The sequence below is a fragment of the Tardiphaga sp. OK246 genome (assembly GCF_900188215.1).
Classification (GTDB): Bacteria; Pseudomonadota; Alphaproteobacteria; order Rhizobiales; family Xanthobacteraceae; genus Tardiphaga; species Tardiphaga robiniae.
Window position 1 is genome coordinate 283,148 of record NZ_FZOX01000002.1, and the last position, 56,864, is coordinate 340,011.

General features: G+C 61.6%; 53 protein-coding genes (1 of these 53 cut by a window edge). 25 read left to right on the forward strand and 28 right to left on the reverse strand.

Annotated features, from left to right (window positions below):
• The 3 genes from CHC01_RS08740 to CHC01_RS08750 all read left to right on the forward strand — a co-directional run.
• Window positions 1-387, forward strand: partial view of an ABC transporter ATP-binding protein gene (locus tag CHC01_RS08740; RefSeq protein WP_089263943.1) — the 3' end only. Its footprint begins 654 nt before the window's first position; only the last 387 of its 1,041 coding nucleotides appear in the window; its start codon lies off the left edge, out of view; its stop codon occupies window positions 385-387.
• An 11-nt stretch (window positions 388-398) separates the two neighbouring features.
• On the forward strand, window positions 399-1,478 hold the full coding sequence (locus CHC01_RS08745; RefSeq protein ID WP_089263944.1) for an extracellular solute-binding protein: 1,080 nt from the start codon (window positions 399-401) through the stop codon (window positions 1,476-1,478).
• Window positions 1,479-1,549: 71 nt separating this feature from the next.
• Window positions 1,550-2,374, forward strand: coding sequence for an ABC transporter permease (locus tag CHC01_RS08750; RefSeq protein WP_244558275.1), 825 nt, complete (start codon window positions 1,550-1,552; stop codon window positions 2,372-2,374).
• A 13-nt stretch (window positions 2,375-2,387) separates the two neighbouring features.
• On the opposite strand, the gene CHC01_RS08755 is transcribed toward CHC01_RS08750, so the two are convergent.
• The 11 genes from CHC01_RS08755 to lptF form a co-directional block, all read right to left on the reverse strand.
• Window positions 2,388-2,864 (reverse strand): hypothetical protein, encoded by a 477-nt coding sequence (locus CHC01_RS08755; RefSeq protein WP_089263945.1) that lies wholly within the window; start codon window positions 2,862-2,864, stop codon window positions 2,388-2,390.
• 27 nt (window positions 2,865-2,891) lie between these two features.
• The gene (locus tag CHC01_RS08760; RefSeq protein WP_244558276.1) at window positions 2,892-3,368 is read right to left on the reverse strand and encodes a hypothetical protein; all 477 of its coding nucleotides are present in this window, start codon (window positions 3,366-3,368) and stop codon (window positions 2,892-2,894) included.
• A gap of 48 nt (window positions 3,369-3,416) precedes the next feature.
• A complete protein-coding gene (locus CHC01_RS08765; RefSeq protein ID WP_089264638.1) occupies window positions 3,417-4,796 on the reverse strand; it encodes a caspase family protein in 1,380 nt (459 codons plus the stop codon).
• Window positions 4,797-4,877: 81 nt separating this feature from the next.
• Window positions 4,878-5,936, reverse strand: a complete 1,059-nt coding sequence (locus tag CHC01_RS08770; protein WP_089263947.1) for an alcohol dehydrogenase — start codon at window positions 5,934-5,936, stop codon at window positions 4,878-4,880.
• A gap of 106 nt (window positions 5,937-6,042) precedes the next feature.
• Window positions 6,043-7,356, reverse strand: a complete 1,314-nt coding sequence (locus tag CHC01_RS08775; protein ID WP_089263948.1) for an HdeD family acid-resistance protein — start codon at window positions 7,354-7,356, stop codon at window positions 6,043-6,045.
• Window positions 7,357-7,602: 246 nt separating this feature from the next.
• A complete protein-coding gene (rsmA, locus tag CHC01_RS08780) occupies window positions 7,603-8,475 on the reverse strand; it encodes a 16S rRNA (adenine(1518)-N(6)/adenine(1519)-N(6))-dimethyltransferase RsmA (RefSeq protein ID WP_089263949.1) in 873 nt (290 codons plus the stop codon).
• The gene (gene pdxA, locus CHC01_RS08785; RefSeq protein ID WP_089263950.1) at window positions 8,472-9,476 is read right to left on the reverse strand and encodes a 4-hydroxythreonine-4-phosphate dehydrogenase PdxA; all 1,005 of its coding nucleotides are present in this window, start codon (window positions 9,474-9,476) and stop codon (window positions 8,472-8,474) included. The genes rsmA and pdxA overlap by 4 nt, the downstream gene beginning before the upstream one ends.
• 42 nt (window positions 9,477-9,518) lie before the next feature.
• The gene (locus CHC01_RS08790) at window positions 9,519-10,448 is read right to left on the reverse strand and encodes a SurA N-terminal domain-containing protein (protein WP_414716906.1); all 930 of its coding nucleotides are present in this window, start codon (window positions 10,446-10,448) and stop codon (window positions 9,519-9,521) included.
• 94 nt (window positions 10,449-10,542) lie between these two features.
• Window positions 10,543-12,993, reverse strand: a complete 2,451-nt coding sequence (locus tag CHC01_RS08795; protein WP_089264640.1) for an LPS-assembly protein LptD — start codon at window positions 12,991-12,993, stop codon at window positions 10,543-10,545.
• A gap of 50 nt (window positions 12,994-13,043) precedes the next feature.
• Window positions 13,044-14,141 (reverse strand): LPS export ABC transporter permease LptG, encoded by a 1,098-nt coding sequence (gene lptG, locus CHC01_RS08800; RefSeq protein ID WP_089263951.1) that lies wholly within the window; start codon window positions 14,139-14,141, stop codon window positions 13,044-13,046.
• Complete coding sequence (gene lptF, locus CHC01_RS08805) at window positions 14,138-15,307, reverse strand: LPS export ABC transporter permease LptF (protein ID WP_089263952.1); 1,170 nt, start codon at window positions 15,305-15,307, stop codon at window positions 14,138-14,140. The genes lptG and lptF overlap by 4 nt, the downstream gene beginning before the upstream one ends.
• 502 nt (window positions 15,308-15,809) lie before the next feature.
• Here lptF and CHC01_RS08810 point away from each other — a divergent pair.
• The 3 genes from CHC01_RS08810 to CHC01_RS08820 all read left to right on the forward strand — a co-directional run bounded on the left by CHC01_RS08810 (window position 15,810) and on the right by CHC01_RS08820 (window position 18,452).
• On the forward strand, window positions 15,810-17,312 hold the full coding sequence (locus CHC01_RS08810; protein WP_089264641.1) for a leucyl aminopeptidase: 1,503 nt from the start codon (window positions 15,810-15,812) through the stop codon (window positions 17,310-17,312).
• A 9-nt stretch (window positions 17,313-17,321) separates the two neighbouring features.
• Window positions 17,322-17,774 (forward strand): DNA polymerase III subunit chi, encoded by a 453-nt coding sequence (locus tag CHC01_RS08815; protein WP_089263953.1) that lies wholly within the window; start codon window positions 17,322-17,324, stop codon window positions 17,772-17,774.
• A gap of 84 nt (window positions 17,775-17,858) precedes the next feature.
• Window positions 17,859-18,452 (forward strand): hypothetical protein, encoded by a 594-nt coding sequence (locus tag CHC01_RS08820; protein WP_246297406.1) that lies wholly within the window; start codon window positions 17,859-17,861, stop codon window positions 18,450-18,452.
• Between the two features lie 40 nt (window positions 18,453-18,492).
• Here the strand turns inward: CHC01_RS08820 and CHC01_RS08825 are convergent, their stop codons facing one another.
• The 3 genes from CHC01_RS08825 to CHC01_RS08835 form a co-directional block, all read right to left on the reverse strand.
• A complete protein-coding gene (locus CHC01_RS08825) occupies window positions 18,493-20,355 on the reverse strand; it encodes an ABC-F family ATP-binding cassette domain-containing protein (RefSeq protein ID WP_089263954.1) in 1,863 nt (620 codons plus the stop codon).
• Between the two features lie 78 nt (window positions 20,356-20,433).
• A complete protein-coding gene (locus CHC01_RS08830) occupies window positions 20,434-20,616 on the reverse strand; it encodes a hypothetical protein (protein ID WP_089263955.1) in 183 nt (60 codons plus the stop codon).
• A gap of 180 nt (window positions 20,617-20,796) precedes the next feature.
• Window positions 20,797-21,060, reverse strand: coding sequence for a sulfur globule protein precursor (locus CHC01_RS08835; RefSeq protein WP_089263956.1), 264 nt, complete (start codon window positions 21,058-21,060; stop codon window positions 20,797-20,799).
• A 279-nt stretch (window positions 21,061-21,339) separates the two neighbouring features.
• Between CHC01_RS08835 and ndk the strand changes: the two genes are divergently transcribed.
• Both ndk and CHC01_RS08845 read left to right on the forward strand, forming a co-directional pair.
• Window positions 21,340-21,762, forward strand: coding sequence for a nucleoside-diphosphate kinase (ndk, locus tag CHC01_RS08840; protein WP_068731078.1), 423 nt, complete (start codon window positions 21,340-21,342; stop codon window positions 21,760-21,762).
• 83 nt (window positions 21,763-21,845) lie between these two features.
• A complete protein-coding gene (locus CHC01_RS08845) occupies window positions 21,846-22,679 on the forward strand; it encodes a TerC family protein (protein ID WP_089263957.1) in 834 nt (277 codons plus the stop codon).
• A gap of 74 nt (window positions 22,680-22,753) precedes the next feature.
• On the opposite strand, the gene CHC01_RS08850 is transcribed toward CHC01_RS08845, so the two are convergent.
• A complete protein-coding gene (locus CHC01_RS08850) occupies window positions 22,754-23,920 on the reverse strand; it encodes an autotransporter outer membrane beta-barrel domain-containing protein (protein ID WP_089264643.1) in 1,167 nt (388 codons plus the stop codon).
• 463 nt (window positions 23,921-24,383) lie between these two features.
• Between CHC01_RS08850 and CHC01_RS08855 the strand changes: the two genes are divergently transcribed.
• Entirely contained in the window at window positions 24,384-24,587 is a 204-nt protein-coding gene (locus tag CHC01_RS08855) for a cold-shock protein (RefSeq protein ID WP_089263958.1), read from the forward strand.
• A 119-nt stretch (window positions 24,588-24,706) separates the two neighbouring features.
• Here the strand turns inward: CHC01_RS08855 and CHC01_RS08860 are convergent, their stop codons facing one another.
• Window positions 24,707-25,090 carry a hypothetical protein gene (locus CHC01_RS08860; RefSeq protein WP_089263959.1) on the reverse strand — a complete coding sequence of 128 codons (384 nt, stop codon included), beginning with the start codon at window positions 25,088-25,090 and terminating at the stop codon, window positions 24,707-24,709.
• Window positions 25,091-25,375: 285 nt separating this feature from the next.
• Between CHC01_RS08860 and CHC01_RS08865 the strand changes: the two genes are divergently transcribed.
• Together CHC01_RS08865 and CHC01_RS08870 are read left to right on the forward strand one after the other, a co-directional pair.
• Complete coding sequence (locus CHC01_RS08865; RefSeq protein WP_089263960.1) at window positions 25,376-27,343, forward strand: adenylate/guanylate cyclase domain-containing protein; 1,968 nt, start codon at window positions 25,376-25,378, stop codon at window positions 27,341-27,343.
• 57 nt (window positions 27,344-27,400) lie between these two features.
• A complete protein-coding gene (locus CHC01_RS08870) occupies window positions 27,401-27,982 on the forward strand; it encodes a TetR/AcrR family transcriptional regulator (protein WP_089263961.1) in 582 nt (193 codons plus the stop codon).
• On the opposite strand, the gene CHC01_RS08875 is transcribed toward CHC01_RS08870, so the two are convergent.
• Both CHC01_RS08875 and CHC01_RS08880 read right to left on the reverse strand, forming a co-directional pair.
• Entirely contained in the window at window positions 27,983-28,933 is a 951-nt protein-coding gene (locus CHC01_RS08875; RefSeq protein WP_089263962.1) for a fatty acid desaturase, read from the reverse strand.
• A gap of 20 nt (window positions 28,934-28,953) precedes the next feature.
• Window positions 28,954-29,991 (reverse strand): alpha/beta fold hydrolase, encoded by a 1,038-nt coding sequence (locus tag CHC01_RS08880; protein WP_089263963.1) that lies wholly within the window; start codon window positions 29,989-29,991, stop codon window positions 28,954-28,956.
• Between the two features lie 341 nt (window positions 29,992-30,332).
• Here CHC01_RS08880 and CHC01_RS08885 point away from each other — a divergent pair, with 341 nt between their 5' ends.
• Both CHC01_RS08885 and CHC01_RS08890 read left to right on the forward strand, forming a co-directional pair.
• Entirely contained in the window at window positions 30,333-31,157 is an 825-nt protein-coding gene (locus CHC01_RS08885) for an alpha/beta fold hydrolase (protein WP_089264644.1), read from the forward strand.
• Window positions 31,158-31,722: 565 nt separating this feature from the next.
• Window positions 31,723-33,474, forward strand: a complete 1,752-nt coding sequence (locus CHC01_RS08890; protein ID WP_244558277.1) for a DNA/RNA non-specific endonuclease — start codon at window positions 31,723-31,725, stop codon at window positions 33,472-33,474.
• Window positions 33,475-33,567: 93 nt separating this feature from the next.
• Here CHC01_RS08890 and purN read toward each other — a convergent pair whose 3' ends face one another.
• Together purN and purM are read right to left on the reverse strand one after the other, a co-directional pair.
• On the reverse strand, window positions 33,568-34,224 hold the full coding sequence (purN, locus tag CHC01_RS08895) for a phosphoribosylglycinamide formyltransferase (protein ID WP_089263965.1): 657 nt from the start codon (window positions 34,222-34,224) through the stop codon (window positions 33,568-33,570).
• 7 nt (window positions 34,225-34,231) lie between these two features.
• Window positions 34,232-35,305, reverse strand: a complete 1,074-nt coding sequence (gene purM / locus CHC01_RS08900) for a phosphoribosylformylglycinamidine cyclo-ligase (protein WP_089263966.1) — start codon at window positions 35,303-35,305, stop codon at window positions 34,232-34,234.
• Window positions 35,306-35,473: 168 nt separating this feature from the next.
• Here purM and CHC01_RS08905 point away from each other — a divergent pair, with 168 nt between their 5' ends.
• The 5 genes from CHC01_RS08905 (at window position 35,474) to CHC01_RS08925 (ending at window position 41,062) form a co-directional block, all read left to right on the forward strand.
• On the forward strand, window positions 35,474-36,028 hold the full coding sequence (locus tag CHC01_RS08905) for a CDP-alcohol phosphatidyltransferase family protein (protein ID WP_089263967.1): 555 nt from the start codon (window positions 35,474-35,476) through the stop codon (window positions 36,026-36,028).
• Window positions 36,029-36,075: 47 nt separating this feature from the next.
• A complete protein-coding gene (locus CHC01_RS08910) occupies window positions 36,076-36,753 on the forward strand; it encodes a P-loop NTPase family protein (protein WP_089263968.1) in 678 nt (225 codons plus the stop codon).
• Window positions 36,754-36,910: 157 nt separating this feature from the next.
• Window positions 36,911-39,112 carry an RNA degradosome polyphosphate kinase gene (locus tag CHC01_RS08915; RefSeq protein ID WP_089264645.1) on the forward strand — a complete coding sequence of 734 codons (2,202 nt, stop codon included), beginning with the start codon at window positions 36,911-36,913 and terminating at the stop codon, window positions 39,110-39,112.
• Between the two features lie 12 nt (window positions 39,113-39,124).
• On the forward strand, window positions 39,125-40,630 hold the full coding sequence (gene ppx, locus CHC01_RS08920; protein ID WP_089263969.1) for an exopolyphosphatase: 1,506 nt from the start codon (window positions 39,125-39,127) through the stop codon (window positions 40,628-40,630).
• 138 nt (window positions 40,631-40,768) lie between these two features.
• The gene (locus tag CHC01_RS08925; RefSeq protein WP_089263970.1) at window positions 40,769-41,062 is read left to right on the forward strand and encodes a hypothetical protein; all 294 of its coding nucleotides are present in this window, start codon (window positions 40,769-40,771) and stop codon (window positions 41,060-41,062) included.
• Between the two features lie 95 nt (window positions 41,063-41,157).
• On the opposite strand, the gene rnd is transcribed toward CHC01_RS08925, so the two are convergent.
• The 3 genes from rnd to CHC01_RS08940 all read right to left on the reverse strand — a co-directional run bounded on the left by rnd (window position 41,158) and on the right by CHC01_RS08940 (window position 45,613).
• Window positions 41,158-42,306, reverse strand: a complete 1,149-nt coding sequence (gene rnd / locus CHC01_RS08930) for a ribonuclease D (protein ID WP_089263971.1) — start codon at window positions 42,304-42,306, stop codon at window positions 41,158-41,160.
• Between the two features lie 101 nt (window positions 42,307-42,407).
• Window positions 42,408-43,883, reverse strand: a complete 1,476-nt coding sequence (locus tag CHC01_RS08935) for a protein adenylyltransferase SelO (protein ID WP_089263972.1) — start codon at window positions 43,881-43,883, stop codon at window positions 42,408-42,410.
• A 50-nt stretch (window positions 43,884-43,933) separates the two neighbouring features.
• Window positions 43,934-45,613, reverse strand: a complete 1,680-nt coding sequence (locus CHC01_RS08940) for a methyl-accepting chemotaxis protein (protein ID WP_089264646.1) — start codon at window positions 45,611-45,613, stop codon at window positions 43,934-43,936.
• Here CHC01_RS08940 and CHC01_RS32270 point away from each other — a divergent pair.
• The 4 genes from CHC01_RS32270 to CHC01_RS08955 all read left to right on the forward strand — a co-directional run bounded on the left by CHC01_RS32270 (window position 45,585) and on the right by CHC01_RS08955 (window position 50,924).
• A complete protein-coding gene (locus CHC01_RS32270; RefSeq protein ID WP_158596856.1) occupies window positions 45,585-45,812 on the forward strand; it encodes a hypothetical protein in 228 nt (75 codons plus the stop codon). The two genes, CHC01_RS08940 and CHC01_RS32270, sit on opposite strands and share 29 nt — an antisense overlap.
• 309 nt (window positions 45,813-46,121) lie before the next feature.
• The gene (gene aspS, locus CHC01_RS08945) at window positions 46,122-47,894 is read left to right on the forward strand and encodes an aspartate--tRNA ligase (protein WP_089263973.1); all 1,773 of its coding nucleotides are present in this window, start codon (window positions 46,122-46,124) and stop codon (window positions 47,892-47,894) included.
• Window positions 47,895-47,961: 67 nt separating this feature from the next.
• Window positions 47,962-50,271, forward strand: coding sequence for an NADP-dependent malic enzyme (locus CHC01_RS08950; RefSeq protein ID WP_089263974.1), 2,310 nt, complete (start codon window positions 47,962-47,964; stop codon window positions 50,269-50,271).
• Window positions 50,272-50,468: 197 nt separating this feature from the next.
• Window positions 50,469-50,924: a DoxX family protein gene (locus tag CHC01_RS08955; protein WP_089263975.1), complete on the forward strand. Its 456-nt coding sequence runs from the start codon at window positions 50,469-50,471 to the stop codon at window positions 50,922-50,924.
• Window positions 50,925-50,931: 7 nt separating this feature from the next.
• Here CHC01_RS08955 and CHC01_RS08960 read toward each other — a convergent pair whose 3' ends face one another.
• The 4 genes from CHC01_RS08960 to CHC01_RS08975 form a co-directional block, all read right to left on the reverse strand.
• Complete coding sequence (locus CHC01_RS08960) at window positions 50,932-51,489, reverse strand: dihydrofolate reductase family protein (protein ID WP_089263976.1); 558 nt, start codon at window positions 51,487-51,489, stop codon at window positions 50,932-50,934.
• Between the two features lie 22 nt (window positions 51,490-51,511).
• Window positions 51,512-52,438: a polysaccharide deacetylase family protein gene (locus CHC01_RS08965; RefSeq protein WP_089263977.1), complete on the reverse strand. Its 927-nt coding sequence runs from the start codon at window positions 52,436-52,438 to the stop codon at window positions 51,512-51,514.
• A 150-nt stretch (window positions 52,439-52,588) separates the two neighbouring features.
• Window positions 52,589-53,164: a glutathione peroxidase gene (locus CHC01_RS08970; RefSeq protein WP_089263978.1), complete on the reverse strand. Its 576-nt coding sequence runs from the start codon at window positions 53,162-53,164 to the stop codon at window positions 52,589-52,591.
• A 97-nt stretch (window positions 53,165-53,261) separates the two neighbouring features.
• Window positions 53,262-54,899: a L,D-transpeptidase gene (locus CHC01_RS08975; protein ID WP_349636612.1), complete on the reverse strand. Its 1,638-nt coding sequence runs from the start codon at window positions 54,897-54,899 to the stop codon at window positions 53,262-53,264.
• A 229-nt stretch (window positions 54,900-55,128) separates the two neighbouring features.
• Between CHC01_RS08975 and CHC01_RS08980 the strand changes: the two genes are divergently transcribed.
• A complete protein-coding gene (locus CHC01_RS08980; RefSeq protein WP_176454574.1) occupies window positions 55,129-55,644 on the forward strand; it encodes a CreA family protein in 516 nt (171 codons plus the stop codon).
• A 36-nt stretch (window positions 55,645-55,680) separates the two neighbouring features.
• Here CHC01_RS08980 and CHC01_RS08985 read toward each other — a convergent pair whose 3' ends face one another.
• Window positions 55,681-55,926: a hypothetical protein gene (locus CHC01_RS08985; protein ID WP_089263981.1), complete on the reverse strand. Its 246-nt coding sequence runs from the start codon at window positions 55,924-55,926 to the stop codon at window positions 55,681-55,683.
• 332 nt (window positions 55,927-56,258) lie between these two features.
• Here CHC01_RS08985 and CHC01_RS32275 point away from each other — a divergent pair, with 332 nt between their 5' ends.
• Both CHC01_RS32275 and CHC01_RS08990 read left to right on the forward strand, forming a co-directional pair.
• A complete protein-coding gene (locus tag CHC01_RS32275; RefSeq protein ID WP_176454539.1) occupies window positions 56,259-56,420 on the forward strand; it encodes a hypothetical protein in 162 nt (53 codons plus the stop codon).
• A gap of 47 nt (window positions 56,421-56,467) precedes the next feature.
• Window positions 56,468-56,854 carry a hypothetical protein gene (locus CHC01_RS08990; RefSeq protein ID WP_089263982.1) on the forward strand — a complete coding sequence of 129 codons (387 nt, stop codon included), beginning with the start codon at window positions 56,468-56,470 and terminating at the stop codon, window positions 56,852-56,854.
• Window positions 56,855-56,864 lie beyond the last annotated feature (10 nt).

Genomic DNA, 56,864 nt, shown 5'->3' on the forward strand with positions numbered 1-56,864 from the left:
CGCGAATTATACGAGACACCGGCCGATGCCAGTGTCGCGGCCTTTGTCGGTCAATCCAACCTGTGGCCCGGCAGCATTTCCGGTGACGGCATGGTGACAACGCCGGTTGGCGCGCTGGCCTGCGACACGCAGGGCAAGAGCATCGGTGCGAAGGTCACTGTGTTCGTGCGTCCTGAACGGGTCGAGCCGATCACAGGACCCGTCGATGCGAGCAATCCATGTTGCTTCGCCGGCTCCATGTCCGCCGACCGTTACCTCGGCCCTGTCAGGCGCATCGATATGGCCGTCGCCGGCGGGGCCATCCGTCTCGAAACCCATCTGCGCGGGCCAATCACCGGCGTGACGATCCCGCACGATGCCATCCGCCTTCTTCCCCCGACCTCATAAAGGAGATCGACATGAACCGACGCAAGTTTCTGAGCGGCGTTGCCGCAGCTTCCCTCACGATTGCCATCAGCCCGGCCGCATGGGCCTTCGAAGGCGCCGAACTCTATGCCGGTGAAAAGGCGCTGTACGAAGCCGCCCGCAAGGAAGGCCTCGTCGTGTCGTTCGATACCGGGCCGACCTGGGCCAACTGGGCCAACCAGTTCAAGGCCTTCCAGAAGCGCTATCCCGGCGTCGAGATGGTCTATAACGATCTCGGTTCGGCCGCGACCGTCGTCGCCCTCGACAAGGCGCGCAATCGCCCGCAGGCCGACACGGCCTATTACTTTGCAGCGTCCGCTCTGGACGCAGCAAAGGCTGGCGTCGTCGATGGTTTCAAGCCGGTGAATTTCGACAAGCTCGCCGATCCGCTGCGCGAGGCCGAAGGCCGCTGGTTCACCATCCACACGCTGAGCGTGGCGTTTCTCGTCAACACCAAGCTAGTCAAGACCGTGCCGCAGAGCTGGGCGGATCTTTTGAAGCCGGAATACAAGAACGCCATTGTGTATCAGGACCCGCGCTCGACGGGGCAGGGCCAGGTGGTGGCTTTCGCCGCGGCTTTCGGCAATGGCGGCAGCATGGACAATGTCGCGCCGGGTATCGACTATCTGGGCAAGCTGACCAAGGCCGGCAATGTGCTGCGCACGGTCGGCACCACGCCTTACGCGCAGTTCCTGAAGGGCGAGATCCCGATCTGGATCGGCTACGAGAACGATGGTTTGAAGGCCAAGTTCACCGACGGTCTCGGCGATGGCGTGTCTGTCGTCATTCCGAAGGAAGCTTCAGCCGCCGCGCCATACGCGATCTCGCTGGTGAAGAACGGCCCGAACCCGAACGCCGGCAAGCTCTGGCTCAACTTCATCATGAGCGATGAAGGTCAGAAGATCTTCGCCGAAGGTTATGTGCGTCCGGCCGTGCCCGGTGTCGCCCTGCCGCCGAGCGTTGCCGACAAGATGCCGGCCGCGCCGCAGGTGCAGGCGATGGATATCGCCAAGGCCACCGCGAAGAAGGCCGAGATCGATGCCGGTTGGGCCAAGGCCGTCCTCGGTCAGTAAACTGAATTAACAGGCGATCCCCGCATCAGCGCGGGGATTGCCTCTCTCGTCATGCGGCAACAAGGACCACGATGAGCGCCCGCGTTCCGACATCCATGCTCGCTACGTTTGCCGTGCCTGGCAGCGTGGTGCTGGGGCTGTTCTTTCTGATCCCGGTTTGTGCGGTGCTGGTCGGCGCCTTTGCGGATGGCGGCAGTGCGTTCGGTCGTCTCGCGGGCGATCCCGTGTTCTGGAACGGCCTGCGCGGTACGATGGTGCTGGGCACCGTCGCACCGCTGTTCTCGCTCGTTGTCGGCTTCTGCGTTGCACTTGCGTTGGCGCGGTTCGCGCCAGGCCTCCGTACGGCAGCCTTGATCGCGATCTCGCTACCGCTGACATTCTCTGGGCTGATCGTCGCTTACGGTTTCATTCTTCTGCTCGGCCGCGCCGGCTTCGTGACGCTGCTGCTCGCCAAACTGGGCTTCGATCCCGCAGTGATCGGTGGCTTCATCTTTTCACCGGTGGGTCTGGGGCTGGCCTATTCCTACTATCTCGTGCCGCGCGTCGTGTTGATCGTGCTGCCGGCGATCAGCAATTTCGATCGCAACCAGATGCTCGCCTCGCGCTCGCTCGGTGCGGGGAGTTTCCGAACGCTCATTGAAGTGATGCTGCCGCAGATCCTGCCGAGTCTGATCGCCGCCTATTGCCTGACGGCCGCAGTTGCCGTCGGCGCCTATGGCACCGCGCTGGCGCTCGCCGGCACGCAGGTAAATATCCTGCCGCTGGTGCTCTACAGCAAGATCTCGGAGACGGGGACCGATCTGCCGGCCGCATCCGCAGCATCGATCGTGCTGGTTGCGATCTGCGCCGTCGTCGTGGCGATCGGCGAGGCGATGCGGCCGCAGCGCAAGTCGTAGTCGCTGCCGCCGATCATTGCTTGCTGGCCGTCCAGCGACCGGTGCAGCCATTCGACATTTGCATCGAGCCGCCGCCACCGCGGCCGGACAGGCGGCCGGTCATGACCGCGCTCACACTGCCGCTGCTGCCGACCCCTTGCAATGCGCCGCTTGGACTGATGCTACCGCCCCCGCCGACGCTCCCACCGGAGATCGTCAATGTGCTGCTGGCGGTTTTGCCCGTGCACACCGTCGACTGACCGGTGAAAGCGATCAGCCACGTGCCGTCGAATCTGGCGGCGCTGCCGCCCTCACCAGCGCCGCGGCGGGCCGGAGCGGCACGCTGCTCGGATCGCTCGCGGCGGGCTGGTTTGGCGGCAGGCGGCTCGGAGGACGAGCCGGACAGCGACTTACTGTCATTGCCGAGACTGCCGCCGGTTGCGCCCTGACTCCATGCGTCGCTGCCGCCGAGTGCGATGACGAGCAGACAGGGGAGGATGACGGATTTCATGATGATCTGCGGGATTGTCATGGGCGCTTACTGCTTGCTTGCGACCCAGCGGCCCGAGCATCCATCGGATCGCTGGAAAACTCCCGAGCCGGTACGGCCGGAGAGGCGACCCTGGCTGGTGACGCGGATACCGCTGTAGTTTCCGCTTCCGCGCACTGTCCCGTTGGCGCTGACCGGGGCGCTGCCGTCTTTGCCGATCATCCTTCCGTTGGCCACGACAAAGCTTTCCGTGAATGTGTCGGAACAGCCGGAGGTGCCTACGCTCGATATCGACCAGGCGCCGTCGAAATTTCCGCCGCCTCCCGCGCCCTCGCCACGGTTGCGCGGCGCGGTCTGACGGCGCGGCGCGCGGCGTTCGGAGCTTTCGCGTTGGGCAGGCGCCGCTGATCGGGATTCGGGGGAGGAGCCCGACAGCGTCTTGCTGTCGTTGCCAAGGCTGCCACCGGTTGCGCCTTGCGCGAAAGCCGCGCCCCCCGAGAGAAACAATACGGCCGCGCAAGTCATCAATCCGGATCGAAAAGACATCGCAATCAGCTTTCAAAATAGAGGTGTTTACAATTTCGCGTCAGGCCCCACCGTTGCGTTGGCGCAGATGGCGCCGACGATCAGACATGATTTTCCTGTCTTCGTGCATTGATCGATGGCCGCATCGCGCGCCTGCGCGAGCGTGGGCCGCGCGACAAGCGACCAGTTGCCGCCGAGAGCTGCGAATGCACCGCAATTCGCTCCGTAAAATGACAGTTCGAGCGGGCAGGCAGCCGTGCCGCATTGGGCGCGTGCCTTGGTCACGGCTGACTTGCGGGACGGTTGGTCCCACGACATGCCCCATTTCTTGTTCTTGATGTCATAGACGATCGAGCCCCATTGTTTCTGGTCGCTCGCGCTGCGCAAACGCTGCAGCAGGCCCTCGGTCGCCTCTCCCGTTGGTGGCATGCCGCCTTTGACCTGGAAATCGCGGATCGCAACCGCGATTCCATTCTTGCTGTTCAGCGGTTCGGGGTCGAAATTCAGCTCATAAAGCCGGTCGCTGATTTCCGTAAGCTTGATTGGATCGGTGATCGGCAATTTGTCGAAGTCGATCCGCGGCGCATCGGGCAGGCGTGCTTCCTGCACGGGCTTCTGCGGCACGACGAGCGGCACGGTGGCGGTTGGTGCCACGAAGTAGAATGTGCCATCGATCGGCGATGACGACACCCAAGGCTGTTGCGAGCCGCCGGTGGCGCGCTTCACCGCAAGGCCGACCTGATTGAAGGTCTGGAAAATATCGAGCCCGGCCTGACGCACAGTACTTGCCAGTGCCTTGGTGTAGGGGCTGTTACCATCGCTGCCATCCTGCGCCACGCTGCCGGGCTGGGTCGCATAGGAGATCAGGGTGCCTTCCGGTGCGCGCATCTGGGCAAGGCCGCCTTCCGAGGCGCGCAGGCCACGCGACCCGAACGGATTGTTCCGGCAGGCATCGAGGATGACCATGTTGAGGCGCGTGCCGGAGCCCTGCATCTGGCGCAGCACCAGATTGATATCGACCATCTGGAAATCAACATCCGCCTCGCGGGTGGGATTGGCGTTCACCGGCACGAGGTAATTGGAGCCGCTGACCTGCACGCCGTGGCCCGCGTAATAGAACAGGGCGACGTCAGCGCCCTGAACCTGCCGGCCGAAATTCTGCACGGCGAGATCAAGTGCGCTTTTGTCCAGGTCCAATTGCGCAGTGCCGCCGATCAACGTGAAGCCGAGACCGCTCAGCGTCTCCGCCATCAGCTTCGCGTCGTTCTTCGGGTTATCGAGGCGGGTGATGTTCTGGTAGCCGGAGTTGCCGACCACAAGCGCAATGCGCTTCTCGGCCAATGCAGCGCTGACCGAGAGCAGCAAAGTCAGGGCTATCAGCGCGGCAATTCGCGCAAGCGACCTGACCGGTTGGACGAAATGGTCCATGAATCCCATCCTGCAATGGGACATATCCTAGCCCGGATCGCATGAAGCGCAATCCGGGCCAGAGCCTGAGTGCAGTCTAATTCAGTTGGTCAGCATGATCCGGCCGACGACCTTCCCGGCGCGCAGTTCATCGATCCACTTCTGGGCATCGTCCATCGGCTCCGCCTTCATCGGCGTCGGCTTGAGCTTGCCTGCGCGGGCCAGCGCCATCAGCTCTTTGGCTTCCTCAAGCGTGCCAACCATGAAGCCCTCGATGGTCATGCGCTTATAGATCCATTGCACCATGGGCAGGCTGAATTCGCCGCCCATCAGGCCGGACACCACGATCTTGCCGCCGCGCGCCACGGTGGCCACCGCGAAGTTCATGGATTTGTCGTTGCCGGCAAAGTCGACCACGCCATCGAAGCCTCCATCATTTTCCTTCACCATGCGCTTGGCGACATCGGGCTCGGAAGGGTCATAGGCGAAGGCGGCGCCGTTATTGAGCGCGGCTTCGCGCGCGGCGGGGTTGAGGTCGGCCACCGAGATCGGCTGCTTGAACATCGCCTGCGCCAATGCGAGGCCCGCCATGCCGACGCCGCCGAGACCGACCAGCAGCAGGTTGCGCTGTCGCGGCCGATCAACGAGACGCTTAAGCGCGCCATAGGCGGTGATGCCTGAGCACATCAGCGTGGCCGCCATGTTGATCGGCAGCGGATCGTAATCGAGCAGATACTTCTCGTCCGGCACGAGGACATGCGTCGCGAAACCGCCGTCGAGCGACACGCCGAGGAAGCGGTTCTTGGCGCAGAGGTTCTCATCGCCCGCAAGGCAATCGCGGCACTTGCCGCAGCCGATCCACGGGAAGACGGCCTTCTTCTTGCCGATCAGCGATTGATCGCCATCTGGACCGACTTCATCGACGATGCCGGCGATCTCGTGGCCGAGGGTGAAGGGAAGCGTCATGCCGCGCGTGGTGTCGAGCTTCTTGCCGCCGCCGAGATCCGCATAGCCGTCCTGGATGTGCAGGTCGGAATGACAGAGTCCGCAGCACTCGATGCGGACCAGCACTTCCTTGCCCTGCGGCTTCGGTGTGTCGACGATGGTTTCGCAGAGCGGAGCGTCGAATTTCACCAGAGACTGGCGTTTCATAAGAGCCATTTTTGTTTTCCCTAGACTTCGTTGCATCCTAGCAATCACAGGATGGGGGCGAGTTCAAGGGTGCGAAAGAGCGCGAGGTTCGCACCTGCGCCACACATGCGGAAGGTCATGCCGTGCGCGTGCGGGCCCGTGCTGCTCGGCGGATACTGAGCCGTCTGAGGCGGGACCAGTCCGGGGAGATCTGTTCCGGCGTGGGTTCGACCAACACCTGGAGCAGCCGCGCATAGTCGAGGACCAATCCGGGTGTCCAGGCCATTGCTTCGGCGCGCTGCCGCAAGACGCCCGCGACCCATAATTCGGGCGTGACCGCCGCCCGGAAAAATGCGCGCCACGGTCGCTCGGTGCGTCCGAGTACGCCTTCGAGTGCTGCATCGAGCGCGTGTGCCACGGCAGTCGAGCAGTTGCGGCTGGTGAGGTTGTAGGTCGTATCAATGCGGTAAGTCCGCCAGAAGTGGCGGACGCGAACGCGATCGATGCGCGTGAAACGGATATGTTCAGTGGCCTCGCACCATCCCTCTGCTTCCTCGGCATAGCTCGGCTGAAAACGACCCGGAAGATCGTTCTCGACGCCAGCGCGCAGCACGCGGCCGAACTCATCCGGCGCGCGATCGATTTCGACGGCGGGGTAGTGGCTGACATAGACATTGGGCGCGAGTTCAAGTGCTGCATGTCCGGTGGAGACGATGCCGTTGGCATCGACAGCTGCAATGTAGCGGTCCACCAACGGTCGGCGCCGCGCGCTGCGGCCGGGCCCTGTGGGTGTCCAGACATGCACGACGAGATCGTCCTTGCCGGCATCATCCGGCGTGGCGGGCACCCACAATGCGGTCGGAAACGCGCCGCCCACCAGCATCGAGATCGGTGCATCCGGTGGCAATCGCCGCAAGCGATTAGCCAGCAACATCGTGCTCAACCCCGATACGATCAGCAACGCGCCGATGTTGAAGCCGATCGTGCCCTCGTACCAGGTCGGCCATGGTTCCAGCGTGGTGGCGGCCAGCATCAGTTCGATCACGCCAGCACCGATTGCCATCCGCCAGTTCTCGAAGCGCACCACCCAGGCACTGACGATGCGCGCGCTGCCGTCGAGCAGCAGCACGCCGCCCAGCAGCATCGCGATCAACAGGTTGGAATGACGCGGCTGCGCGATGATGATGATGGCTGGTACGATCAGGATAACGGCCTTGGCGAACTGATACGGCCTGCGCGTGACGGCAAGCAGGGCAGCCAGCAGGCTGACAATGCCTTCCAGCAGCAGCAGGTAGCCGAAATAGTGCGGTCGCACGATCGTGCTGCCATCGAACGCGTCGATCACGATAGCGAGGCCCAAGGCGGCCCACAGCACGCCGATCGCGAGCAGCAACCGCCAGCGCCGTTGCACCACTTCCGCGCCCAGCAGGAGGAGCAGCAGTCGTATCATCGGTTGCCCATGATCCCAGTTTCCAGGGCCAGATATAGCCAGCGGATGATTAATGTTTTTATGCGAGGAGCCCGGCTCTGGTCGGCATCTATGCTACGATGGGACTGATGTGGGGCGCAGGCGCGCTGATCGGCCCGGTCTTCGCCGGCGTTGCGATGCAGGGACTGACGCACGGACTACCAATGTTCGTGGCGTTCGTTTGCGCCTGCTTCAGGTGCGCGGCAATCTGCAGTCCTGCGCGCGACATCAGGGCGCCGGCGTGATGCTCTTTGTCTTTCTGATCTCTGATAATTCGCGTGCCATTGCGACAAAACCTGACACCGGAACCGTCTCGGCACGCCGGGTAACATCGACATCGGCAGCTGCGGCGAGCCGCTCCGGATCGACGCCGAGGGACTTCAGGCTCTGCCGCAGCATCTTGCGGCGTTGGTTGAAGGCTGCGGCCGCCACCTGTTCCAGCAGGCGTCGTTCGCAGGCCTCTGGCTCTGCGCGGGGAACGAGGCGCACGACCGATGACGTCACCTTCGGGGGCGGCGTGAAGGCGGCCGGCGAGATGTCGAACAGGATTTTGGTGTCGGCGCGCCAGTTCGACAGCACGCCGAGCCGGCCATAGGCCTCGTCATCTTCGACCGCAACGATGCGTTCGGCGACCTCGCGCTGGAACATCAGCACCATCATGTCGTACCAGGGCGGCCACGGCTCGGTGCACAGCCAGTCGATCAGGAGCTGCGTACCGATATTATAGGGCAGGTTGGCGACGATCTTGGCGCGCTCGCCTGATAGCATCGGGCGCGGATCGAAGGTCTGGGCGTCGCCGATGACGATCTCGAGCCGACCAGGATAGTGCGCGGCGATTTCCTTGAGCGGGCCGAGCGCGCGCTCGTCACGCTCGACGGCGATGACGCGCCTGGCGCCCGTCGCCAGTAATGCACGGGTGAGGCCGCCGGGGCCGGGGCCGACTTCGATGACCGTGCAATCTTCCAGCGGGCCGGCGGCGCGGGCGATGCGTGCGGTGAGATTGAGATCGAGCAGAAAATTCTGGCCGAGCGATTTGCGCGCCTGCAGATCGAAACGTTTGATGACGTCACGCAGTGGCGGCAGATCGTCGATCCCGCTCATGCGGATTGCGTCGCGGCCATGCGAGCTGCGAGTTTGAGCGCGGCGATCAGGCTCGACGGATTGGCGCGTCCGGTGCCGGCAATATCGAAGGCCGTGCCGTGGTCCGGCGAGGTTCGGATGAAGGGAAGGCCGAGCGTGACGTTGACGCCATCATCGAAAGCGATGGTCTTGATCGGGATCAGGGCTTGGTCGTGATACATGCAGATCGCGCAGTCATAGGTCGCGCGGGCTGCCGGATGGAACATGGTGTCGGAGGGCAAAGGCCCTCGTGCGTCGATGCCTTCGTTCTGCAATACGGTGACCGCGTGCATGATGAACGCCTGCTCCTCATCTCCCATCGAACCGTCTTCTCCGGCATGCGGATTGAGGCCAGCAATTGCCAGTCGTGGCCGCTTGATGCCGAAACGGGTCTTCATGTCGTTGACCACGATGCGTGCGGTGGCAGTGATCAGCGGGCCGCTCAGTTGGGCAATAGCATCGCGCAGCGAGACATGGATCGTGACCGGCACCACGGCCAGTTCGGGCGACCACAACAGCATCACCGGCAGCGGGACCTTTCCGTCGCGGGCGGCAAGCTCGGCGAGAAATTCGGTGTGACCTGGATGGGTGAAACCGGCGCGATAGAGCACACTCTTGGCGATCGGATTGGTCACGACGGCGCCGGCATGGCCGGCTTCCACGTCCGCGACCGCCTGACGGATCGAGACAATGGCTGCGGGTGCGCTGGACGCGTCAGGACGACGGGGAGGCGCGGTGACCGTCTGCCCGATCGACACCACCGGTAACGCGTCAGCAAACGTCTCAGCGGCACCGGCGGGCGTTACATCGGCCAGCCTGACGTCGAGGCCGAGCGTCTTAGCACGTTCCGCCATGAAGTCTCGGTCACCAAGCAGATAGAACGGGGGCAGGTCGAGTTCGTGCCGACGCAGCCAGGCAGCGATGGCAATGTCCGGGCCGATGCCGGCCGGTTCGCCCAATGTCAGCGCAAGAGGTTTGGTCATGGTGCCGCCCTAAGCCAGTCGCGGCCTAAGCCGGATCGGAAACTACCGATATTCGATCATCGCCGCTTTGCGCACTTCCTGCAGGTAGGATTTCGACTTCGCTTCGAATTTGTCGGCAAACATCTTGTCGCGGACTTCCCGCTTCTTCGGTGTATCGACCTTGGTTGGCTTGCGCGCGCATAGAGCGACCATTTCGACACCCTGGCGGGTCACTTCCGGAGGCGTGAGACGTCCGATCGGGGTCTTGTCGAGCAGTTCTCGCAGCGACGGCGGCAGATCGGCAGAGGTCTTGACGACCGTATCGCGGATGGTCGCATTCTGCATCGACTTGAAGGTACGGTTAGCGTCTTCGCAGCTCTGGATACGCTCGCGTAGCCCTTCGGCTTCCTTGTGCCGCGCTTCCATCATGCCGGACGCCGCTCCGCGGGGCACGACCAGCACAACCGGTCGCATCTGATATTCGAACGCTTCGGTCATCGCGTCGCCGCCGGCGCTCTGGACGGCTGCATCGACTTCCTTTTCGCCGACCTGCAGGCTCTGCTTGAAGCGCCCGCGGACGATCGCGTTCCAGACCATGTCGGCCTTCAATCGGCTTTTCAGCGTGTCCGGGCGGATGCCTTTGGACGCCAGTGACTGCACCAGCTGATCCGGCGTGAGGCGCATGCGCGAGCTCATGTTCTGAAATGCGCCATCGACTTCCGAAGCACCGGGATCGACGCTGTATTTCTTGCCTTCCTTGATCTTCACCTTTTCGCTGATCAACTCCTCGATCACGTCCTGGCGGCTGTTCGTCTTCGCGCCGGACAGTGCATTCAACTTGGTGCGTTGCTCGATATCGAAATTGGTGATGGGCTCGCCATTGACCATAACGGCGACGGATTGGGCCCGAGCCGGCGATCCCGCGCAAATGAAAAGGGTAACTGCCGTCGCCAAAGTGGCTTGCAGAACGCGTCCGGAAATCATCGTACCCATCATTGTCTAAACCGCGGTGTCAAAGCTCTCTTGAAAGCAGAATTCGCATACATCGCGACGGAAAACGGAGATTTCACGGCACAAACGACCGATACTAGTAAGTGCCGCCGGTTCCGCTCGCAGACGTGGTATTACCAATTGTCCGCAGGCCAATCTGGAACATGAATGAATGGCTCAGAACGGGCGGCGTGCTCAGGTTAGTCACGTAGTTGTAGGACGTGACATAATTGACGCCGAGCACGAAACAATCGTCCACATAGCCTGCGCCGACCGTGTACTGGTTGATCTTGTTGGCCTCGAGATCCCAGCGCGCGCCACCGGTGACTACCCAGTTCGATGCCAGTTTGATCGAGCCGGTGCCAAGGAGGCCTTCGCGGCGGGTGAGGTAGCCCAACTCCGCCTGCGGTGCGTAGTTGCCATACATTAGGCTGACCGACCAGCGGTCGAAGCTTGCGCGACCCTCCGCCTCAAAGCGCGACACGTTACCGGTCGCCTCGTCGATCCGCGCACGCGTGCTGACCGTGTAGGTCCGGTTCGGCGAATAAGCGAGGCTGGCGACATAGTCTGACCGTGAGGTAGCCAGTCCGGAGTCGACACCGGTGTTGGTCGTATCTGCGACCGCGAACGAATTCAGGCCGAACAGCTGATAGGATTGGCCAAACAGGACTTTGACGGAGCCGCCACGATCGAACTGCGTGGTGGCCTGCACGCCTACGTTGGCGCGGCCGCCGCCTTCGACACGGTCGTAACCGGAGAACTTGTTGACGCTGAACAAATTGCTCGCGTCGAAGCTCATGCTCTGCGCGTCTTCGTTCGGCAACTTACCGGCGTAGGTTTCGTTCGGACGAATGATCACCTGAGCGATGGGTTCGAGGGTCGTGGTGCCCCACGGCTGAACGTTGATGAACGGATAGCGATATTCGAGGCCCACGGTCGGCATCACCCGCAGTGCGGTCGTGTCGCCGGTCGGCAGGAAGTTGGACACGCCGGGCTGGTTTGAGATCGAGGCATCGATCGCATCGACGCGCAGGATCGCGAACGGCGTGAAGATCTGGCCGAACGAGTCCGTATAGGAACGGCGCCACTGTGCTTCACCAGTCACGCGGTTATAGGTGCCAGGAATGCCGTTCATCAGGCAGTTTGTTGGCGTCCGTGAGGCCGTGTCCGCTGAGAGAATATTGCAAGGGCTCAAGCCGGTCAGTGGATCAATCTTACTATTGATTGCAGTGAACGCAGCCTGATCACGGCTCAGGCTGGTCATGTTGAACTTGTAGCTGAACTCGCCGCCCAGAATGTTCTGGTTGAGCACATTGTTGTAATCGATCACCGGGTGAATGACCGGGACCTGGCTCTGATTACCGGAGAAGCTCAGGTAGTAGATCGTGCGTGCATCGAAGAAGCTACGCTTGCCGACGCCCGTTAGATATAGTTGCGAAACGGCCTCCGTCTGCAGATTCAAAAACGAGGCATAGGGATCCCGGTACATCGACAGCCGGTAGTCCTGCAGGAAGTTGTAATCGCTGAGTGCGACCGCGTCCCAGCCCCAGACCCATTTGTCGTTCAGCGCGAACTGGCCTTTGGACTCGACTCCGCCGCGCCAGTCTTTGTCGCCGACCGTGTTGGCGAAGGCGCTGCGATCCTGCTGATTGATGCCATAGGCACGGATCTGGTAGGCGCCATCCATCAGGCGCTGCCGGAACTCGCCTTGCATCAACAGGCCCTGCTTGCTGGTGTAGCGTGGCGAGATGGTTGCATCGTAATCAGGCGCGATCGCCCAATAGAACGGCGTTTCAACGCCGAAGCCTGTATTGGTGTTCTGCGTGAAGCCCGGCATCAGGAAGCCGGTCTTGCGCTTCACCGTCGGATCGGGCGTGGAAAAATACGGGATATAGGCGAGGGGAACGCCGAAAAACTCGATCCGGGCGTCCTCGAAATACATCATCTTTTCGGTCTGGTCGTGGATGACACGGGCACCCTTGACCTGCCACAGCGGCGGCTTCTTCGGATCTTCCTTACAGGCGGCGCAGGCCGTGTAGACACCGTTCTGGAACACGGTGTAGTTGCCGGCGGTCCGCTCGGCGCGCGTCGCGGCCATGCGGGTCGCATCCGCGGTATCGACACGCAGCGAATCCACGAAACCGTCGCGGTAGTCGTCGCTGAGATCGAGCAGGTTGGCATAGGTGATCTTGCCGTCGGCGTCCGTCATGCGGACATTGCCTTCGGCGTGCAGGCGCTTGGTCTTCTGGTCGTAGATGACCTTGTCGGCTTCGACGGACGTGCCGTTGTAATACATCTGCACGCTGCCGACTGCGGCGACGCGCGAGTTGTTATAGTCGTAATTGACCTCGGTGGCCTGGACCAGCATCTGCCCGGTCTGGGCGGCAGGCGGCGGCTTCGGCCGGGTGGCGGGGCGATTGTAAGTGAAACTCTGGGCAGCCGCCGGGGTCGTCGCCGCGACGCCAAATGCAGCCGCCAGACCCAAAACGGTTGCGAGCACCGGGGCCAGTACGCCAGACGTGCAGAAACGGTCACCGCGCACGGTCATGCGCAGCTTCCAATCAAATGCCTGCTCACGGAGGGCGGCAAACACAGCCACTATCCGTCCTCCTGGTACAACAAGGCCAAAAAGCCGGTGAGGCCGCCCACACACACAGGCAGCCACGCCGCAGCAATCGGATGCATCAACTCAGCCTTGCTCAAATCTTCCGTAACTTTCGACAGGACGTAGAGCAGAAAGCCTGCGCCCACGCCACTCAAAACCATCTTCTGGACACCGCCCATCCGAAAGAACCTCAGGCTCACGGAAGCAGCCAGCATCACCATCGCAACCAGCAAAAACGGCTGTGCGATAAGCTTATGATACTGCAAGCGATACCCCGCCGTCGCGAAACCCGAACTCTCTGAGGATTTGATATACGAAGGAAGTTGCCAAAATGACACTGTTTCGGGGGTCGAAAAACTGTTTCTGACCTGCAGCGGGGTCAGGGTCGTGGCCAGGTACATGCTGTCCTGCTCAACCACGGGCGAATCGAGGGTGTAGCGTCGCACCCCTTTGAACAACCAGCGGCCGGGCTCCAGCGATGCCTCGCGAGCTTCGATCCGTTCCTTGAACTGGGATTCGGTGTCGAACCGGAACACGGTCAGGCCGGTCAGGCGGACGCCCTGCTGCTCGCTGCGGGCGGCATTGATGATCGATTGGCCCTCGCGGTTGACCTGGTTGATCCAGAAGCCGGAGGCGTCCTGGACGCCGCCGCCGGGCGCATCGCCGAACATCTGGGCCTCCATTCGCTTCGATTCCTCGCGCAGGTTGGTCGACAGGGGATTGTAGCCCACGGTCGCCAGCACGCCCAGGACGAGGGCGCTGGCCAGCGCAGGGGAAATAAACTGCCAAGCCGAAACGCCGGCGGCGCGGGCGACCACCAGTTCGAGCCGCCGCGATAGCGCGAGATAACAGGTCATGGCGCCGATCAGGATGCAAAACGGCATCATCTTCTCGAGCAACTGGGGCACCCGGTACAGCGACGTCTGCGCCACCATCAGAGCGGAGGCCGAGGCCAGCCCGGAGGTGCGCCTGACCATCTCGATGTAGTCGACCAGCACCAGCAGCATGAAGATACTGATGAACACGCCCAAGGCTGCCACCAGGAAGCGACCGGCGAAATATCTGCCGATGGTGTTGGTGATCATGTTCATGCGGTGGCCGGCCGTCGGAAGAGGCGCAACAACCGCTCGTTGGATCTATTGATTGCTTCCACCAGCTTCGCCGGCGGTTCCACCACAATGCCGGCAGAGATGATCCAGAAGCTGACGCCGATCGCTGTCGCCAGCAAGGCATATTGAAGCGGTGCGGCGAAGTCCGATTTCGCTGCCACGACGGAGCAGGCAAAGCCCGCCATGCGTAGGCCGAACACCGCGGCAATTGCGCTGCCCATCGAGAAGTTGCGGCTCTGCCGCGTCGTCCGTGGCGATCCCAGGAATGCAAAGGTCAAGGCGGCAAACGCCAGCGGATAGATTGGCGCCATCAAGCGGTCGTGCATCTCGGCGCTGAACTGCCGCGGCACCTGCTTGTAAAGCGGGTCATCCACTGGCGGCACCATCAGTTCCCAGAGATATCGTTCACGAATTCCGTAGGTGACGTCCTGGCTGCGATTAGAGAACTTCGACATATCGAAAGCGTAGCGGCCGAACGCCACCATGGCGGGGTCGGTCTTGCCCGTCTCAAAGCGCTGCAGATTGCCGTCTTCCAGGATCAGGAACGAGCCATCCTTGTTCTTCAGCACCGTGCCATGGTCGGCAATGATGGTGACGCGCTCTTTGGGATCGCGACGATCGTCAACGAAAATCCCGACCAGCAATCCGCCGGGCTGACGCTCCCGGACGCGGATAGTCAGGTTCTGGTCGAGCTGCGCGAAGCGGCCTGGCTGCAGGATATTCGCCAGCACGTCGGCGGTGATCTCGGCGTCCCAGCGCTTCAGCCGGCGCATACCATCCGGTGCCAGATATGAGCCAATGAAAGCCACGAGCAGCGATACGACCATTGTCGCGAACAGGAAGGGACGAAACAGCCGTCGCGGTGATAGGCCGGCGGCATTCATCACGATGATTTCGGAGTCGGTCGCGAGCTTGGTCAGGGTGTGGGACACCGCGATCATCAGGGCGATCGGAGCAATGATCAAAACGAGAACGGGAATCGCCAGGCTGGTGACGCCGAGGAAGGTCAGAATGGTCTGACCCTGGCTCGTCATCAGGTCGATTCCGCGCAACGCTTGCGTGATCCAGATCACGCCCGTCAGGCTGACCAGAACCACCGCAAACGACGCCAGCGTCGTGCGGAAAATATACTTGTCGATAGACCCCATCGGTCCGATCAATCCCCATTCCGGCCGTTAAAGCCGCCCGCATGCCCAATCCCGCAAGGGGACCCCCAAAGGACATGCCGCGATCCCTACAAGCCCATCATCTCACTTAGCATCCCTTTGATTGGTCAACAAAATGGCCGGGGGATGGCTCGCTCAAGATATGGTTAATTATGTGCCCGATGTGGCCCTCGGGCCACTGAAATGCTTCGCAACCCGCGTGGCGACGAGGAGTCGGATCCGTCGGTGGGGCCTATTCGTTGGCAAGGCCGTCACCTAAGGCCAGAGTCGACACATTCGGACACAGGTATTGCCCGAATCGTGGGTTACGGGCGGTTTGGTTTCCCTCGGGGAAACATAAGAAACTATCGATCCTTGGCGGTTTCGGTCAGAACCTGTCTTGACGGCTCACGCTGCGACGACAACAAAACACTTGAACCCCGCCGCACTGACCGGATTCCGCGCCGACCCCTGCGACAGCCCTGATCTTCTGGAGGAATTTGCCATGTCCGACGCCGTCAAAGTCGGCTTCGTCCCGTTTGCGACTGCTGTGCGCGGTGCTCTTGTGGTGTTTTGCGACGAAACGCTGAAATTCGGTCCTGCCACGACCAAGGCTCTCGGGGACGCCGCAGCAACTGTGAAGCGCGCGGCTACAACCAGCAAGTTCAAGGGTAAGAGTGCATCGACGCTCGACATCCTGGCCCCGGACGGGATCAAGGCGTCGCGTCTCATCGTGATCGGCACCGGCAAGCCGGCCGATCTGAAGGAGACCGATCTGCTGAAATTTGGCGGCGTGCTCGCCGGCAAGGTCGGCAGCAGCAGTGATGCAGTAACCGTGATCGCCGAACTCGCTTCGGGAGCCATGACACCTGAACAGGCGGCATCGGTCGCCTCGGGCGCGTTGCTGCGCGCCTACAAATTCGATCGTTACAAGACCAAGAAGAAGGATGCTGACGAGGCGTCCGGCAATGTCGCGGTTTCGTTGGCCGTCAGCGACGTCGCTGCAGCCAAGAAGGCCTTTGCGCCGGGCAATCATATCGTCAACGGCGTCGTGCTGGCCCGCGAACTCGTGAATGAGCCGCCGAACGTGCTGTTTCCCGCCGAATTTGCGCGCCGCGCCGGTGAGTTAAAGAAACTCGGCGTCACGGTCGAAGTGCTCGACGTCAAGGCGATGACCAAGCTTGGCATGGGCGCGCTGCTTGGCGTGTCCCAGGGATCGGTGCGTCCCGGCCGCATGGTGGTGATGCGCTGGAACGGTGGCAAGAAGGGCGAGCAGCCCGTCGCTTTCATCGGCAAGGGCGTGACCTTCGATACCGGTGGCATCTCGATCAAGCCGGCCGGCAGCATGGAAGACATGAAGGGCGATATGGGCGGCGCAGCCTGCGTCGTTGGCCTGATGCATGCACTCGCGGGCCGCAAGGCCAAGGTCAATGTGGTCGGCGCCATCGGCATCGTCGAAAACATGCCGGATGGCAACGCGCAGCGTCCGGGCGACATCGTGACGTCGATGTCCGGTCAGACCATCGAAATCATCAACACCGACGCTGAAGGTCGCCTCGTACTGGCCGATGTGCTCTGGTATGTGGCGAAGAAGTTCAAGCCGAAATTCATGGTCGATCTGGCGACGCTTACCGGTGCGATCATGGTCGCGCTCGGTACCGAATATGCTGGCATGTTCTCCAACAATGATGAACTCGCAGAGCGTCTGTCCACCGTGGGACAGACCACCGGCGAACGTGTCTGGCGGATGCCGCTCGGTCCGGAATACGACAAGCAGATCGACTCGCAATTCGCCGACATGAAGAACACCGGCACCCGCAATGGCGGCTCGATCACTGCGGCGCAGTTCCTGCAGCGTTTCGTCGACGATACGCCGTGGGCGCATCTCGATATCGCCGGCACCGCCATGGGCGCGCCGAAGACAGAGATCAATCAGAGCTGGGGCTCGGGTTACGGCGTGCGGCTGCTGGATCGGCTTGTGGCCGACTATTACGAGGCGAAGAAGTAGTCCGACACGATGACCGAGGTCCTGTTCTATCACCTGCAGAACATGACGCTGGAGAGCGTGCTGCCGCCGCTGCTCGAGAAGTCACTCGAGCGCGGCTGGCGTGTCGTCGTGCAATCCACGTCAGAAGAACGCGCCGATGCGCTCGATGCGCATTTGTGGACCTATCGTGACGATTCATTTCTGCCGCACGCCACCTGGCGTGTGGCGGACGCTGCGGATCAGCCGATCATTCTCGCGATCGAAGAGGGGAATCCCAATCGTGCCCAGGTCCGGTTCCTTGTGGACAGCGCAGCAGTGCCGGCGGATGCCGACGGCTATGAGCGCATGGTGCTGATATTTAACGGTGACGATTCCGATGCGCTCGCTGCAGCGCGAGCAGCCTGGACTGATTGTAAGGCGAGGGGCTTTACGGCCACTTACTGGCAGACCGATGAACGTGGCCGGTGGCAGCGCAAGAATTAGCTGCCGATTGGCGATCTGCTGCAATTAATGATAATTGTAGATTTCCTCACCGGTATCTGCCGCTGTGTCATGGTGGTGCCGCAAATGAATGATGTTACAGGCGCTTATCGCCTGTCTTGGGGTTGCGTAATCGTGCGACAAGAAAAGCTTCATCGAAACGGTCTGCTCGTGCTGCTGCTTGCTGCGCCATTGCTTGCTGGCTGCGCCGGCGTGGGCGGTGACGCATTCTCCACGGACCTGCTGTCCAAGGATGCCGACTGGTTCTCCAAGCCAGGTCGCGTGTTCATCAAGAATGTTTCGATCGAGACGCCGCCGCTGTCGCCTGAGCAGGCCGTCAGTCCGCAGGATCTCATCAGCGCGGACGGTGCGTGCCCGGGCATGGCGCCGCGTGATGCCAACGCGCTTGCCGATGGTACCGCAGGTGCGCCGGTTCAAACTGGCGTCGTGGCGCTCGGCCATACCGAATGCGACGTGGCGCGTGGTGCAGGCGCACCCGACAATGTCAGTCTATCGACCAGCCCGCGCGGCGATCGCGTTGCCGTGCTGACCTATCTGCGCGGTCCGCGCGCTGGCATCTATACGTTTACCGCCGGTCGTTTGACCGTGGTCGAACGCGGTCCGGAAGTTGAGCAGCCGAAGACCGCGCGTCCGAAGGCGAAGAAGCGCGCCGCGACCTGATCTTTTCGTGATGATGTCGAAGTAAGCGACGGCTGCGTTTTCAGCCGTTCGCTTCTTCATGCAGAGAACTCGCGCTAAGCCATTGCTCTTCGGCGCGTTGCAATGCGTCCGCCGCAGCGGCGCGCGCTTTGGTGAGTTGCGTGGCCTGCTTCGGATCTTTCTTGAACAGGTCAGGCAATGCGAGCGCAGTATCGATCTTGGCGATGATGGCGGTGATCCGCTCCATCTCGGATTCTGCTTCGGCGACCTGCTGCTTGAGCGGGACCTTCTTTTCTTTAGGCTTCGCCAGTTTTTCGCGGTCCGTGTTTGCGCGATCGCGTGTCGGCGTGCGTATGCCGCGGGCTTGCATGACGACTTTGCGATAGTCGTCGAGATCGCCGTCGAAATTGGTGACGGTGCGGTCAGCCACGACCCAGAGCTGGTCTGCGCAGGCCTCGATCAGATAGCGATCATGGGAGACCATGATCACTGCGCCGGGGAATTCGTTGATCGCCTCGGCCAGCGCTGCGCGGCTGTCGATATCGAGATGGTTGGTCGGTTCGTCCAGAATGATCATGTTCGGACCGTAGAAAGTCGCGAGCCCCAGCAGTAGCCGCGCCTTTTCGCCGCCGGACAGGCTTTTTACGATCGTATCCGCGGCCTTGCCGGAAAAGCCGATATTGCCGGCACGCGCGCGGATTTTCGATTCCGGCATGTCGGGCATCAGCTTGCGGACGTGATCATAGACGGAGTTGTCCATCACCAGCTCGTCGAGCTGATGCTGGGCAAAGTAAGCAATCGACAGTTTGTCGGCGCGCGTAATCGATCCTGAAAATGGCTTCAGCTTGTTTGCCAGCAGCTTGACCAGCGTCGACTTACCGTTGCCGTTGGAGCCGAGCAGGGCAATGCGATCCTCGGTATCGATGCGGAGTGTCACCTGATTGAGTACCGGCTTGCCGGGCTCATAGCCGACCGACACATTGTCCACCGCGAGAATCGGCGGCGACAGGATCTTTTCGGGCGCAGGGAATACGATCTCGCGCACGTCTTGCGTTACGAGCGCCGAGATTGGCTTCATGCGCTCAAGCATCTTTACGCGCGATTGTGCCTGACGTGCCTTGGAGGCCTTAGCCTTGAAGCGATCGACGAAGTCCTGCAGCCGCTTGCGCTCGGCTTCCTGACGCTTGACGTTCTTGGCGTCGAGCGCCTCTTTGTTGGCGCGGAACTCTTCGTAATTTGAGTAAGTCCCGCGATAATGCACGAGCTTGCCACGGTCGAGATGCAGGATCTCGTTCACCGACGTATCGAGCAGGTCGCGGTCATGGCTGATGACGATGACCGTGCGCGGATAGTTGGCGAGATGATCCTCGAGCCACAGCGTGCCTTCGAGATCGAGATAGTTGGTCGGTTCGTCCAGCAGCAACAGGTCCGGCGCCGAGAACAACGTGGCCGCAAGCGCGACGCGCATGCGCCAGCCGCCGGAGAATTCGGAACAGGAGCGCAACTGGGCTTCAGCCGAAAAGCCAAGACCACTCAGAATCGCTGCGGCGCGAGCGGGCGCGGAATGCGCATCGATATCGACAAGGCGGGTCTGGATGTCGGAAATGCGCTCCGGATCGGAGGCGGTCTCGGCTTCCTTCAGCAGTGCGTCGCGCTCGAGATCGGCTTTCAAGACGACGGAGATCAGGCTTTCGGGGCCGTCCGGCGCCTCCTGGGCGAGGCTGCCGATACGCCAGCGGGGCGGAATCGAAATACTTCCGGTTTCGGTGGCCAGATCGCCGCGAATGGCGTGAAAAAGTGTCGATTTACCGACGCCGTTGCGGCCCACGAAACCCACGCGGGCTCCCGGCGCAATCTGTACCGTGCTCTCGTCAATGAGCAGGCGTCCGGCGATCCGGATCGAAATGTCTGTGATGGAAAGCATGCGGGGTTGTCACCGCTGCGACGCACAAAGGCAACCCCGATTTGCTCGCTGCTGGTGCGCGAAAGGTCAATTATGCCGTCAGCGGCTACCGGTGTTCTCATCCTGCTGCCGCATCTGGTCGATCAGCATCTGCAGATGGGAGGGCAGGGCGTTGTCCGGGCCGACATCCCGGCGCAGCCGTTCGCCGATGGCATTGCAGATCGCCGCGCTGGTGGTGCGGTCAATGTGTTCTTCGCCATCATTGATGAACTGGTTCTGCATTGTCTTCCCGGCGCTCGTGGCAGTTGAATGACACTAAGGCAAGTCGTGCGGGCCGAAATTGTTTCAAGATTTATGGATTTGAGGCTGTTTGAGTCAAAATTCGATGAATCGTCGATGGATCTGCCAAGAAAAAGCCCGGCCGAGGGAACGGCCGGGCGGTATTTCTCTGCTCGTGGAGCGTCAGTAGCAGCGATTGACCAGTCGCCAACGCGGTCCCCACGGGGTCGGAACGACCCGGCGGACGAGACATCCGCCGCTGCCATAGCCGTAAACCGGCCCGCCGACGAAGCGTGGTCCGCCCCAGCCGCGATGCCAGCCGCCGCCATGCCAGCCACCGCCGTGCCATCCGCCGTGGCCGCCCCAGGCGGAAGCCGAGGTCGGAGCCAGCGCCGCGGCGCCCAATGAGGCCGCTGCAACCAAAGTCAGTGCGATCTTGCGGAACATTCTCATCTCCTCTGGTACGGCGCGTGTTGCGCCTGCCGTGAACATGGCACCGGGGGCAAATGCCGTTGGCCGGGGTCATTGCAGGCAGTCTAGGAGGAGGAAGCTGAACCGGATCGCGCCAGCCCTGTCAGGAATGGTTCATGTGGATGACATCTCGGTAATTTCGAGCGCCGGATCTGCCAAAATGGGGCCTGCGACATTTGGACGGATCGCTTGCCGTTCCCGGATAGCGTCGATATAAGCCGCCATCTTCCAGCGACTGTTATTCAAGGATAAATCATGGCTATCGAGCGTACCTTTTCGATTCTGAAGCCCGACGCGACCGAGCGCAATCTGACCGGTGCGATCAACGCGCTGATCGAAAAGGCCGGCCTGCGGATCGTCGCGCAGAAGCGCATCCGCATGACCCGCGAACAGGCCGGCACTTTCTACGCCGTTCACAAGGAACGCCCCTTCTTCGGCGAACTGGTGGACTTCATGACCTCGGGTCCGGTTGTCGTGCAGGTGCTGGAAGGCGAGAACGCCGTCCTCAAGCATCGCGATGTGATGGGCGCAACCGATCCGTCGAAGGCTGCTGATGGCACCATCCGCAAGCTTCACGCCAAGTCGATCGGCGAGAACTCGGTTCATGGTTCGGACGCTCCGGAAACTGCAGCGATCGAGATCGCACAGTTCTTCTCGGGCAACGAGATCGTCGGCTAAACTTCCAGCCGAATTGACGACCGGTCGGCGCGCGGGGGCGCGCCGACCTTTCCAATCAAAACGAACAAACAAAGGGGCGCGCTGTGGACTGGTTGCTGCATATTCTCGATCCGGCGACGATCAAGTCGGTTTTCGTTCAGTTTCAGGTCGAAATGCAGCAGCCCGCATTCTGGGTAGCCGTCGGCAAGATCATCTGGATCAACGTTCTGCTGTCCGGCGACAACGCCCTCGTGATCGCACTGGCCTGCCGTGGTCTGGAACCGAAGCAGCGCATGTGGGGCATGATTCTCGGCGCCGCTGCCGCCGTCATCCTGCGTATCATCTTCACCGGCATCGTCGCCTCGCTGATGGCGCTGCCCTATCTCAAGCTGGTGGGCGGCCTCGCACTGATCGTCATCGCAGCCAAACTGCTGGTACCCGAACCGGAAGAAGAGGACGGCGTGAAGGCCGCCTCGCATCTGTGGGCCGCTGTGCAGATCGTGGTCGTAGCCGACATTGTCATGAGCCTCGACAACGTCATTGCAGTTGCTGCCGCTGCCAATGGCAGCGTGCCGCTGCTGATCCTCGGCCTTGCCATCAGCGTCCCGCTGATCGTCGCCGGCGCGGCGCTGATCATGGCGCTGCTGACCCGTCTGCCCGTTCTGGTCTGGCTCGGTGCGGCCCTGCTGGGCTGGGTCGCCGGCGAAGTGATCGCGACGGATCCTGCGGTTCTGCCGCTGATGCACAGCTTCTTCAGCGGTTCGGTCGGCACTGGCCTCGACAGCCTGATGTCATCGCTGGGCCTTGGCGTTCGTTTCACCAATGGGGGACATGGTGGCGAGATCGTCTGCGGTCTGATTGGTGTCGCTGTGGTGCTCGCTGTCGGAACGTTGTGGCGTCGTCGCAGCATGGCAGGGCACGCCGAGCAGGCGGCCTAACTCAATAAAAACTCAAAGCGGGCGAGGGGCATTTGCCTTTCGCCCGTTTTTTTGTTTCTGGAATCCGGTGGTTTCTAGAACTTGAATTCGACGCCCAGCGTTCCTTGGTGGGACTGCGAATAGGCGCGGAACTTGCCGTCATAATTGAGATAGAGACGCGCGGTGTTGCTGAGGCTCAGCGACGCCGATGCGCCGGCGTCTGCGCCGTACTGGCTTTCGCCGATCCCCTGAACGGTGATGCTCTCGGAACCCAGGCTGACCGTGACGTTGCTAAAGCGCTGATGCACGTTGTCGACGAATTTGGCATAGCCCGATAGATCCAGAATCTTCTGATCGAATATCCAGTAACGGCCGACTTCTGCGCCAATCAGGATACGCGCACGCTCGGCTGAGGCGCCGCTCGCGTTGACAGGATTGAGGCCGCCAAGCTCCTGCATCGCGCCGGTTGTCGCGCGGGTGTATTCGAAGGCAGCCTTGGGCACGATCCGTGCCTGTTCGTAACTCCAGTAATAGCTCAGCTCAGTGAGTGCGCCGTCGATCCGCGCATTGTAGCCGGCGCTGGCAAGCCCCAGGCCCGTGTCGCGGCGCGAGTTGATGTCGCCGAAGCCGTGCACCAATGCGATTGCCCAGGTCCAGGCGCCTTGGTCGACCGAAGCGTTGACTCCGATCTGCGTGAGGTCGAGCGTTGCAGACTGCAGCGCGAGCGGAACATCGATCGTAGTGTGACTCTGGTCCACCGACAGTCCGACATTGACGCCCGGCATCAGCCGCGCGCCGATTCCGGCGACCCCGCCGACAGTCCGGCGCTTGTCGCCGACAAAGTCACCGATCGTGCCGGTATGGGCGCCGACACCATAGAACTCGGCCCAGCTACGGAAGCGCGGCGTCTCGGTGGTCTCCGACGCACCACCGCCGCCGGGATTGGCGCGCGACGCGCGGTTGAAGCCGTAGCTCGCCTGATCGCCGAGGCGCCGCAGGAACTGGCTACCGAGATCGCCAATGGCAATACCTGCGGATTGCCCGGCATTGAAGTCGGTCGATGATGGCATCGGTGCGGCTGGCAGCGGCGGTGTCGGCGGAGGTGTGGTTGGGGGCGGCGTGGTAGGCGGCGGCGCGACCTGGGCGGATGCAAGCGAAGGCGCAACGACAAGCGCGACGGCAAGGCCGAGTACAATGGTCCGGCGTTGCCGACTGGCAGCCGGGCTCCTGTCCGTTTGGGCGTATCGCGATGGATCGCGCATTGTCACTCGTTTCGAAATTGTCGCTGCAGTGCCGTTCGACTGCGGCAGAGCATACGCGATCCAATGAGCATTGCCGCTGCGCATTGAGCGCCTCCGGTGGCGATTGACGCGTATTGTTGTGCGATTGCCACAGCGGATTCGTGTCGCTTTTCATCACGTTATGGCCATTCACGCAGAGCGGGCCGACGATATTTCAATCCGGCACGTCTGCTCATGGGTCCGGTCAGCGGCTTTCGATAGGTACGCTTGAACGCGGCCGGTGATATCAAAACCTCTGCCGTAAAAAGCCAAAGACTTGCGTAGCCAAAATTTTCATGTTGGAATTCTTGCGCAATCGGATTGAGGCCGTTCGACTGTGCGTTTTGCGAGCAGGACATTCAGCAGACACCGGGAAGCCCGCTTGTGGCGTGGTACGCATGATGCGTGGCCGCGTCTTTTTTGTATCTAGATCGGGAGACAGACGATGCAGAAGGGCACCGTCAAATGGTTCAACCCAACCAAGGGTTATGGCTTCATCAAGCCGACTGTCGGCGACAAGGATGTCTTCGTGCACATCTCCGCTGTCGAGCGCGCAGGCCTTAGTACCCTCAACGAAAACCAGACCATCGAATACGACCTGGTGGAAAATCGCGGCAAGGCGTCTGCCGAGAACCTCAAGGTCTCATAACCGAGTTTTGCCCTGCCGGCCCTGACATGTGGGCCGGCCGACTGATGTAACTCCGGCGCAAGCCGGGCCTTTTGTAGCTCCGGTGCGGATCGTGCCGAGCGGGCGAGGTTATGCCCGCATTATCGCTTCTTTGGCTTCTTCGCCTTTTTGGCCGTTTTCTTGGCGGGTACAGCCTTCTTGGCGGCCTTGTCCTTTTCGGCGTTCTGAGCCTTCATCGCTTGCGCTGCTTCTGCGATCTGAAGTGCTTCAACGGCCTTACGCATCGATCGCGCATAGCTATCGGCGGCATTATCGGCGGACATCTGAAGGCGCTTGGCGGCGGCCGTGCCTTGCTCCGTCGCGTCCTTCGCTAGTTGCTTGAAACGGTCCTTGGCGGTCTTGTCCTTGGCCTTGGCGGCCAGGCCCGCATAGCGATCGCGTTGTGCCTTGACGGCTGCCATCAGTGTCTTGTTTTGCTGCTTAGCAGTCTGCCGGATGATCACACCCAGATCGGCGCCCGTCATTCTTCATTTCCTTAAGTGACAGTCAGAATAGTCAATTGTTTCAATTATGCAGTTGCCATTGAGGCATTGCAATCGTCGCAGCTCGTGGCGCTGGCCAGCGTGCTGGGCGAGGTGAGTTCATTGTCCGATGTCGTAAGCACGGATCGGGTTTCTTTACCGTAAAGATACTCGGCAATTGCGCTTGCGTGGCGGAATCATGATACCGCGAGACGTCCCGTCCGGCGCAGCCAGGTCTGGCCTGTCGATATGCGGTGCCAGATTGGCTGGCGTGTGGAGCATCCTGCGATGACGGTGCCGGCGAGATCGCGTTTCCGGATTGGGTTCAGGACGTCGATCATTGCGCTGTTCGTCGGTGTCGTCCTGACGGTCGGCCTGGCGCTGGTTTATCTCAGCTTCAGCAGGGTCAACACGATCATCCGGACGGCGGCTTCGTCGTATCTCAGCGTGGTCGCGCAGGCTGCGACCGATCGCATCGATGCGCAGCTCAAGAGCGTTCACGACAATCTGGATATCCTGCGCGGTATCACATCGGTCCAGTCCGCGGAGCTCAAGAATAACCCGCGGCTGAATATCCTGCTGGCGTCGATGCTGCGCAACAATAAGCAGCTCTTCAGCCTGTACATGGGATATGAGGACGGCTCGTTCCTGGAAATGGACCTGATCGACCGAACGGGAGCTGGGGTGAAAGCGCGCTTCGGGGCGCCGGACGGGGCCAGATTTCGCCTGTTCACGATCGTGAAAGCAGGCGATTTTGGACCGCTTCAGACCACGACCTCCTATCTCGACGATGCGCTGCGGCCTTTGGCAAGTCTGCCCGGACCGGTCGATTTCGATCCTCGCGTTCGGCCGTGGTATCGTGGCGCCTTCGAGCCCAATGCCAGTCTGCTGACCGAGCCCTATATTTTCTATCAGACCGGTGACATCGGCTACACGCTGCGGATGCCCATTGTGGAGGGGCAGCGGGGTGTTGTGGCCGGCGATATCCTGCTCAGTGAAGCCGAGGCCATGCTGCGCAAGCAGCAGCTCGGGCATTCGGGCGTGGCCTATCTGTTCGACGATGCCGACCGGGTGCTGGCGCATCCGGAGATGTCCAGGTGGTTGGAGGCCACGAGCGTTCCGAACAAGCTGTCGGAGCTTCCTCGGCTCAGTGACGTCGATACGATTAACGCAACGGCCGCGATCAAGGCGTGGCGTCAAACCGGCGTTGCGGAGCAATTTTTTACTGACAGCACAGGGCGGGCCTACGCAGCCGCGTTCCGTCCCGTGGAGATGGCCGGATCGGCCAATCTCCGGGTCGGGTTCTTCGCGCCGCTCGATGAGTTCTATGCCGAGATCGAGCAAGAAAAGCGCACGCTCTTCATTCTCGCATTTTGTTTTGTGCTCGCGGCCGTACCGATTGCGTTCTGGATCGGCAACAAGCTGTCGCTCTCCCTGCGAATTTTGGCGCGCGAGGTCGATCGCATCCAGAACTTCCGGTTTTCGTCGATGCCGCAACTGCGTTCGCCGATCCGCGAAATCGACGATCTCGGCCGATCGGTCTTCACCATGCGTACGCTGGTGCAGACATTCTCGAATTTCGTTCCCAAGCGTCTGGTTCAGCAACTGGTCGAAACCGGCACGGCCATGCAATTGGGCGGCGAGCGCCGCGAAGCGACCATCCTGTTCACAGATGTCGAGAATTTCACGGGAATGACGGAGAACGAAGATCCGACCCGGGTGATGCTCTACACGTCGCGCTATTTCGCTGCGATTTCGGACGTCATTGCTACGCATCAGGGCACGGTCGATAAATATATCGGCGATGCGGTTATGGGGCTGTGGAACGCCCCCGTCGAGCACACCAACCATGTCGCGCAGGCTTGCGCCGCTGTGCTCGATTGCGTCGAAGCCAATCGGAAGCTCAATGAGGAATTCGAGCGTGAGGGCTGGCCCGTCTACAAGACCCGGTTTGGCCTGCATGTCGGCGATGTCATGATCGGCAATATCGGGTCACCCGACCGCATGAACTACACGGCGCTCGGCGCGACCGTAAATCTCGCGTCACGGCTCGAGACGCTGAACAAGGACTACGGAACCAGCGTCCTGGTCAGCGAAGCCGTCAAGGAGCGGGTGGACTCATTGTTTCTTTTCCGCAGCGTCGCCCGGATCAAGCCGAAAGGCTTTGCCGCCGAAGTGCAGATCTATGAGTTGCTCGGCGCGCGAGACCAACATTCCGTTGCCGCGTCTGATCGCCACGCCAATTTCCCTGTTTGATCGATGGGGGCCGCGCTATAGTAGGCGTATGGCAGCCCATAGAGTGAAGTTGCGGAGATGACCGAGGTGATACCCGTGCGGCGGGGGCGCCCTCGATCGGTCGAGACCGAGGATGCGATCCTGGACAGCGCCTATCGCATGATGGCAGCGCAGGGGCTCGCTGCGACGACCATCGATGCGATTGCGCGGGATTCCGGCGTCTCCAAGATGACGATCTATAAATGGTGGCCATCGCGCGAAGCAGTGCTGATCGACGCGTTCCTGCGGCAGGCGTCCACCATGCTGCCGCTTTCCGAGAGCGGCGATCCGTTTACCCGCATCACGAAACATGCCGCCGCCTATGCCGTGGCGCTGAACAGCGATTTTGGCAAGGTGCAGCTCGCTGTCATTGCCGAATGCATCTCGCGGACCGGTTCAGCGAAAATCTTCTCCGAACGCTATCTCGGTATCCGCCGGGACATATCGCTGGCGATTATCAAGGACGGCCAGAAGGACGGCAACATCCTTGCTTCGGAGCCGGCCGGCGATCTCTATGACCGGATCTATGGCACGCTGTTTTATGAGTATGTCTTTGGATTTCGGCCGCTGACGGCCGACTATGCCCGCAAGCTCGTCAAATCCGTGTTGTCGGTGCAATAGTCAGATGCCGCCTTGCCGCGCGCGGCGAAACCAGCGCCAGGTTTCGCGTGTGACGGCCCGGTAACCCCAACCGCGATGCGTGATGCGCTCGTCGATGATGGCATTGAGCCTTGGCAATGCGTGGAAGGGCACCGACGGATAGGCGTGATGCTCGACATGGAATGGCATGTTCCAGGTGAACCACTTCGTCAGCCTATCGGTATAGGTCGTGCGGGTGTTCTCATAGGCGCTGCGGGTACGCTCGCAGCCGGTGTGTTCGGCATAGAGATAGGGCCGCAGGAAGAGCTGGCCGACGTAGAGCGGGACGAGCCAGCACCACAGCAGCAGCGTGCTGGAGAGCGCGATAGAAGCGATCAGCAGCGCCAGATAGACGAGGGCATAGATGCGGGCTTCGCGCACCACCCTGCCCTGCTTGGATTCCGGGATCCACGGCGCCACGGCTTGTCCGGTCAGAGCACGGCGGACCAGCAGACGGATCCGATTGGTCAGTTGCACGATGCCGGTATAGGCGATGGCGAGTCTGGTGTCGGACGAGGGGATGGTCGCGGTGACGAGCTCCGGGTCGCGGTCGGGATCCTGCGTGAAGCGGTGATGATCCCAATGAAACAGTGCATAGTGCTCATAGGGTAGCACGATCATCAGCGATGAGACATGGCCGAGGATCTCGTTGAGCCGCCGGTTGGTGAACACGGTCTTGTGCGCAGCCTCGTGCACCGCCATGAACAGGAAGGCGATGAGATAACCCTGGATGATGATCAGCGGGATCGCCCACACCACGCCGTAGCGGGTGGCGACCTGCCAGATCAGCGTTCCAACCAAAGCGATCAAGGCATAATGGCTGATCGAGCGAATGAGCCCCGGAAGATTGGCGCGAACCGACAGGTCCTTCAGCTGTGCGGGCGTTAGGGCGCGGGTTTCGATCTTGCCATGGCCAACTGCATCCATCGTCATCGGTTCGTCCCGTTCTCGGTTCAGGCGTCGGCGGCGAGCAGCGCCGAGACTCTCGTGTTGATGAAGGCGGCATCGACCGGGTTCTTGACCGGGTTGCCGGCGCGGTGTCCGTGCAGCGAGGGGATAGGGCACAGTTCGGCCGCGCGTGCGTTCGTCAGCAGGGGGAGTTCGTCTTCGTTGTCGCCGACCTGAAAATAATTGTCCGTCTGCCCGGGCATCAGCAGAACGCGCGCGGTGATCGCAGCCATGGCCTTGCGGAAGTCGCCGCCGAAGGCGTCGCAGCGGCTGATGTCGCCATTCTGCCAGGTCCATAGTTGGGCCAGCAGATTGTTGGCATCACGATGCGCGAAAGCGACGTCCCATGATCGCGCCAGATAGTCTTCCAGCGAGGTGAAGCCGGCTTCGCGCCAGATTTCGTCGCGGTAGAAGCCATGCGACATTGCCCAGCCGGCATAAACCCGCCCCATGGCGCGAAGTCCGGCAGATGGTTTCGAAACGAAGCGGCCATCGACAAAGGCAGGATCGGTGGTCAAAGCGGCCCGCACACTTTCGAGGAATACGGCGTTGAACGGCGAACAACGGGCGCTGCCGCAGACCACTGCCGCGCGTGCCACCATGTCCGGATAGCGGGCGGCCCAGTGATAGGCCTGCATGCCACCCATCGACCAGCCATAGACGAGTGCCAGACGCGCGACGTCGAATTGCTCGGTCAGCAGGCGATGCTGGATCGAAATAGCGTCGTGATAGCTGATGTTCGGATAGGGGGCGCCAGCCAGAGCTTCCAGCGAATTCGATGGCGATGACGACAGCCCGTTTCCGAACAGATTGGGGATGACGATGAAGTAGCGGTCCGGATCGAGTGCGGCGCCCGGCGCGATCAGCCACTCGGTGTCGTAGTGTTGTGCGCCGAACGACGTCGGATAGAGGATGACGTTATCTTTGGCAGCATTGAGTGCGCCATAGGTCTTGTAGGCAAGCTGCAGGCGTGGGTGCCGCTGGCCCGACTGCAGCAAGACGTCACCGGCCTCGAAGATCTGGTAGTCACTCGGCAGGCTCATGCTGGGGCTCCGTGAAGGTCAGTCGACACTGGCCGATCGTATGGCGTGCAGCCTGCTCGACAAAATTTAATAATTGTACTAATGGTACACTAAATTAATTCAGGCGGCAACGCCGAAACTTCGGCATAGCCGCCCGAATAACGTGCAGTCGCCCGTCATTTATCTGTGGTGGAGCGACATCACGGTTTTGTATTCGAAACGTACAAGAGATCTGCGTCACGTTAGTCTATGCATCGGCCAGTCATCGGCGCGGTGGCGGATAGGCGGATCGGTTATCCGCATTTCCCCGCAGTGCATTCGACGTCATGTTTACCCGCAACCCACTCAAAGGAGTCTGGATCATGGGAACCATCACCACCAAAGACGGCACCGAGATTTTCTACAAGGATTGGGGCACCGGGCAGCCGATTGTGTTTCATCACGGCTGGCCCCTGAGTGCGGACGACTGGGACAACCAGATGATGTTCTTCCTCAATCAGGGCTATCGCGTCATCGCGCACGACCGCCGTGGCCATGGTCGCTCCAGCCAGACCGCGACCGGTAATGAGATGGACACCTATGCGGCCGACGTCGCCGAACTCACCGACAAACTGGATCTGAAGGACGCCGTGCATATCGGTCACTCCACCGGCGGCGGCGAAGTTGCGCGTTACGTCGCACGTGCCAAGAAGGGACGCGTCGCCAAGGCGGTGCTGGTCAGCGCCGTGCCGCCGATCATGCTCAAGACCGAGAACAATCCCGGCGGCCTGCCGCTCGAAGTGTTCGACGGCTTCCGTGCTGCGCTTGTTGCCAACCGCGCGCAGTTCTACGTCGATGTCCCGGCCGGACCATTCTACGGCTTCAACCGGCCGGGCGCGAAAGTCTATCAGGGCGTGATCGACGACTGGTGGCGGCAGGGCATGATCGGCGGCGCCAAGGCGCACTATGATTGCATCAAGGCATTTTCGGAAACCGACTTCACCGAAGACCTGAAGGCGATCGATGTGCCGGTGCTCGTTTTGCACGGCGATGATGACCAGATCGTGCCTTATGCCGACGCTGCACCGCTGACGGTGAAGCTGCTCAAGAACGGCACGCTGAAGACCTATCCGGGCTTCCCGCACGGCATGCTGACCACCCATGCGGATGTGATCAACCCGGATCTGCTGGCGTTCATCAAGAGCTAATGCATGTAGCAGAAGCCCGGCAAGGCAATGCCTTGCCGGGCTTCTTTATTTTGTGCGCCTCCGACCTATCCGGCCCACAGGCGCCTCGCGGCTCACGGATTTATGGCCTCATGCGCACACGCTGGAAGCCGCGGCAAAAAAGGGCAGCGCGATCCGCTGCACAAGCGACTCGGCCCGCGGTCCGGCGGACCATACGTCGCATCATCAAACTGTTGCCCAGAAGCACTTCTTGCACCAAACTGCAACCTCTGATTGATGATGTTTGGGTTCGGCCGCAATGGCTTGGTGTCGGCGTGATAGCGCCTGATGCGCAGCAAGTCGTGGCGAAAGTCATTGGGAGGGGACGTTGGATCGCGACGATTTGGAATCTCGCAAAGATATCGTCTCGACGACGTCGCAGGCGCTGTCCACCCAGCTTGAAAAAATCATTACGCGCAAGGACTCGAGTTTCGTGCCGCCTGCCAGCCGTGCGCGTCGAAGTGCACGAGCGCGGTCGGACAAGCGGTTCGAGATGCGGAAGGAATTGCTGGAGGCTCCGCGCAGCGATCCCAATGCGTTCGAGCGCATGATTGGCGAGAGCGATCTGCTCTCCATCAACTTTCTGGATCGGGGCAGGCGGGCAGCCGATGCGGTGTGCCGCATCAAAGTCCCGAGCAATGGCGGCGCTTGGTACGGCACAGGTTTTCTGGTGGGGCCTCGATTACTGCTCACCAATCATCACGTCCTAGGAGACGCCGATGAGGCCAGTCAGTGCGAAGCCGAATTTGGTTATGAGCACGACCTTGATGGCGTCTTGCGCGAAGGTGTCAGTTTCAACCTGCGGCCTCACGAGATTTTCTACACCAACTCCGAACTGGACATCACCTTCATTGCCGTGACACCACTCTCTGACGGCGGCGTGCCGATCGAGCGTTATGGCCGGCTTCCTCTGCTCCCGCTGTCGGGCAAAGTGGTGGATGGCGAGTGGGTCACCATCATCCAGCATCCCGGCAGTGAGCCGAAACAGATCGCGATCCGTTCGAGCCAGATCGTCAAGTTGGATGCGAAAACGTCGGCCGGGATCGACGTAAACAAATTCATCCACTACTCGACCGATACCGAGCCAGGCTCATCCGGGGCGCCGGTTCTCAACGATCAGTGGCAGGTCCTCGCTTTGCATCACAAGGCGGTCCCCGCGCCGACAAAGCTGCGAAATCCGGCCAAGGAGCCGGTCTGGATTGCCAACGAAGGTATTCGGGTCAGCGCCATCTATGTACAGCTTGAGCGCGAACGCTTCGAGACTACGCAGGCTGGATTGGTGCTCGACAGACTCGAGAAGGCATTGGGTCTGCCACCGATGTCGCAGAGTATGGCGCCGAGCGAAACCATGCTGGAAGCCGACCGCAAGCCGTTGCCGGCAAAGCGGTGGACGAATGTCAAAGGCTACGACGCGGAATTCTTGACCGAGAAGATCGCGCTGTCGCGAATCTACGCTCCGCTTCTCGCTAAGAAGCTGGTTGCGCCGCTGCTCGGTAGGTCGATGGGCTATGAACTCGACTACCATCACTTTTCTACGGTGATTCACGCCAAGCGAAAATTTCCGCTGATCACCGCCGTGAATATCGACGGCAATAAGCTCGTTCATCCGGGACCGCGCAAGGATACCTGGCGACGCGACGGACGGATTGCGGACGAATATCAGCCTGCCGGAAATTTTTACGAGAAGGCAAAAGGCGATGATGCCGTCCAGTTCAGCCGTGGCCATCAGGTTCGTTTGCTGGACCCTTGCTGGAGCGCGGCGGCCAAGGCGGCTGCCGCCTTGTCCGAGTCGAAACTCGCATCCGAAGACACGTTCCACTACACCAATGCGGCACCGCAGGTGCAGAAGTACAACGACATCGACTGGGGCAATCTGGAGGATTATCTCCTCAACAAGGCGCAGACGTCCGAGAAGAAGCTGACGATCTTCACCGGCCCGATCTATCGGCCCGACGATCCTGTTTACGGCAAGAGCCGCGAGGGCGGGCCCTGGCAAATTCCGCTGTCGTTCTGGAAGGTAGCGGTTTTGCAGAAAACTGACAGCAGGATCGCGGCTGCCGCCTTTGTGGTAGGGCAGACGGAATACGTGCAAGCCCTGTACGAAGCCAAGGTATTCTCGGGATTGAAGCCCTACACTCTTGATGAGATGCGGAAACGGCGGATCCAGACCACCATCACGGCGATCGAAAACGAAACCGGTCTGGATTTTTCGGCGGTGAAAGATTTCGATGCGCACGGGTCGCTCGAAGCGACCCGCCAGACGCGCTGGATCAACGATCTCGGCGATATCATTATCTGACGGAGCACGTTGCAAGGTCGCGACAAGGTCTTTGGCGACCAATGAGATGTGCGGCGATGCGATTGCAGCGCCGCGCTCGCCCTTAAAAGCGCGTCAGATCACCGTCGGTGAGATCAGCGTGTCGTCGCGGCTGGCGCTGGCGCCGGTACTGGTGGTGCAGGTGTCGCCGGTGATGCCAACGCCGTTGGTGGCCAACAGCCGTAACGCCTGCGGATAGATCTTGTGCTCGATGTCGAGCACGCGCGCGGCGAGGGTGTCGGGGGTGTCGTTATCGGCCACGGCCACGGCGCCCTGCATCACGATCGGGCCGGCATCGGTCTCCGGAATGACGAAATGGACCGTGGCGCCGGAAATCTTGACGCCGGCGCGCAATGCCTGGCCGTGCGGATCGAGGCCGGGGAAGGAGGGCAGCAGCGACGGGTGGATGTTCAGCATCCGGCCGTACCAGTGTCGCACGAATTCCGCCGTGAACAGGCGCATGAAGCCGCCGAGGCAGATCAGCTCGATCTTGTGCTCGTCGAGGGCCGACTGCAGCAGCTTCTCGAAGCCGGCGCGATCCTTGCCGAACGGCTTGCTCTCGATCACCAGCGTTTTGACGCCATTGGCCTGCGCAGTGGCGAGGCCGGGAGCGTCGGCCTTGTTCGAAATCACCAGCGCAATCTCCGCCGGGAAGCCATCTGCTGCGGCGGCCTCGATCAATGCGGTCATGTTCGACCCGCGGCCGGAAATCAGGATGGCGACGCGACGCATCACGGCCTCACAGGTTGAGTTCGAGATGTCCGTCATAAACGACGCGCTCGTCGCCTGTGGCCTCGATGACGTCGCCGAGCAGCGACACGGTCTCGCCGCCCTCGCGCAGGATGTCCATCACCTGCTGCACAGCTTCGCGCTTGACGATGGCGATCATGCCGACGCCGCAGTTGAAGGTGCGCAGCAGCTCGAGTTCGGCGATATCGCCTTCCTTTGCCAGCCACTTGAATACCGGCAGGACGGTGAGGGCGGGCAGGTTGATGCGAACGCCGAGGTTCTTTGGCAGCACGCGCGGGATGTTGTCGGTGAAGCCGCCGCCAGTGATATGCGCGAGGCCCTTAACGGCGCCGGTCTCGCGGATCGCGCGCAAGCAGGATTTCACATAGAGCCGGGTCGGGGTCAGCAGCGCACCGCCAAGCGTCATCACCGGCGAGAACGGCGCTTTGTCGGCGTAAGAGAGGCCCGTGCGCTCGACAATCTTGCGAACCAGCGAGAAGCCGTTGGAATGGACGCCAGACGAGGCCATGCCGATGACGGCGTCGCCCACGCCGATATCCTTGGTCGGCAGCAGCGTGCCCCGCTCCGCAGCACCCACCGAGAATCCGGCGAGGTCGTAGTCGCCGTCCTTGTAGAGGCCGGGCATTTCGGCGGTTTCGCCGCCGATCAGCGCGCAGCCGGATTCACGGCAGCCCTCTGCGATGCCAGCGACGATTGAGGCGGTGGCTTCCGGGTCGAGCTTGCCGCAGGCGAAGTAGTCGAGAAAGAACAGGGGCTCGGCGCCCTGGACCACGAGGTCGTTGACCGACATGGCGACGAGATCGATGCCGATGCCGTTATGGATGCCGGCTTCGATAGCGATCTTGACCTTAGTGCCAACGCCGTCGGTGGCGGCGACGAGAACCGGATCCTTGAAGCCGGCGGCCTTGAGGTCGAACAGTCCGCCGAAGCCGCCGATCTCGGCGTCAGCGCCGGCACGGGCGGTTGCGCGAACCATCGGCTTGATGAGGTCCACCAGACGGTTGCCGGCATCGATATCGACGCCCGCGTCCGCGTAAGTGAGGCCTTTTTTCTGGTCGGTCATGCCGGGTATCCTGCCGGAGCTGCGAAACTGTGTATTTTCGGCTGGTTACGTCGGAATCCCCGCCTGCGCAATGGCTCGTAAACGCTATCCCGATTACTATGTAGGCGGTAAGCCGGTCGGAGCCCCCAAGCTCGGATTGCGAAACAGGCCGGAGCCGGGAAGCGCCGCGTGAGTATCCCCAATTTAATCACCCTCGGGCGCATCCTGCTGGTGCCCGTGATCGTCTGGGCGATTGCCTCGAACCAGATGGAAATCGCCTTTGCAATCTTCGTGATTGCGGGGGTCAGCGATGCCGTGGATGGCTTTCTCGCCAAGCGTTTCAACATGGCCAGCGAACTCGGTGCGTTGCTCGACCCCTTGGCCGATAAGGCGCTGCTGGTCTCGATCTATGTCTCCCTGGGGATATGGGGGGCAGTTCCGCGCTGGATCGTGATTCTCGTGGTGTCGCGGGATATCATGATCGTGGGCGCCGTGATTGTGTCATGGTTGTTCGGCAAGCCGATCCCGATGAAGCCGCTGATGGTGTCGAAGCTCAATACGGTGGCGCAGGTGGCCTTCGCAGCCTTGGTTCTTGCTGCCCTCGGATTTGGTTTCAAATCCTCGCCTTACGATTTGATTTTAATGGGCTTTGTGACCATCTTGACGCTGCTCTCTGTGTCCTTCTATCTCGTCGAATGGATGCGACACATGAGCACCATCGAACCCGGTCAAGAGCCCCGGTAAACCGGTATTCGTGACGTTCGCCGGCGGAGCCCGGCAGGAGTATTTGCGTGGTCGCCCGCGTCCAACCCCGTCAACTGGCGTTCGCGCTGCCCCATGCGGAGAGTCTGTCCCGCGACAACTTCCTTGAGGGCCCGGCCAATGCCGAGGCGCTGGGACTGATCGACTGCTGGCCGGACTGGCCGAACCGTGTAATGCTGCTTGTCGGCCCGGAAGGGTCCGGCAAGAGCCATCTGGCGGCGATCTGGGCCGAGGAGGCCGGGGCGCGTTCCACCATGGCGCACAGCCTGACGGCTGCGACGGTTCCGGCTGAGTTGGTGACCAACGCACTGGTGGTGGAGGATCTCAATGCCGGTGCCTTCGACGAGCGGGCGCTGTTCCACCTTCTTAATCTGGCACGTCAGGACAACGCCTATGTGCTGATTACGGCGCGGGTCGCCCCGGCCGCCATGGAGGTCGAGTTGCGCGATCTGCGGTCGCGGCTCCGTGCGATCCCGGTAGTCAATCTGCTGCCACCGGATGACGGGTTGTTTCGGGCGCTGATCGTGAAGTTTTGCGCCGACCGCCAGCTCAGCATCGACGAGAGCGTGGTCAGCTATGTGGCCAGCCGCATCGAGCGGTCATTCGCCGCCGCCCGCCATACGGTGGAATTGCTGGATAGCGAGGCGCTCCGGCTTGGGCGGCCGGTGACCCGTGCATTGGCCGCGGAACTGCTGCGCGACGCCTGACTTAAGCCTTGGACGTCAAACGCGGCGCGTCAAACCGTGCCTTGACGGCGTGGCAGGCAGGTTCCTCAATGTCATCGAAGCGTCACGCAACTGACGCAATGTCCGCTGTGATTTGCCGGCACTATAGCGCTGCTTGAACTGGATGGATTGCTATCTCATGGACTCCGCAGAAGAGATTGTTATTGAAGAGAAAAAGGGCGAAGCGAAGCCGGCAGAGGTGGTCGCGTCGGGTCCCGAGCGCTTCATCAATCGCGAGCTGTCCTGGCTGCATTTCAATCGCCGCGTCCTTGAGGAGTCCGTCAATCCGGGCCATCCGGCGCTGGAGCGCGTCCGCTTCCTGTCGATTTCCGCAAACAACCTTGATGAATTCTTCATGGTCCGCGTCGCCGGTATCAAAGCGCAGGTCCGTGAGGGAATCAGCGAGCGCAGTCCGGACGGCTTGACCCCGGCCGAGCAACTGGTGCTGATCAACAGCGCGGTCTCCAAGCTCGGCAGCGACCAGCAGGCGATCTGGCGTGACCAGCGCGGCATGCTGGCCGATGTCGGAATCGTGCTGCTCGACGGGAAGGAGGTCAGCAAGGCCGACCGGTCCTGGATCGAGGACCACTTCCTCCACAATATTTTCCCGCTGCTGACGCCGCTGGCGATCGACCCGGCGCATCCGTTCCCGTTCATTCCGAGTCTGGGCTTCACCATCGCGCTGCATCTGTCGCGGGTGTCCGACGGCAAGACGATGAACGCGCTGATCCGCATGCCCGGCAAGATTGATCGCTTCATCCGCCTGCCGACCCCCGGCAAGGACGGGGCGGTACGCCTTATCACGCTGGAACAGGCCACTGGCCTGTTCATCGCGCGTCTATTCCCGGGCTACACTGTTCAGGGGCAGGGTGCCTTCCGCATCATCCGCGACAGTGAACTTGAAGTCGAAGAAGAGGCCGAGGATCTGGTCCGGCTGTTCGAGACGGCGCTGAAGCGTCGCCGCAGAGGGTCGGTGATCCGCCTCGAAATCGAAGCCGGCATGCCGGCAGAACTCCGTGCCTTCGTGCAGCGCGCGCTGGCTACCTCGGATGATGAAATCCTGCTGGTCGACGGCATTCTCGCCATGAACGAGGTCTCGCAGCTCACACGGCTCGATCGGCCCGATCTCGAATTCGTGCCCTATGTGCCGCGTCATCCGGAACGTGTCCGCGATCATGGCGGCGACATCTTTGCGGCGATCCGTCAGAAGGACCTGATTGTCCATCATCCCTATGAGTCCTTCGACGTCGTCGTGCAGTTCCTGCAGCAGGCCGCGCGCGATCCGGATGTGGTGGCGATCAAGCAGACTCTGTATCGCACCTCCAACAATTCGCCGATTGTCCGCACGCTGGTGGAGGCCGCTGAGGCCGGTAAGTCGGTAACGGCGCTCGTCGAACTGCGTGCGCGGTTTGATGAAGAGGCCAATATCCGCTGGGCTCGCGATCTCGAACGCGCCGGTGTCCAGGTGGTCTATGGCTTCCTGGAATTGAAGACCCATGCCAAGCTGTCGCTGGTGGTGCGCCGCGAGGGCGGCTCGCTCACGACCTATGTGCACACCGGCACCGGCAACTATCATCCGGTCACCGCGCGCATCTACACCGATCTGTCATATTTCACATCCGACCCGATCATCGGTCGCGATGCCGCACGCGTGTTCAACTATATCACCGGTTATGCCGAGCCGAGCGACATCGAGAAGATGGCCGTATCGCCACTGACCTTGCGCGGGCGCATGCTCGAACACATCCGCGGCGAAGCGGCATTCGCCCGCAGCGGCAAGCCGGGTGCGATCTGGCTCAAGATGAATTCGCTGGTCGATCCGGAAATCATTGATGCGCTCTATGAGGCGTCGAATGCCGGTGTATCCGTTGAACTGATCGTGCGTGGCATCTGCTGCCTGCGGCCGGGCGTGCCCGGCCTGTCCGAAAACATTCGCGTCAAGTCGATCATCGGCCGCTTCCTTGAACATGGTCGAATCTATTGCTTCGGTATGGGCAATGGCCTGCCGAGCCCGAAGGCGGCGATATACATATCGTCGGCTGACATGATGCCGCGCAATCTGGATCGCCGCGTCGAGGTTCTGTGTCCGCTGCAGAACCCCACCGTGCATACCCAGGTGCTCGAGCAGATCATGGTGGCCAATCTCAAGGATACGGAACAGAGCTGGCAATTGTTGCCGGACGGGTCGTCAACGCGTATGAAGGCAGCGAAGGGCGAGGAACCCTTCAATGTGCACAATTACTTCATGACGAATCCGAGTCTGTCTGGCCGTGGAAAGTCGCTTGAGAAATCATCCCCGCGCCGGCTCACCCGCCGTTCGGAGCGTCACCAATCCTCGTAAGGAACCAGCAACGTGGTAGCGCGTGCCAATCAACGCGCGACCAGCGTCGCCGTCATCGATATTGGCTCCAACTCGGTGCGTCTCGTTGTCTACGAGTCGCTGACGCGAAGCCTTGTTACGCTCTTCAATGAAAAGGCGCTGTGCGGTCTCGGCCGCGAAGTGCAGAGCACCGGGCTGCTGGCCAAGGACGCTGTCGACAAGGCGCTGACGGCGCTGCGGCGCTTCCGTGCGCTGTGCAGGGTCATGAAGGTCGGCCGCGTCTACGCGATCGCGACCGCTGCGGCGCGCGATGCGAGCAATGGACCTGCCTTCATCACAGCAGCCGAGAAAATCTGCGGCTGCGAGATCCAGATCATATCGGGGCCGCGCGAAGCGAAGCTCTCGGCGCTGGGCGTGATTTCGGGCGTGCACAAGCCGGATGGTCTGGTTGGCGATCTCGGGGGCGGTTCGCTCGAACTGATCGATGTCAAAGGCAATGCGGTCCGGCAGGGCGTGACGCTGCCGCTCGGCAGTCTCGCATTGCAGGATGCCTCACAGAAATCACCAAAGAAGGCGGAGCGCATCGTCAGGCTGGCGCTGGCTGACGTCGCGCAGCTCAAGGCGGGCGTAGGTCGCAATTTCTATGCGGTCGGCGGCACCTGGCGTGCATTGGCGCGGCTGCACATCATCCAGAGCGGCTATCCGCTACGTGTGATGCATGGCTATTCGATCCCGGCCACCGAAGCGCTCGATTTCGTGCGCCGCTTGCGCCGGCTCGCAACAGCCAACATTCTTGCCAACATCGAAGCCATAGCCGAACAGCGCCAGCCGCTGCTGGTCTACGCGGCGCTCGTGCTCGAATATGTCATTCGCACCGCCAAGCCGAAGACTATCGTGTTCTCGACCTATGGCGTCCGTGAAGGCTTGCTGTACGAAATGCTGCCGCAAGCGCAGCGCATGCAAGATGGTCTGGTCGGCGCCGCGCAGACCATGAACGAGTTGCTGTCGCGTTCGGCCCGCCACGCGCAGGAGCTGAGCGACTGGAGTGATCGGTTCGCCCGTGTCGCCAAGCTCAAAGAAACCGACGAGGATCGTCGGCTACGCCGGGTGGCGTGTCTGTTGTCCGATATCGGCTGGCGGGTCCATCCGGATCATCGCGGCGAGCAGACGCTCAGTTTGATCACGAACGGCAATTTCGGCTCGGTCGATCATCACGGTCGCGCATTCCTCGCGCTCTGTGTGTACTACCGCTACGCAGGATTCGGCGCCGAGAACGAGCCCCCGGATCTGGTCCGTGCGCTTGTCTCGCCGGCACAGGTCGAACGCGCCCGTTTGCTCGGCGCGTTGTTCAGGGTCGCGCATCTCATTTCGGCGGCGCGGCCGGGCGTGCTGCCCGCCACGCATTTCGCCACCAAGGATCGCAAGATGATGCTCGTCTTCGAGCATCGCATGGTCGATCTCGTCGCCGACCGCGTCGGCAGCCGCTTCAAGCAGCTCGCACGATTAGTGGGGAAGTCCGGGACGATCGTCAGGCGATAGCCGCCGTCGCTCATTCTGAATGACACTACTGATTGCACCGCGGCGTGACTCTCGGTTTCCGTGCGTATACTATTTTCCGGTGCGGCCGTTTTGGTCCACGCGGCAAGTACATACGATTTCCGGACCGGGAGAGTCGAAATGTCAGCCCTTCTGATCAACCTTATCGTTCAACTGATTGGCGGCGCGATTGGCGGAAATGTTGCCGGCGGTGCATCGAAGTCTGTCGATCTTGGTACAATCGGCAACACGATCGCAGGTGCAATAGGTGGCGGCGTTGGCGGTCAAATTCTCGGAATGCTGATTCCTATGCTTTCAAACGCATCGGCGACCACCGATATCGGTTCGCTGATCGGTCAGGTGGCCGGAGGCGGTGTCGCGGGTGCGGTGCTGACGGCAATCGTCGGAGCCATCAAGAACAGATCGGCGGCGTAAAGCGATCGTCATTGCGTCTCGCAGGGGGGGGATGCTGTACGCCCCGTCCTGCTGTTTGCGGCAGGCAATTAGAGCGCTACCTTAGACGACGCAGCCTACGCGCGATCCACCCGGATCACCCGGCCTTTTTCCATCGCCAATGCAAGGCGGCCATGCTTGAGTGCCAGGGCGGCCTCGCCGAACAATTCACGCCGCCAGCCGTGCAGGGCGCCGACGTCGGCATTGTCGTCGGTGGCGATCTGCTCGAGATCGTCGACGGTGGCGATGACCTTGCTGGCGACGGCGTGACGTTCCGACGTCATGCGTAGCAGCACTTTCAGCAGTTCGACGGTGGCCGCGCCATTGGAATTGCCGCGCGGCTTCTCGATCTTCGGCAACGTGGCGGGATCGCGGGCGACGCCACGCTGGACGGCGGCAACAATGTCGCTGCCCCACTTGGAGCGATCAAAGCCCTTCGGCAGGGAACGCAGATTGGCAAGCTTCTCCAGTGACGTCGGCGCATGGGTCGCGATATCGCCGACGGCATCGTCCTTCAGCACGCGCGAGCGCGGCACATCGCGGCTCTGTGCTTCCTGTTCGCGCCAGGCAGCGACTTCCATCAGCACTGCGAGCTCTTTCGGCTTGCGGACGCGGGTCTTCAGCCGTTCCCAGGCGCGCTCGGGATGGAAATCATAGGTCTTTGGCGAGGTGAGAATTTCCATTTCCTCGCTGACCCAGTCGCTGCGGTCGCGCTTCTTCAGATCGGCATCGAGCTTGGCGAACACGTCGCGCAGATGGGTGACGTCGGAGACGGCGTAGTGCAACTGCTCTTCGGTCAGCGGACGGCGCGACCAATCGGTAAAGCGGTGGGTCTTGTCGGGGCGGTGGCCGGTGACGCGTTCGACGAGCTGGTCATAGGCAATGCTGTCGCCGTAGCCGAGCACCATGGCTGCGACCTGGGTGTCGAAGATCGGATGCGGCACCACGCCGGCGCGGTGTACGATGATTTCGATGTCCTGCCGCGCGGCATGGAAGACCTTCAGCACGGCCTCGTTGGCCATCAGGTCGAAGAACGACGTGAGGTCGATGCCTTCGGCAAGCGTGTCGATCACCACCGCGTCTTCCGCGCTGGCCATCTGGACCACGCAGAGCAGCGGGTAATAAGTGGTCTCGCGGAGGAATTCCGTATCGACCGTAATGACGGGGTGCTTGGCAAGTCGCTCGCACGCGGCGGTCAGCTGGGCAGTGGTCGTGATCAGTTCCATGGACGGTCCATAACGCTTTTGCCAAGGCGTTCGGCCGAAAAACCTGTTGAGTCAAGGTGTTTCGGGCAGATTGGAGGTCTGCTCCGATAGAATGAGGGTGTTTAGGTGCCGCAGAAGGTCTTCAGTACGCGCTGATCCGGCTCCGGCGGCTCGGCGTAATCCGCCATCTCCGGTTGATCTTCATAGGGTTTCGCCAGCACGGCCAGCAATTTCTCGAACGGCGCATAGTCGTCGGCCAGCGCCGCCTGGATCACCGCCTCGACGCGATGATTGCGGGGGATGAAGGCTGGATTGATCGTCTGCATGGCCTGATGGCGGGTACCGGCGTCCTGCGACTCCCGGCCGAGTCGTGCCCGCCAGTTCACGGCCCAGGCGTCAAACGCCGTCGGATCGATGAACAGTCCGCGGACGGCTTCGTCGCTGTCTGCGTCAACCGCGGCGGCGCCGAGGCGGCGGAAGGTCAGGGTGAAATCGGCCTGATTGGCGGTCATGGCGGTCAGCAGATCCTGCGCCAATGCGGCATCGTCCGGCTGGCTGGTGAACAGCCCGAGCTTCCGGCGGAGACCGGCCTGATAGGCCGTGTCGAAAATATCAGAGAATTCGCCCAATGCGGCCTGCGCAATCTCGATAGCGGTCTTCTCGTCGCTGTCGATCAGCGGCAGCAGCGTCTCGGCGAAGCGCGTGAGATTCCACAGCGCGATGCGCGGCTGGTTCGCATAAGCGTAGCGGCCCATCTCGTCGATCGAGCTGTATACCGTCGCGGGATCGTAGGCGTCCATGAAGGCGCAGGGGCCGTAATCGATGGTCTCGCCGGATACCGAGCAGTTGTCGGTGTTCATCACACCATGGATGAAGCCGACATGTAGCCAGCGTGCGACAAGTTCGGCCTGACGGCGGATCACCGCATCGAGCAGCGCGCGAACCGGATGTTCGGCTTCGGCTGCGTCGGGATAGTGCCGGGCGATCACATGATCGGCGAGTTGTTTCACTCCGGCGATATCCTCGCGCGCGGCAAAAAACTGGAAGGTGCCGACGCGGATGTGGCTTGAGGCTACGCGCGTCAGCACCGCACCCGGCAGCATCGTCTCACGCTGAACCCGTTCGCCTGTGAGGACGGCAGCAAGGGAGCGCGTTGTGGGAATGCCCAGGGCCGCCATGGCTTCGCTGACGATATATTCCCGGATCACCGGACCAAGCGCAGCACGGCCATCGCCGCGGCGCGAGAAAGGCGTCGGACCGGAACCCTTGAGCTGGATGTCGCGGCGCACACCGTCGCGGTCAATGACCTCGCCGAGCAGGATCGCGCGACCATCGCCGAGCTGCGCCACGAAATGTCCGAACTGATGTCCGGCATAGGCCATCGCGAGGGGATCGGCGCCATCCGGCACGCGCTTGCCGGCGAGGACTTCGACGCCCTCGGGACTGGCTAGCCAGTCAGGATCGATGCGGAGTTGGTCGGCCAGTGCGCGGTTCAGCTTGATCAGCCGCGGCGTCGCTACCGGCGTTGGTGCAACGCGGGCGAAGAAATTCGCGGGCAGGGCGGCATAGCTGTTGTCGAACGGGAAGTGGACTGTCATGGCCCCAAGATGGGGGGCCACGACGTGTTAGGCAACCGCTGAAAGTGGTCTCAGGCGGCGCGAACCGTTTCGAGGAACCGGTCGACTTCGTCCTTCAGGCGATTGCTTTCCAGCGACAGCGACTGCGCTGCAGCCAGCACCTGGGTCGATGCGGAGCCAGTCTCGCTGGCGCCGCGATTGACCTCGGTGACCTCGCTGGCGACCTGGGTGCTGAGCTGGGCCGACTGCTGGACATTGCGCGCGATTTCCTGTGTCGCTGCGCCCTGTTCCTCAACCGCCGCTGCGATGGCCGACGAGACTTCGGAAATCAGCGTGATGGTCGAGCCGATCTCCTTGATGGTCTCGATCGTCTCGGCACTGGCCGCCTGCATGCCGGCGATCTGCATGCTGATTTCGTCAGTGGCCTTAGCGGTCTGCGACGCCAGCGCCTTCACCTCGGCGGCGACAACGGCGAAACCGCGGCCGGCGTCACCGGCGCGCGCAGCCTCGATGGTGGCGTTGAGCGCCAGCAGGTTGGTCTGTTCGGCAACGGCGGTGATGAGCTTCACGACGTCATCGATGCGTGCAGTGGCCTGCGTGAGTTTGACAATGCTTTCATTGGTCTTCTCGGCCTGCAGCACGGCGGTCGAAGCGATACGGTTCGATTCATGAACCTGGCGGCCGATTTCATTCACCGACGAGGTGATTTCTTCCGTTGCCGCGGCCACCGACTGAACGTTGCTCGACACCGTATGCGATGCAGACGCTGCAGAGCCCGACAGCGTCATGGTGATATCCGACGTGCGGGTCAGCGTGGTGGCAGAGGCTTCGAGTTCGGTCGAGGCGGATGAAAGCGAACCAACCAGCTCGCTGATCATCGACTCGAAGTTGCTGGTCGCCTTCGTGATGGTTTCCGCACGGGCGGCCTTGATGGCGGCCTCGGCACCGGCAGTCTGATCCGCAGCACGCTTGGCGATGAGGGCGTCCTTGAAGATCTGCAACGCGCTGGCGATGCGTCCGATCTCGGTGCTCTCGCCCTGATGCGGGATAGCGGCCTCCAGCTGCCCATCGGTTAGCTGGCCCATCGGCTTCAGGATCGAGGCGATGCCGCCGGAGATGTCGCGCACCAGATACATGGCAGCGCCGAGGCCGAGCACGACCGAGGCGCCGAGAATGATAACCATCATCCAGATGGCGTTGGCATAGGTGGCGTTCGCATTGCTGCCGGCCGCTTCGGCGCCCTTGTCGTTCAACTCGACGAGCTTGGCCAATGTGCCGTCCATGGCGCGGCCGGTCGGGACGACCTTCTTGGCGTTAATTTCTTTGGCGGCGTTCACGTCGCCCTTGTTGGCGAGGGCCTGGACGTCGTTGCCCGCGGCGATGAAGGCCTTCCATTCCGCGTCGAGCTTGTCGGCCAATTCGCGTTCTGCCGGCGACGACACCAGCGGGGCATAGGCCTTTGCGGCCTTTTCAAAGTCCGATTTGCGGGCGGCAAGGTTCTTGTCGACATCCGGACGGTCGGCATCGGCCACGATCAGGTGGTCGCGCAGCACTGCGCGATACCGCGCCGACTGAACGCGCATTTCGCCGATCCAGCGGACGCTGGGGAGCCACTGCGTCTGGATATCCTGGGTTGCTGCGTTGATGGCTCGCATCTGCATGAAGGCGAGGGTGCCGATGCCCGCGATCACGACGAAGAGAAAAGCAACAATGACAAACAGCTTGGTACTGATCGAATATCTGGCGAGCACGAACATATTCCTCGGCGGTTCTAAGGCTGCGACGCCGGTCAGCCGAAATGGCGGCTGCCTTGGGTTGCGGCAGGGCAAGAAGCAGCAAGTTCCAGTTGAATCACCTGCCTTCAAAACGGGCTGGGTTCACGGCAAGACAGTGAATGGTGGTCGTCAACGTTCAGTAAATTTTGACACAAATACCGCTTTAAGTAGTTGAATCTGGTGCTGAAATACCGACGTGACGTATCCGGGTGCCGATGGTCCTTGACCCGAGGTAGCTGGTTATTGCGTGTGCAATCATGTAGTTCCCGCGTTGCGGGAGGTTTTCCGATCGCTCGATTGCATTTGGAAATGGTAGTCCGAAATTCATCGGTCGGAGGCCTCCGGTGATGCAGTCGCGGCCCGCAAATTCGGGCGATCTGATCGCCGAGCTTTGGTTGCCGCGTCGGATGCGGTCGGGTAAACCCTGCGCTTCGCGCCTGATCGCGAACCCGATTCCGCCCTCTGACGTATTTCCAGGATACCCATGCATCGCTACCGGTCTCACACCTGCGGCGCGCTCCGCGACAGCCATATCGACCAGACCGTTCGCCTGTCGGGGTGGTGCCATCGTATCCGCGACCATGGCGGCGTGCTCTTCATCGATTTGCGCGACCATTACGGCCTGACGCAATGCGTCGCCGACCCGGACTCGCCGGCGTTCAAGGTCGCCGAGACGCTGCGTTCGGAATGGGTCGTGAAGATCGACGGCAAGGTGCGTCGTCGTCCCGGTGGCACCGAGAATGCCGAACTGCCCACCGGCGATGTCGAGATCTATATCGATGCCATCGAGGTGCTCGGCCCCGCGGCCGAACTGCCGCTGCCGGTGTTTGGTGATCAGGACTATCCGGAAGACATTCGCCTGAAATATCGCTTCCTCGACCTGCGTCGCGAGAAGCTGCACGCGAACATCATGACCCGCGGCGCCATCGTCGACTCGATGCGCAAGCGGATGAAGGAGCAGGGCTTCTTCGAATTCCAGACGCCGATCCTCACCGCGTCGTCGCCGGAAGGCGCGCGCGACTTCCTGGTGCCGTCGCGCATCCATCCCGGCAAGTTCTACGCGCTGCCGCAGGCACCGCAGCAGTACAAGCAGCTGCTGATGATGTCGGGCTTCGACCGCTATTTCCAGATTGCGCCATGTTTCCGCGACGAGGATCCGCGCGCCGATCGTCTGCCGGGCGAGTTCTACCAGCTCGATCTCGAAATGAGCTTCGTCGAACAGGAAGACGTGTTCGCGGCGGTGCAGCCCGTGATCACCGGCGTGTTCGAGGAGTTCGCCAAGGGCAAGCCGGTCAACAAGGACTGGCCGAAGATTCCTTACGCAGAGTCGCTCCGCAAATACGGCACCGACAAGCCGGACCTGCGCAACCCGATCGAGATGCAGAACACGGCGGAGCACTTCCGCGGCTCCGGCTTCAAGGTGTTCGCGCGCATGCTCGAAGACGATAAGAATCAGGTCTGGGCGATCCCCGGTCCCGGTGGCGGCAGCCGTGCATTCTGCGACCGCATGAATTCCTGGGCGCAGGGCGAAGGCCAGCCGGGCCTCGGTTACATCATGTGGCGTGAAGGCGGTGAGGGCGCTGGTCCCTTGGCCAACAACATCGGACCGGAGCGCACTGAAGCGATCCGTCAGCAGCTCGGCCTGAAGGCCGGCGATGCCGCGTTCTTCGTCGCGGGCGATCCCGAGAAATTCTACAAGTTCGCCGGTCTCGCACGCACCAAGGTCGGCGAAGAGCTGAACCTGATCGACAAGGAGCGCTTTGCGCTGGCCTGGATCGTCGATTTCCCGATGTACGAGTACAACGAGGACGACAAGAAGGTCGACTTCTCGCACAACCCGTTCTCGATGCCGCAGGGTGGCATGGATGCGCTGGTCGGGCAGGATCCGCTGACCATCAAGGCCTTCCAGTACGACATCACCTGCAACGGCTACGAGATCGCGTCGGGCGGCATCCGTAATCACAAGCCGGAAGCCATGGTGAAGGCGTTCGAGATCGCCGGTTATGGCGAGGAGACGGTGGTCGAGCGCTTCGGCGGCATGTATCGCGCCTTCCAGTACGGCGCACCGCCCCATGGCGGCATGGCGGCAGGCGTCGATCGTATCGTGATGCTGCTCTGCGGTACGAACAACCTGCGCGAGATCTCGCTCTTCCCGATGAACCAGCGTGCTGAAGATTTGTTGATGGGCGCACCGTCAGAGGCTTCGCCGAAGCAGTTGCGTGAAGCGCATATCCGTCTCAATCTGCAGGACAAGTAGTCCGGCAAACCAACAAGAAGAAACGCCCTTCTACCTAACTTTTGTTTTATGACGCGCGGGAGCACGCATGTCTTCTTCATCTTCTGACGATCTCTCGCGCGCGGCGCTTGCCTATCACCGCCTTCCCAAGCCGGGTAAGCTCGAAATCCAGGCTACCAAGCCGCTTGCCAACCAGCGTGATCTGGCGCTGGCCTATTCGCCGGGCGTGGCCGCGCCGTGTCTCGCGATCGCAGCCGACCCCAATGAAGCGGCGTCGCTGACCTCGCGCGCCAATCTCGTGGCTGTCGTCTCCAACGGCACGGCCGTGCTTGGTCTCGGGAATATCGGCCCGCTGGCCTCGAAGCCGGTGATGGAAGGCAAGGCGGTCCTCTTCAAGAAATTCGCCGGCATCGACGTGTTCGACATCGAGATCGCCGCCGACACCATCGAGCGCGTGGTCGAGGTCGTCTCGGCACTGGAGCCGACCTTCGGTGGCATCAACCTTGAGGACATCAAGGGTCCGGAATGTTTCGAGATCGAGGCGCAGCTTAAAGAGCGCATGAAGATCCCGGTGTTTCACGACGATCAGCATGGCACCGCCATCATCGTCGGCGCCGCGATCAAGAATGCGCTGCTGCTCAACGGCAAGAACATAAAGAACGTCAAGATCGTCTGCTCGGGTGCTGGCGCTGCGGCGATCGCCTGTCTCAATCTTCTGGTGTCGCTGGGCGCGCAGAAGAAGAACATCTGGGTCTGCGATATCGACGGTGTCGTGCATGAGGGCCGCAACACCCTGATGGATCGCTGGAAGGCGGTCTATGCGCAGAAGACCGATGCGCGCGTGCTGGGCGATGTCATCGCCGGCGCCGATATTTTCTTGGGCGTCTCCGCTCCGGGCGTGCTGAAGCCCGAGATGGTCAAGGCGATGGCCGACAAGCCGCTGGTGATGGCGCTGGCCAATCCGACGCCGGAGATCATGCCGGACGAAGCGCGCAAGGCACGCCCGGACGCGATGATCTGCACCGGCCGGTCGGATTTTCCGAACCAGGTCAATAACGTCCTTTGTTTCCCGTTCATCTTCCGCGGTGCACTCGATTGTGGTGCGACGGCGATCAATGAGGCGATGAAGATCGCTGCCGTCGATGCCATCGCGCAGCTTGCGCAAGACCCGCCGTCGGATGCTGTGACCGCCGGCTTCGACAACGAGACCCAGGGCTTCGGTCCGGGGTCGCTGATCCCGAGCCCGTTCGATCCACGCCTGATCCTGCGCATCGCGCCGGCCGTCGCCAAGGCGGCGATGGAATCCGGCGTGGCCTCGCGCCCGATCGCCAATTTCGAGGAATACACCGCAGGTCTCGAGCGTTTCGCATTCCGCTCCGGTCTGGTGATGAAGCCGGTCTTCGCGAAGGCAAAGACCCAGCCGGTGCGCGTGATTTATGCCGAAGGCGAAGACGAGCGCGTGCTGCGCGCCGTGCAGGTGGTGCTGGAAGAGAAGCTGGCGCGTCCGATCCTCGTTGGCCGTCCGTCGGTCGTCGAAGCCCGCATCAAGCGGTTCGGTCTGGCGATCCAGGCCGGCCAGGATTTCGACCTGATCAATCCCGAGGACGATCCGCGTTATCGCTCTTACGTGCAGTCCTATATCGACGTGGCCGGCCGTCGCGGCGTGACGCCGGATGCGGCGCGCACGGTCGTCCGCACCAATGCGACGGTGATCGCCGCGCTCGCCGTGATCCGCGGCGAGGCGGATGCAATGATCTGCGGCGTCGAAGGCCGCTACATGAGCCATCTGCGCCATGTGCGCGAGATCATCGGCTTCCTGCCGGGCGTCAGCGATTTTGCAGCGCTGTCGCTGATGATCACCAGCAAGGGTGCGCACTTCATCGCTGATACGCAGGTGCGTCCGAATCCGAGCGCGGAAGAACTCGCGGAAATCGCGGCGCTCGCTGCCAACCACGTGCAGCGCTTCGCCATGAAGCCGAAGATCGCTTTCGTGTCGCATTCTGACTTTGGCAGCTACGATACGGACTCTTCGCGCAAGATGCGCCGCGCCGCAGCATTGCTGCGTGAGAAGCATCCTGAAATCGAGTCCGATGGCGAAATGCAGGGCGACACCGCGTTGTCGGAAGCGGCCCGCAAGATCGTGCTGCCGCATTCGAAACTCGAGGGCTCGGCGAATGTCCTCATCATGCCGACGCTCGATGCCGCCAATGTCGCTTATCAGATGATCAAGACGCTGGCGGATGCGCTCCCGGTCGGCCCGATCTTGATCGGCCCGGCGCGTCCGGCGCATATCCTGACGCCGGGGGTGACAGCGCGTGGTATCCTCAACATGACGGCGGTTGCGGCTGTCGAGGCGCAGGAGCGTGCAGGGCGTCCGCAGGCGAGCCTATTCGGCTAGCGCGTTCAGTCAGCCTCGCGCTGGCTGGATGCTGCCCGGCTATTGCGCTTTTGGATAGTTCGCCAATCTGAGAAGCATCGCGACAAATGGATGACGCCAACGAGGTCATCCATTTGTTCGTTTGAAAAATGTGATGGAATGATCATACTCGTCACGTATTTCGACAAGTATTTATTGTAGTCCAGCGAGGCCGACCAATGCCAGCGTTTATTACTTTCGGGCGCATTCTCTTTGCCGTGATCTTCATTGCGTCCGGCGCATCCAAGTTTCTCGACCTCAGCGCAACAGCAGATGCGATCGCGAACAAGGTTATCCCGACGATCCCTGCGGTCGTGACGCCCTATGCGACACAGCTCGAAGGGCTGGCGGGCATGGAATTGAAGCAGATTCTTGCAATCGCCGTTGCGACACTGGAACTGGTCGGCGGTATCCTCGTCGCGCTGAATCTGGGCGCGCGCTTCTTCGCCCTGGTGCTGGTGCTGTTCGTGATGGCCGCAACGTTCTACTTCCACGACTTCTGGAACCTGACAGGCCCTGAGGCCAAGAACCAGATGATCCACGCGCTGAAGAACCTGTCGCTGATCGGCGGCCTCTTCATGATCGCCGGTATCGGCCGCAGCGCGCGGCTGCCGGGCGGCTACAACGAAGTATAGTCCTCGCTCAGGACACCCGCCGCCAGGCCGTTACTGTGACTTCATGCGCGGAGTCGAGGATCTGGACCTCGCTCGCTTGCAGGCCGTGACTGGAGAGAATGTCCTGCGGTGATCGTTCGGGGACGCCGGGGAAGCATCCCTCGCCGCCGGGCAGGCGGACATGCGGCGCCTGCGACAGCCAAAACACGTCGATGCGATCAAAGAACATCTCGAATACGCTGGGGCCGCCGATGACGGCGACGGTGCCGGCATAAACGCCCGCATGCGCGCAAGCGTCTTCGAAAGATGCGCCGGCCGGATTCCACAGCGTGGCTTTGTTGTTTTCGGGATCGGGGCCTATGGCAGCGATGCTGCGGCTGACGATGATACGCTTGCGTTTCGGTGAGTTCGGCTGATCCTCGAACGAATGCCTGCCGTGCACGATCAGATCGGCACGGTCGAGACCTGCGGTGAAAAAGGCGAGGTCGCCGGGAAATTTGAGGGTATCGGGCATCACGCCACTTGCGTCGGCGAGCATGCCGTCCGCCGAGGCGATGACGTAGCCGTTGAAACGAAATGCGGGCATCAGGGGCGTCGACGCGTCCTCATTATTCCGAGATCGTCTGGACGACGCTGTTCACAGGACGGCTGCTGACCGTCGGCAGCTTGGCGTCCTTGACGATCGCTTCATCATAGGACGCGATGGTCTGTACGGGCGCCTTGGCCCGCATATGCACGACCTTGTAGCCACCGGCCTTGAGCTTGCGCAGCAGGGTCGGCAGCGCTTCGGCGGTGTGCTTCTGGAAGTCGTGCATCAGGATGATACCCTTGCCGAGCTTGTCGAGCTTGGTCATCACATTGGTGATGACCTGTTCGGACTTGCGCGTCTTGAAGTCGAACGAGTCGATGTCACAGGAGAAGATCGCCATGTTGCGCGTGCCGAGATAGGTGACGATTTCCGGCGGGTGCTGCAGCGCCGGAGCGCGGAAGAACGGTGCGGGGGCTGAGCCGAGTGCCCACTTCACGGCGCTGAAGCCTTTCTCGATTTCATCGATGCGCTGCTGCTGGGTCAGTTTCTTGTTGGTCAGCGCGATATGGGCCCAGGTGTGTCCGCCGATGGTATGGCCGGCCGCAGCGACCTGCTTGAGCACCTCCGGATAATAGGTAGCGTGCTTGCCGATCGGGAAGAACACTGCCTTGACGCATTCGTCGGCCAGCGTCTTCAACACGGTCGGCGTTGTGGTCTGCCATGGACCATCGTCGAAGGTCAGCACCACTTCCTTGTCGCGCAGGAAGTCGAGCTGCTTGAAATGTTCGAAGCCGAAGCCCGGACCGCCCGTCGTGTCGATCTCGACCACACGGCTGACGCCGAGCGCATCGGGATTGGCGCAGGTCGATTTGGCGGGGGCAGGTGCAGCGGCGGGTGGCGGCGCAGGCGTTGCCGCGGGGGCTCCGGCTTTGGGTGCCTGCGCCTGTGCGCCTGCCGCCCACAATGAAATCGCGCTCGCAAAAATCAGACCTGCCGCACTGCGCATCACGTTCCCCTTGACCTGCGACCAGCGTCGTCAGCGAGGTGGCCGGGCTGATCCAGATGGTCGTGGCCGCAATTCTAGCGCGATTTCAGGCGGTACCGCTATGGCAACGGCCCTTATCCCCAGTCAGTGCCCGGATCGACATTGAACCGCTCAAGCCGCGGTCAGGGCGCGTCCGACGGCGGTCTTGATGCGTGTGTCGGTCGGTTCGAATTCGGAGGCAAAGGAGTCGGTGAGGTAGCCATCGCGTCCGACCAGATATTTGTGGAAGTTCCACCGCGGCAGGTCGCGCGGCCGTGCCTCTGCCGCCCATTTGTAGAACGGGTGTGCGTTCGGTCCCTTCACGACGGTCTTGGCGGCCATCGGGAAGCCGATACCGAAATGTCCCTCGGCAATGTCGGCGATCTCCTTGGCGCTGCCCGGCTCCTGTCCGCCGAAGTCATTGGACGGTACGCCGACAATCATCAAGCCGCGCTCGCGGAACTCGGTCCACAGTGTCTGAAGCCCGGCATATTGCGGGGTGAAGCCGCATTGCGAGGCGGTATTGACCACCATGATCGGGCGGCCTGCATAGTCGGCAAGTTTGATGTCGCCACCCTTGAGGCCGGGAAACGCGAAGCCATAGGCGGTCATGCGGCTCACGGCGCCTTGCGCCGAGGCGTGACGCGCGACCGCCACAGCACTTGCCGCGCCCAATACCGTTGTCAGTATCTGCCTGCGATTGATCATCGCCATTCGTCGTAGCCCAGCCTGTGTCGCGAGCAGAGTAGCGTCATCTCCGAGATGACGCACTCAACAAGCTGTTACAGGGCCGGAGTGAACGAGGCTAGCGCAGCGGCACCACGAATTCGGTGCCCTGGCCGGTCTCGCCGCCGGCGGTAATGCCCTGATCGGACACCACGATGGAGCCGCCACTCGTGAGCGCTTCGGTAATCTGTGCCATGGCGTCCGCGGGGATCGTCAGGCGGTCAAGCGCTTCGGCGGCGCTGTTCGGCAGCGGTCGGGCTTTCACCTCAACGGCACCAGTGGATTTGCGGCGACGCGAAACATTGTCGTCCTCGTCGGCGCGATGCGGGACGGCAGGCAGCGAGACTGTGGTCCAGTGAAATGCCTTGGCATCATCCTTGTCGGTGCGGGCGGTAAAGATGTGAGTGCCGAGCGGGCGATCGCTGGGCTTGATGGCGATCGGCGTCTCGAACAGCGGCGCGAAATTCTGCCGCACATAGAGCTTGCCGTCCTTGCCGCTGACCAGCACAGCAATCTGGCCGGACCGCTTTGGCGTCGCATCGGCAGCGGGCGCCGGGGAGGCCGTAGACATTTCGGCCTTCGCTGCATCCGCAGGGCGCGTTTCGTCCTTCTTGGCGTCGGGCACGCTGGCGGCGACCGGTGCGACATCAGCTTTTGCGATTTCCGCCTTCGGGGCTTCCGTCTTGGCAGGCTCAAGCTTGGCTGGCGCTTCCGCGACGGTCTCTGCCGATTTGACCTCGGGGGTCGGCAATTCGACGACCTTGGCGATCGCGGCGTCGAGATCGCGGCGCGTCATGATCTCGGGCTCGGCGGCTTTGACGGCGGTTTCGACCTTTGCAGGTGTGGCGTCCGACATCACAGTCGCAGGCGCCGGTTTTGTCATCGCATTGCTGGCATCGGCGGTCTGGGTCTTGTCCTGAGTCTTGGCGCGGTCGGCGGCTGATGGCCTCAGACCGAGGTCTTGTAGCTTCACATCTGCCGATGCCTTATCAGCCTTTGGCGATGTCTGGACGTCTTGAGGCGCCGCTGCCGCGACCGGACCCGGCGCGATTTTCTGAGCGGCGAGCAGCGGATGCGAAATTTCCGCAGGAGAGATCTCGCCGGGCGCGATGATCACGCGGGCGCCCATGCGGGTCCAGCCCCAGATTTTGGTCGCAAAGGCCATCGGCATGCGGATGCAGCCGTGGGACGCCGGATAGCCTGGCAGCGCGCCGGCATGCAAAGCAATGCCCGACCAGGTGATACGCTGCATGTAGGGCATCGGCGCGCCACTATAGATGTTGGAGCGGTGCCATTTGTTCTTCTGGATGATGCTGAACACGCCCATGGGCGTCGAATGGCCGCGCATGCCGGTGGAGACCGGCGTTTCCGCGAACAGGCCGTTTGCGTCGAACACCCGCAGGGACTGTCGCTCGATCGAGATGGCGATCACCAGCGGGCCGACCGGCTTGGTGTGTTCCTTGACCTGTTTCTCAAGTCTGGCGCCAAGGCGCTTCAGCTTTTTCTGGCGCTGCTGCGGTTGCGGCGCCGGCGGTTCGATCTCCCGCATGATCATTGGGTTTTCGTCGGTCCAGAACACCGCGGCATCGGCAGGCATCGCCACGGTCATGCCGGCCATGGCGACGAGTGCAATCCGCAGGAAGCTGCCGGAAAAAATCGTGCTGCTCAGAAAACGGCTCTTGTCCTTTGATCCCCGCGACAATTGAAATGCACCCACGTCCAATATCCTCGAATCCATCTGAAAACATTAGTCTCGCAGGCGCGAGATGGGTTCACCAGCATGAGTGATCTGGCTACCGCTGAGTCGGGATCAGCCTAGCAAAAAAGCCTCACATTGAATTAACAGAGGGGCATCCTGGCTTCCGAATCCGGTTGGAATGCCTACATATTCTGGATCGGTCACGGAGAGTTGCATGACGTTTAATGGATCTGGCGGGCTCATCAAGATGTTGCGGCGCGGCGTCCTGGCGCTTTCGGCATTCGCGGTGTTTGCAATTGTCCCGGCACACGCTGCGGACGAGCCGGATCTGATCTTTCGGCGCTCCACCGTGTTCAAATGGCTCAGTCCGAACGACAAGCTGGCGACCTATGGCGTCGATGACCCTGAAGTCGAAGGCGTCGCCTGCCACTTCACCGTGCCGGAAAAAGGTGGCTTCAAGGGCTGGCTCGGTCTGGCCGAAGAAGTCTCGGACATCTCGCTCGCGTGCCGGCAGATCGGCCCGATTACGTTCAAGGCCAAGAGCGATCAGGGCGAGGATATGTTCCGGCAGCGCCGCAGCCTTTTTTTCAAGAAAATGCAAATCGTCCGCGGCTGCGACGCCAAGCGAAACGTGCTGGTTTACATGGTCTATTCGGACCGGATCATCGAGGGTTCGCCGAAGAACTCGACGTCATCAGTTCCGATCATGCCCTGGGGGCAGTCAGACGCCGCCGTGCAGAAATGCGGCGACTTCATCAAATAAGCGAACTCTTGGCCGCTAGAACTTAGCCCTGCTTCGCTATTCGGCGGAGTGGGTGACGACGCGTTTCGTGCGCAAGCGGTCCCATGACTGCTGCGGCTGCGGGTCACGATAGCCTACGAGCTGGACCAGCTGCTGCGGATAGCACTCGTTGCCGTGTGAGCCGTAGCCCTGCTGCGACATGGCGCCTTGGCATTTGGCGCGCGAGTGTACCGTGGAGACCAGTGGCCGTCCGGGGGCGCTGATCGGGGTATCCTTGCCAACGTCGTTGTTGCCAGTTCCCACGACTGCATTCCTTCTCTTCGAGGTGAACAGAAACGCGCAGTCGCCTGAAAAGGTTGCATACGCTCTCCTGAAGTCGCTTTAGCCGCGTTTCGGTTCAGTTTTGTTAAGGGCGTGCGACAGCCGGACGAACTTTCGAGACATCCTTTCCAAGGCGTTCTTTCTAAGCCGTTCGCAGATTTGCCGCCCGGATTGTGTCGTCGGCATGGGCGCCACGAAACAATTCAGCAGGGGGACGAAACCATTTTCCTCTTGGGCCGCAGACGTGCCGAAACCCGCATTGGCTATCCATTTGCCAACGACGCGGGGGGCAGCTGCCGAATTGGAGACGTCAGATGCGTACCATCAGCTTCATCCTCGCTTTCGCCTTCATCCTGGCTGGCCCGTCGATGGCCGGTTCCATTGAGGGTAACCTGCCGGGTATCGGCACCTTCGCCTTTACCGGTTCGCCCGTGATCGGCGCTGTTGCGCCAATGGTCGTTGCCTACGCACGCTGATTTCGATCGCGGGTGGACACCCGAGAAACAACAAGAAAAGTTTTGAAATGACCCGACCACGTTTTCTGACCGCCATTGTTGTCGCTGCCACCCTTGCAAGTTCCATCACGGGAAGTGCAGCGCAGGCGCAGATCTGGTCGTGGCGGAAGTTGCCGGACCAGCGTGGCGAGTTCGTTCGTTTGTGCTCGCCGCATATGGTCGGGCGCTGGGCGCATCCGGAAGAAGTGTGCGGCTGCCTGCATGACCACGCCGTGGCAACGGTGGAAGACGCTGATTTGCGCGAGGCACTGCTGCGGGGCATCAGTGAGCGCGGCGTACCTACGATCGAGAAGGACTGGATCCCGGCATCGAAGCAGTCGATGATCAGCGCGACCTTCACGCAGATCGCGAAGCCGACCCTGCAATGCATGTATGATCCGGCGCCGCTGGATTGAACCACTCAGT

Bases quoted from the DNA above. Each gene is read 5' to 3' on its own strand.
- CHC01_RS08745 (WP_089263944.1), top strand. From the start codon at position 399: ATGAACCGACGCAAGTTTCTGAGCGGCGTTGCCGCAGCTTCCCTCACG.
- CHC01_RS08750 (WP_244558275.1), top strand. From the start codon at position 1,550: ATGAGCGCCCGCGTTCCGACATCCATGCTCGCTACGTTTGCCGTGCCT.
- CHC01_RS08755 (WP_089263945.1), bottom strand. From the start codon at position 2,864: ATGAAATCCGTCATCCTCCCCTGTCTGCTCGTCATCGCACTCGGCGGC.
- CHC01_RS08760 (WP_244558276.1), bottom strand. From the start codon at position 3,368: ATGACTTGCGCGGCCGTATTGTTTCTCTCGGGGGGCGCGGCTTTCGCG.
- CHC01_RS08765 (WP_089264638.1), bottom strand. From the start codon at position 4,796: ATGGACCATTTCGTCCAACCGGTCAGGTCGCTTGCGCGAATTGCCGCG.
- CHC01_RS08770 (WP_089263947.1), bottom strand. From the start codon at position 5,936: ATGGCTCTTATGAAACGCCAGTCTCTGGTGAAATTCGACGCTCCGCTC.
- CHC01_RS08775 (WP_089263948.1), bottom strand. From the start codon at position 7,356: ATGATACGACTGCTGCTCCTCCTGCTGGGCGCGGAAGTGGTGCAACGG.
- rsmA (WP_089263949.1), bottom strand. From the start codon at position 8,475: ATGAGCGGGATCGACGATCTGCCGCCACTGCGTGACGTCATCAAACGT.
- pdxA (WP_089263950.1), bottom strand. From the start codon at position 9,476: ATGACCAAACCTCTTGCGCTGACATTGGGCGAACCGGCCGGCATCGGC.
- CHC01_RS08790 (WP_414716906.1), bottom strand. From the start codon at position 10,448: ATGGGTACGATGATTTCCGGACGCGTTCTGCAAGCCACTTTGGCGACG.
- CHC01_RS08795 (WP_089264640.1), bottom strand. From the start codon at position 12,993: ATGACCGTGCGCGGTGACCGTTTCTGCACGTCTGGCGTACTGGCCCCG.
- lptG (WP_089263951.1), bottom strand. From the start codon at position 14,141: ATGAACATGATCACCAACACCATCGGCAGATATTTCGCCGGTCGCTTC.
- lptF (WP_089263952.1), bottom strand. From the start codon at position 15,307: ATGGGGTCTATCGACAAGTATATTTTCCGCACGACGCTGGCGTCGTTT.
- CHC01_RS08810 (WP_089264641.1), top strand. From the start codon at position 15,810: ATGTCCGACGCCGTCAAAGTCGGCTTCGTCCCGTTTGCGACTGCTGTG.
- CHC01_RS08815 (WP_089263953.1), top strand. From the start codon at position 17,322: ATGACCGAGGTCCTGTTCTATCACCTGCAGAACATGACGCTGGAGAGC.
- CHC01_RS08820 (WP_246297406.1), top strand. From the start codon at position 17,859: ATGAATGATGTTACAGGCGCTTATCGCCTGTCTTGGGGTTGCGTAATC.
- CHC01_RS08825 (WP_089263954.1), bottom strand. From the start codon at position 20,355: ATGCTTTCCATCACAGACATTTCGATCCGGATCGCCGGACGCCTGCTC.
- CHC01_RS08830 (WP_089263955.1), bottom strand. From the start codon at position 20,616: ATGCAGAACCAGTTCATCAATGATGGCGAAGAACACATTGACCGCACC.
- CHC01_RS08835 (WP_089263956.1), bottom strand. From the start codon at position 21,060: ATGTTCCGCAAGATCGCACTGACTTTGGTTGCAGCGGCCTCATTGGGC.
- ndk (WP_068731078.1), top strand. From the start codon at position 21,340: ATGGCTATCGAGCGTACCTTTTCGATTCTGAAGCCCGACGCGACCGAG.
- CHC01_RS08850 (WP_089264643.1), bottom strand. From the start codon at position 23,920: ATGCGCGATCCATCGCGATACGCCCAAACGGACAGGAGCCCGGCTGCC.
- CHC01_RS08855 (WP_089263958.1), top strand. From the start codon at position 24,384: ATGCAGAAGGGCACCGTCAAATGGTTCAACCCAACCAAGGGTTATGGC.
- CHC01_RS08860 (WP_089263959.1), bottom strand. From the start codon at position 25,090: ATGACGGGCGCCGATCTGGGTGTGATCATCCGGCAGACTGCTAAGCAG.
- CHC01_RS08865 (WP_089263960.1), top strand. From the start codon at position 25,376: ATGACGGTGCCGGCGAGATCGCGTTTCCGGATTGGGTTCAGGACGTCG.
- CHC01_RS08870 (WP_089263961.1), top strand. From the start codon at position 27,401: ATGACCGAGGTGATACCCGTGCGGCGGGGGCGCCCTCGATCGGTCGAG.
- CHC01_RS08875 (WP_089263962.1), bottom strand. From the start codon at position 28,933: ATGACGATGGATGCAGTTGGCCATGGCAAGATCGAAACCCGCGCCCTA.
- CHC01_RS08880 (WP_089263963.1), bottom strand. From the start codon at position 29,991: ATGAGCCTGCCGAGTGACTACCAGATCTTCGAGGCCGGTGACGTCTTG.
- CHC01_RS08885 (WP_089264644.1), top strand. From the start codon at position 30,333: ATGGGAACCATCACCACCAAAGACGGCACCGAGATTTTCTACAAGGAT.
- CHC01_RS08890 (WP_244558277.1), top strand. From the start codon at position 31,723: ATGATTGGCGAGAGCGATCTGCTCTCCATCAACTTTCTGGATCGGGGC.
- purN (WP_089263965.1), bottom strand. From the start codon at position 34,224: ATGCGTCGCGTCGCCATCCTGATTTCCGGCCGCGGGTCGAACATGACC.
- purM (WP_089263966.1), bottom strand. From the start codon at position 35,305: ATGACCGACCAGAAAAAAGGCCTCACTTACGCGGACGCGGGCGTCGAT.
- CHC01_RS08915 (WP_089264645.1), top strand. From the start codon at position 36,911: ATGGACTCCGCAGAAGAGATTGTTATTGAAGAGAAAAAGGGCGAAGCG.
- CHC01_RS08925 (WP_089263970.1), top strand. From the start codon at position 40,769: ATGTCAGCCCTTCTGATCAACCTTATCGTTCAACTGATTGGCGGCGCG.
- rnd (WP_089263971.1), bottom strand. From the start codon at position 42,306: ATGGAACTGATCACGACCACTGCCCAGCTGACCGCCGCGTGCGAGCGA.
- CHC01_RS08935 (WP_089263972.1), bottom strand. From the start codon at position 43,883: ATGACAGTCCACTTCCCGTTCGACAACAGCTATGCCGCCCTGCCCGCG.
- aspS (WP_089263973.1), top strand. From the start codon at position 46,122: ATGCATCGCTACCGGTCTCACACCTGCGGCGCGCTCCGCGACAGCCAT.
- CHC01_RS08950 (WP_089263974.1), top strand. From the start codon at position 47,962: ATGTCTTCTTCATCTTCTGACGATCTCTCGCGCGCGGCGCTTGCCTAT.
- CHC01_RS08955 (WP_089263975.1), top strand. From the start codon at position 50,469: ATGCCAGCGTTTATTACTTTCGGGCGCATTCTCTTTGCCGTGATCTTC.
- CHC01_RS08960 (WP_089263976.1), bottom strand. From the start codon at position 51,489: ATGCCCGCATTTCGTTTCAACGGCTACGTCATCGCCTCGGCGGACGGC.
- CHC01_RS08965 (WP_089263977.1), bottom strand. From the start codon at position 52,438: ATGCGCAGTGCGGCAGGTCTGATTTTTGCGAGCGCGATTTCATTGTGG.
- CHC01_RS08970 (WP_089263978.1), bottom strand. From the start codon at position 53,164: ATGATCAATCGCAGGCAGATACTGACAACGGTATTGGGCGCGGCAAGT.
- CHC01_RS08980 (WP_176454574.1), top strand. From the start codon at position 55,129: ATGTTGCGGCGCGGCGTCCTGGCGCTTTCGGCATTCGCGGTGTTTGCA.
- CHC01_RS32275 (WP_176454539.1), top strand. From the start codon at position 56,259: ATGCGTACCATCAGCTTCATCCTCGCTTTCGCCTTCATCCTGGCTGGC.
- CHC01_RS08990 (WP_089263982.1), top strand. From the start codon at position 56,468: ATGACCCGACCACGTTTTCTGACCGCCATTGTTGTCGCTGCCACCCTT.